At 45.4% G+C, this 57671-nt stretch carries 52 protein-coding genes, 1 other RNA gene and 1 pseudogene (1 of these 54 only partly in view); 25 read left to right on the forward strand and 29 right to left on the reverse strand.

The features are described from left to right. Nucleotides 1–178 precede the first annotated feature (178 nt). Nucleotides 179–1096 (forward strand): alpha/beta hydrolase, encoded by a 918-nt coding sequence (locus Q4Q46_RS10620; protein ID WP_311905924.1) that lies wholly within the window; start codon nt 179–181, stop codon nt 1094–1096. Between the two features lie 83 nt (nt 1097–1179). On the opposite strand, the gene lgt is transcribed toward Q4Q46_RS10620, so the two are convergent. Next, nucleotides 1180–1959, reverse strand: a complete 780-nt coding sequence (gene lgt, locus Q4Q46_RS10625) for a prolipoprotein diacylglyceryl transferase (protein WP_006080213.1) — start codon at nt 1957–1959, stop codon at nt 1180–1182. 226 nt (nt 1960–2185) lie between these two features. Further along, the gene (locus Q4Q46_RS10630) at nt 2186–2656 is read right to left on the reverse strand and encodes a cupin domain-containing protein (RefSeq protein ID WP_311905925.1); all 471 of its coding nucleotides are present in this window, start codon (nt 2654–2656) and stop codon (nt 2186–2188) included. Between the two features lie 378 nt (nt 2657–3034). Here Q4Q46_RS10630 and Q4Q46_RS10635 point away from each other — a divergent pair, with 378 nt between their 5' ends. Continuing rightward, nucleotides 3035–3943 (forward strand): GGDEF domain-containing protein, encoded by a 909-nt coding sequence (locus Q4Q46_RS10635; RefSeq protein ID WP_311905926.1) that lies wholly within the window; start codon nt 3035–3037, stop codon nt 3941–3943. Nucleotides 3944–4101: 158 nt separating this feature from the next. On the opposite strand, the gene Q4Q46_RS10640 is transcribed toward Q4Q46_RS10635, so the two are convergent. After that, entirely contained in the window at nt 4102–6291 is a 2190-nt protein-coding gene (locus Q4Q46_RS10640) for an OsmC domain/YcaO domain-containing protein (protein WP_311905927.1), read from the reverse strand. 752 nt (nt 6292–7043) lie between these two features. Here Q4Q46_RS10640 and Q4Q46_RS10645 point away from each other — a divergent pair. Continuing rightward, entirely contained in the window at nt 7044–10256 is a 3213-nt protein-coding gene (locus tag Q4Q46_RS10645) for a TonB-dependent receptor domain-containing protein (protein ID WP_311905928.1), read from the forward strand. A gap of 65 nt (nt 10257–10321) precedes the next feature. Further along, nucleotides 10322–12238, forward strand: coding sequence for an alpha/beta hydrolase family protein (locus Q4Q46_RS10650; protein ID WP_261273489.1), 1917 nt, complete (start codon nt 10322–10324; stop codon nt 12236–12238). A 634-nt stretch (nt 12239–12872) separates the two neighbouring features. Here Q4Q46_RS10650 and Q4Q46_RS10655 read toward each other — a convergent pair. Beyond that, entirely contained in the window at nt 12873–13103 is a 231-nt protein-coding gene (locus tag Q4Q46_RS10655) for a hypothetical protein (protein WP_006084123.1), read from the reverse strand. Between the two features lie 321 nt (nt 13104–13424). Between Q4Q46_RS10655 and Q4Q46_RS10660 the strand changes: the two genes are divergently transcribed. Both Q4Q46_RS10660 and Q4Q46_RS10665 read left to right on the forward strand, forming a co-directional pair. Further along, on the forward strand, nt 13425–15089 hold the full coding sequence (locus Q4Q46_RS10660) for a methyl-accepting chemotaxis protein (protein WP_311890192.1): 1665 nt from the start codon (nt 13425–13427) through the stop codon (nt 15087–15089). 216 nt (nt 15090–15305) lie between these two features. Next, complete coding sequence (locus Q4Q46_RS10665; protein WP_311890191.1) at nt 15306–15485, forward strand: DUF6435 family protein; 180 nt, start codon at nt 15306–15308, stop codon at nt 15483–15485. Nucleotides 15486–15516: 31 nt separating this feature from the next. Here the strand turns inward: Q4Q46_RS10665 and Q4Q46_RS10670 are convergent, their stop codons facing one another. Further along, on the reverse strand, nt 15517–15933 hold the full coding sequence (locus Q4Q46_RS10670) for a ribosome recycling factor family protein (RefSeq protein ID WP_006084126.1): 417 nt from the start codon (nt 15931–15933) through the stop codon (nt 15517–15519). A 170-nt stretch (nt 15934–16103) separates the two neighbouring features. Further along, nucleotides 16104–16991, reverse strand: a complete 888-nt coding sequence (locus Q4Q46_RS10675; protein ID WP_311890190.1) for a LysR family transcriptional regulator — start codon at nt 16989–16991, stop codon at nt 16104–16106. A 99-nt stretch (nt 16992–17090) separates the two neighbouring features. On the opposite strand from Q4Q46_RS10675, the gene Q4Q46_RS10680 reads away from it, so the two are divergent. Together Q4Q46_RS10680 and Q4Q46_RS10685 are read left to right on the forward strand one after the other, a co-directional pair. Continuing rightward, complete coding sequence (locus tag Q4Q46_RS10680) at nt 17091–17717, forward strand: short chain dehydrogenase (RefSeq protein ID WP_311890189.1); 627 nt, start codon at nt 17091–17093, stop codon at nt 17715–17717. Nucleotides 17718–17882: 165 nt separating this feature from the next. Further along, entirely contained in the window at nt 17883–18128 is a 246-nt protein-coding gene (locus Q4Q46_RS10685) for a DUF3297 family protein (protein WP_006080205.1), read from the forward strand. Nucleotides 18129–18220: 92 nt separating this feature from the next. On the opposite strand, the gene thrS is transcribed toward Q4Q46_RS10685, so the two are convergent. After that, complete coding sequence (gene thrS / locus Q4Q46_RS10690; protein ID WP_311890188.1) at nt 18221–19468, reverse strand: threonine--tRNA ligase; 1248 nt, start codon at nt 19466–19468, stop codon at nt 18221–18223. Nucleotides 19469–19707: 239 nt separating this feature from the next. On the opposite strand from thrS, the pseudogene Q4Q46_RS10695 reads away from it, so the two are divergent. Next, nucleotides 19708–19776 (forward strand): annotated as a pseudogene (locus Q4Q46_RS10695) (DUF3297 family protein); the annotation flags it as partial. A 61-nt stretch (nt 19777–19837) separates the two neighbouring features. Here Q4Q46_RS10695 and Q4Q46_RS10700 read toward each other — a convergent pair. Beyond that, nucleotides 19838–20653 (reverse strand): substrate-binding periplasmic protein, encoded by an 816-nt coding sequence (locus Q4Q46_RS10700; protein ID WP_311890187.1) that lies wholly within the window; start codon nt 20651–20653, stop codon nt 19838–19840. A 352-nt stretch (nt 20654–21005) separates the two neighbouring features. Here Q4Q46_RS10700 and Q4Q46_RS10705 point away from each other — a divergent pair, with 352 nt between their 5' ends. The 4 genes from Q4Q46_RS10705 to Q4Q46_RS10720 all read left to right on the forward strand — a co-directional run bounded on the left by Q4Q46_RS10705 (nt 21006) and on the right by Q4Q46_RS10720 (nt 24376). Further along, nucleotides 21006–21920: a nuclease-related domain-containing protein gene (locus Q4Q46_RS10705; RefSeq protein WP_311890186.1), complete on the forward strand. Its 915-nt coding sequence runs from the start codon at nt 21006–21008 to the stop codon at nt 21918–21920. 75 nt (nt 21921–21995) lie between these two features. Then, the gene (locus tag Q4Q46_RS10710; protein ID WP_311890185.1) at nt 21996–23066 is read left to right on the forward strand and encodes a DUF6765 family protein; all 1071 of its coding nucleotides are present in this window, start codon (nt 21996–21998) and stop codon (nt 23064–23066) included. Between the two features lie 35 nt (nt 23067–23101). Continuing rightward, nucleotides 23102–24040, forward strand: coding sequence for a hypothetical protein (locus tag Q4Q46_RS10715; RefSeq protein ID WP_311890184.1), 939 nt, complete (start codon nt 23102–23104; stop codon nt 24038–24040). A gap of 3 nt (nt 24041–24043) precedes the next feature. Beyond that, nucleotides 24044–24376, forward strand: a complete 333-nt coding sequence (locus tag Q4Q46_RS10720) for a hypothetical protein (RefSeq protein ID WP_311890183.1) — start codon at nt 24044–24046, stop codon at nt 24374–24376. A gap of 421 nt (nt 24377–24797) precedes the next feature. Here Q4Q46_RS10720 and Q4Q46_RS10725 read toward each other — a convergent pair whose 3' ends face one another. Then, nucleotides 24798–25463, reverse strand: coding sequence for a hypothetical protein (locus tag Q4Q46_RS10725; protein WP_311890182.1), 666 nt, complete (start codon nt 25461–25463; stop codon nt 24798–24800). 738 nt (nt 25464–26201) lie between these two features. Here Q4Q46_RS10725 and Q4Q46_RS10730 point away from each other — a divergent pair. Beyond that, nucleotides 26202–26519 carry a hypothetical protein gene (locus Q4Q46_RS10730; protein WP_311890181.1) on the forward strand — a complete coding sequence of 106 codons (318 nt, stop codon included), beginning with the start codon at nt 26202–26204 and terminating at the stop codon, nt 26517–26519. A gap of 258 nt (nt 26520–26777) precedes the next feature. On the opposite strand, the gene gcvP is transcribed toward Q4Q46_RS10730, so the two are convergent. The 6 genes from gcvP to Q4Q46_RS10760 form a co-directional block, all read right to left on the reverse strand. Continuing rightward, nucleotides 26778–29666: an aminomethyl-transferring glycine dehydrogenase gene (gcvP, locus tag Q4Q46_RS10735; protein WP_311890180.1), complete on the reverse strand. Its 2889-nt coding sequence runs from the start codon at nt 29664–29666 to the stop codon at nt 26778–26780. A gap of 122 nt (nt 29667–29788) precedes the next feature. Further along, nucleotides 29789–30178, reverse strand: coding sequence for a glycine cleavage system protein GcvH (gcvH, locus tag Q4Q46_RS10740; protein WP_006080188.1), 390 nt, complete (start codon nt 30176–30178; stop codon nt 29789–29791). Nucleotides 30179–30203: 25 nt separating this feature from the next. Beyond that, nucleotides 30204–31298, reverse strand: a complete 1095-nt coding sequence (gcvT, locus tag Q4Q46_RS10745; protein WP_311890179.1) for a glycine cleavage system aminomethyltransferase GcvT — start codon at nt 31296–31298, stop codon at nt 30204–30206. A gap of 254 nt (nt 31299–31552) precedes the next feature. Next, nucleotides 31553–32761 (reverse strand): FAD-dependent monooxygenase, encoded by a 1209-nt coding sequence (locus Q4Q46_RS10750; RefSeq protein ID WP_311890178.1) that lies wholly within the window; start codon nt 32759–32761, stop codon nt 31553–31555. Between the two features lie 44 nt (nt 32762–32805). Then, nucleotides 32806–34032, reverse strand: coding sequence for a 2-octaprenyl-6-methoxyphenyl hydroxylase (gene ubiH / locus Q4Q46_RS10755; protein ID WP_311890177.1), 1227 nt, complete (start codon nt 34030–34032; stop codon nt 32806–32808). Nucleotides 34033–34237: 205 nt separating this feature from the next. Beyond that, nucleotides 34238–34813, reverse strand: a complete 576-nt coding sequence (locus Q4Q46_RS10760; protein ID WP_012090203.1) for a UPF0149 family protein — start codon at nt 34811–34813, stop codon at nt 34238–34240. A gap of 235 nt (nt 34814–35048) precedes the next feature. Between Q4Q46_RS10760 and Q4Q46_RS10765 the strand changes: the two genes are divergently transcribed. From Q4Q46_RS10765 to Q4Q46_RS10775, 3 genes are all read left to right on the forward strand, one after another. Further along, entirely contained in the window at nt 35049–35351 is a 303-nt protein-coding gene (locus Q4Q46_RS10765) for a cell division protein ZapA (RefSeq protein WP_006080182.1), read from the forward strand. A gap of 117 nt (nt 35352–35468) precedes the next feature. Next, a non-coding RNA gene (ssrS, locus tag Q4Q46_RS10770) (6S RNA) lies at nt 35469–35649 on the forward strand. An 8-nt stretch (nt 35650–35657) separates the two neighbouring features. Further along, nucleotides 35658–36365 (forward strand): 5-formyltetrahydrofolate cyclo-ligase, encoded by a 708-nt coding sequence (locus Q4Q46_RS10775; protein ID WP_311905929.1) that lies wholly within the window; start codon nt 35658–35660, stop codon nt 36363–36365. 150 nt (nt 36366–36515) lie between these two features. On the opposite strand, the gene folM is transcribed toward Q4Q46_RS10775, so the two are convergent. Further along, on the reverse strand, nt 36516–37232 hold the full coding sequence (gene folM, locus Q4Q46_RS10780; RefSeq protein ID WP_311905930.1) for a dihydromonapterin reductase: 717 nt from the start codon (nt 37230–37232) through the stop codon (nt 36516–36518). Between the two features lie 265 nt (nt 37233–37497). Between folM and Q4Q46_RS10785 the strand changes: the two genes are divergently transcribed. Next, nucleotides 37498–37896 (forward strand): thiol-disulfide oxidoreductase DCC family protein, encoded by a 399-nt coding sequence (locus Q4Q46_RS10785; protein WP_311905931.1) that lies wholly within the window; start codon nt 37498–37500, stop codon nt 37894–37896. A 96-nt stretch (nt 37897–37992) separates the two neighbouring features. On the opposite strand, the gene mdh is transcribed toward Q4Q46_RS10785, so the two are convergent. Further along, nucleotides 37993–38928: a malate dehydrogenase gene (gene mdh, locus Q4Q46_RS10790; protein ID WP_011845758.1), complete on the reverse strand. Its 936-nt coding sequence runs from the start codon at nt 38926–38928 to the stop codon at nt 37993–37995. Between the two features lie 294 nt (nt 38929–39222). Between mdh and argR the strand changes: the two genes are divergently transcribed. After that, on the forward strand, nt 39223–39693 hold the full coding sequence (argR, locus tag Q4Q46_RS10795; protein WP_006080175.1) for a transcriptional regulator ArgR: 471 nt from the start codon (nt 39223–39225) through the stop codon (nt 39691–39693). 140 nt (nt 39694–39833) lie between these two features. On the opposite strand, the gene Q4Q46_RS10800 is transcribed toward argR, so the two are convergent. After that, nucleotides 39834–40466, reverse strand: coding sequence for an NAD(P)-dependent oxidoreductase (locus Q4Q46_RS10800; protein WP_311905932.1), 633 nt, complete (start codon nt 40464–40466; stop codon nt 39834–39836). Nucleotides 40467–40572: 106 nt separating this feature from the next. Here Q4Q46_RS10800 and Q4Q46_RS10805 point away from each other — a divergent pair, with 106 nt between their 5' ends. Continuing rightward, nucleotides 40573–41475 carry a LysR family transcriptional regulator gene (locus tag Q4Q46_RS10805; RefSeq protein WP_311905933.1) on the forward strand — a complete coding sequence of 301 codons (903 nt, stop codon included), beginning with the start codon at nt 40573–40575 and terminating at the stop codon, nt 41473–41475. Between the two features lie 72 nt (nt 41476–41547). Here Q4Q46_RS10805 and Q4Q46_RS10810 read toward each other — a convergent pair whose 3' ends face one another. From Q4Q46_RS10810 to Q4Q46_RS10830, 5 genes are all read right to left on the reverse strand, one after another. After that, on the reverse strand, nt 41548–42483 hold the full coding sequence (locus tag Q4Q46_RS10810) for a Dyp-type peroxidase (RefSeq protein ID WP_011845757.1): 936 nt from the start codon (nt 42481–42483) through the stop codon (nt 41548–41550). Nucleotides 42484–42726: 243 nt separating this feature from the next. After that, nucleotides 42727–44439, reverse strand: a complete 1713-nt coding sequence (gene ggt, locus Q4Q46_RS10815) for a gamma-glutamyltransferase (protein WP_311905934.1) — start codon at nt 44437–44439, stop codon at nt 42727–42729. 177 nt (nt 44440–44616) lie between these two features. Next, complete coding sequence (locus tag Q4Q46_RS10820) at nt 44617–45666, reverse strand: ABC transporter ATP-binding protein (RefSeq protein ID WP_311905935.1); 1050 nt, start codon at nt 45664–45666, stop codon at nt 44617–44619. Next, nucleotides 45666–47297, reverse strand: a complete 1632-nt coding sequence (locus tag Q4Q46_RS10825) for an ABC transporter permease (protein ID WP_311905936.1) — start codon at nt 47295–47297, stop codon at nt 45666–45668. Before Q4Q46_RS10825 ends, Q4Q46_RS10820 begins: the two co-directional genes overlap by 1 nt. An 83-nt stretch (nt 47298–47380) precedes the next feature. Continuing rightward, the gene (locus Q4Q46_RS10830) at nt 47381–48388 is read right to left on the reverse strand and encodes a Fe(3+) ABC transporter substrate-binding protein (protein ID WP_071939937.1); all 1008 of its coding nucleotides are present in this window, start codon (nt 48386–48388) and stop codon (nt 47381–47383) included. A gap of 219 nt (nt 48389–48607) precedes the next feature. Here Q4Q46_RS10830 and Q4Q46_RS10835 point away from each other — a divergent pair, with 219 nt between their 5' ends. Further along, nucleotides 48608–49030: a hypothetical protein gene (locus Q4Q46_RS10835; RefSeq protein ID WP_014620586.1), complete on the forward strand. Its 423-nt coding sequence runs from the start codon at nt 48608–48610 to the stop codon at nt 49028–49030. Nucleotides 49031–49044: 14 nt separating this feature from the next. Here the strand turns inward: Q4Q46_RS10835 and Q4Q46_RS10840 are convergent, their stop codons facing one another. From Q4Q46_RS10840 to Q4Q46_RS10850, 3 genes are all read right to left on the reverse strand, one after another. Continuing rightward, nucleotides 49045–49641 carry a glutathione S-transferase N-terminal domain-containing protein gene (locus Q4Q46_RS10840; protein ID WP_106651638.1) on the reverse strand — a complete coding sequence of 199 codons (597 nt, stop codon included), beginning with the start codon at nt 49639–49641 and terminating at the stop codon, nt 49045–49047. 81 nt (nt 49642–49722) lie between these two features. Further along, nucleotides 49723–50472 (reverse strand): ferredoxin--NADP reductase, encoded by a 750-nt coding sequence (locus Q4Q46_RS10845; RefSeq protein ID WP_311898639.1) that lies wholly within the window; start codon nt 50470–50472, stop codon nt 49723–49725. Nucleotides 50473–50585: 113 nt separating this feature from the next. Further along, on the reverse strand, nt 50586–51212 hold the full coding sequence (locus Q4Q46_RS10850; protein WP_311898637.1) for a DUF5610 domain-containing protein: 627 nt from the start codon (nt 51210–51212) through the stop codon (nt 50586–50588). 225 nt (nt 51213–51437) lie between these two features. Between Q4Q46_RS10850 and Q4Q46_RS10855 the strand changes: the two genes are divergently transcribed. The 3 genes from Q4Q46_RS10855 (at nt 51438) to Q4Q46_RS10865 (ending at nt 53918) form a co-directional block, all read left to right on the forward strand. Then, complete coding sequence (locus tag Q4Q46_RS10855; RefSeq protein ID WP_311905937.1) at nt 51438–52055, forward strand: histidine phosphatase family protein; 618 nt, start codon at nt 51438–51440, stop codon at nt 52053–52055. An 11-nt stretch (nt 52056–52066) separates the two neighbouring features. Continuing rightward, nucleotides 52067–53557, forward strand: a complete 1491-nt coding sequence (locus Q4Q46_RS10860; RefSeq protein WP_311905938.1) for an FMN-binding glutamate synthase family protein — start codon at nt 52067–52069, stop codon at nt 53555–53557. 151 nt (nt 53558–53708) lie between these two features. Further along, nucleotides 53709–53918 carry a hypothetical protein gene (locus Q4Q46_RS10865; protein ID WP_006084154.1) on the forward strand — a complete coding sequence of 70 codons (210 nt, stop codon included), beginning with the start codon at nt 53709–53711 and terminating at the stop codon, nt 53916–53918. Nucleotides 53919–54056: 138 nt separating this feature from the next. Here the strand turns inward: Q4Q46_RS10865 and Q4Q46_RS10870 are convergent, their stop codons facing one another. Further along, on the reverse strand, nt 54057–54317 hold the full coding sequence (locus Q4Q46_RS10870; protein WP_311905939.1) for a hypothetical protein: 261 nt from the start codon (nt 54315–54317) through the stop codon (nt 54057–54059). A gap of 80 nt (nt 54318–54397) precedes the next feature. Further along, nucleotides 54398–56194 carry an ABCB family ABC transporter ATP-binding protein/permease gene (locus Q4Q46_RS10875; RefSeq protein WP_311905940.1) on the reverse strand — a complete coding sequence of 599 codons (1797 nt, stop codon included), beginning with the start codon at nt 56192–56194 and terminating at the stop codon, nt 54398–54400. Nucleotides 56195–56676: 482 nt separating this feature from the next. Between Q4Q46_RS10875 and Q4Q46_RS10880 the strand changes: the two genes are divergently transcribed. Beyond that, complete coding sequence (locus Q4Q46_RS10880) at nt 56677–56853, forward strand: hypothetical protein (protein ID WP_105250227.1); 177 nt, start codon at nt 56677–56679, stop codon at nt 56851–56853. Between the two features lie 103 nt (nt 56854–56956). Here Q4Q46_RS10880 and aroG read toward each other — a convergent pair whose 3' ends face one another. Beyond that, nucleotides 56957–57671 carry the 3' portion of a 3-deoxy-7-phosphoheptulonate synthase AroG gene (gene aroG, locus Q4Q46_RS10885; protein WP_220591144.1) on the reverse strand. 341 nt of this gene lie beyond the right edge of the window, so 715 of the gene's 1056 nt are visible here — the last part of the coding sequence; its start codon lies beyond the right edge, outside the window — the gene reads right to left on this strand; its stop codon occupies nt 56957–56959.

Here is a 57671-nt window from a genome sequence, read left to right on the forward strand (position 1 = left end):
TGCGCACAACAATCTGAGCAAAAACAAATTGAGCAAAAATAGTTACTGGCAGAAATCATGTCAATGCTACTAATCCGCTATTGCTTCTCATCACTGCGGCTACCATTTCAATTAAACTGCCGATAAACTCAGCCCATTGCAGAACTGCTAAGCACACTGAAAAATGAGGGAGTATTAAATGAGCCAACTCTATTTAGAAGAGGGAATTAAACAATTGGTTAGCGAGTTTATCGCGGCGGGTTGTCCATCGGTGCGAGAGCAGACCATTGAGCAACGTAGACAAGGTTATATCGCCAGCACGGTACTCGCAGGTGAAGCGGAAGAGGTGTTCGAGGTGCGCGCAGTTTCTATCGATGGCGCAGAATTGACCCTGTTCAAACCTTCGGCAGTAAACGATTTACCCGTTGTCATTTACTACCATGGCGGCTGTTTTGTCAGTGGCGGCGTTGAAACCCACAATCAACAACTGCGTAAACTCGCCAATGATGCTGGCGCACTGGTGATTGCCGTTCGCTATCGTCTCGCCCCAGAACATGTTTACCCAGCCGCCCACGACGATGCCTGCCATGCCGCCGAAGTTATTTATGAGCATTGCCAACAATGGGGTGGCGATAAGGACAAGATTACCCTGATGGGCGACAGTGCTGGCGGCCATTTAGCCCTCGTCACTTGCCTACGTTTAAAAGCCAAAGGGCAATGGTTGCCACAAAAGCAAGTACTTATCTATCCAATGCTCGATGCCACCGCTAAAAGCCAAAGCTATAGCGACAATGGCGAGAAATACATCATCACCCGCGACACCTTACTCACTGGATTTGATCTGTATTTAGATTGGCACCCCAGAACCGATGCCGAAGCCAGTCCGCTGCGAAGCACTGACTTAGCGGGACTGCCCGAAACCCATATCATCACAGCTGAATTTGATCCGCTCGTCGATGAAGGAGAACAGCTATTTAGGCATCTATTAGAGGCTGGCGTCAATGCCCACTGCCGCCGCTATCTTGGGGTGATCCATGGCTTCTTTCAACTCTCGGGAGTGAGCCGCTCCGCACGGGATGCCATGGTGCAAGTGAGCAATATAGTGAAGACAGCCTAACGTCATCCTTGATGATTAATTCCTTCATAAAAAAGGCTTTCTATCTAGATAGAAAGCCTTTTTAAACCGTTTGATATTCTGACTTAAACGGCTTTCTTTCGATACGCCAAAAACAACAAGACTATACCTACGGCTAAAAACGGTAAGCTGAGAAGTTGTCCCGCACTTAGCACTGATTCAGAGTAAGCCGCTTGGCTGACTTTAATCGATTCAATCGCAATTCGCGCACTAAATACCGACACCAAGAACAAGCCGAAAATCGCTCCATGCCGTTGTTTAATCTGCGTAAATTGATACAGAGCATAAAGCGCGACAAAGATAGCCAAATAGGCAAAAGCCTCATAAAGCTGCGCCGGATGCCTTGGCAACATATCAACACGGGCAAATATAATGCCCCAAGGTTGAGTCGTTGGATCGCCTAAAATCTCTGAGTTGGCAAAGTTCGCCATACGCACAAAAAAGCCAAAAATGGCGGTGGCGATAGCGAGTCTATCCAACAAAAACAGGAAGGGCAGCTTCACTTTGCGTTGGTAATAATACAGCGCCAGAATCGCCCCTAAACCCCCACCGTGGCTGGCGAGTCCACCTTCCCAAATCGCCAAAATCTTAAGCGGATGGGCAAAGTAATAAGCCGGATCGTAAAAAATACAATGGGCTAAACGCGCGCCCACTATGATGCCAACCACACAATAAATCAGTAGATTATCAAGGGACTCGACATCGAGGTTTTCCTTGATATAAATCCGCTTCATCACCTGAAAACCGGCAGTGATAGCAACAGCAAACAAGACTCCATACCAATGTATTTTTAGTCCCATAAACGAGATTAATACAGGATCGAGCTCCCACACTAAGTGTTCCAAATTCAATTACTCCTAACACTTGGTACATAGAGGTACGCCAAAAAGCCTGTTTTACGTGGTTAAACGCCAATAGACAAGCCTTGTCGCGGGGATATCTTACTATTGAGCCAAATTTAACGACACTGAGTAGCATTGATTTAGCCGAATGATGTTATTTCGACCGAATCGAACTCTCACTCATTAATGGGTTAATTCACGCACTAATGAACGCGCTTTTTTTACACCACTATCGGCTCAGACGCTTGATGATTTCACTGTGCTGCGGATAGTGGGCTAGTAAGGTTTTTTGGCTAAATAACTCGAAATCATCGAAGGTAAAACCGGGGGACACCATACAGCCCACGAGCGAAAAGCCGGGTTGATTCATCGCCGAACCAAAGATACAGCCCTTAGGCACCAAAAATTGTGGTCGCTCGCCCGCCGCTAAATCGAGTCCCAATTGCGCTGTGGTTAACACGCCATCAGGGTCAATCATATAAATAGTGAGTGATTGTCCTGCATGGAAGTACCACATTTCATCGGCGGTTAGGCGGTGAAAGTGGGAAACTTCACCCGTGCGCAGTAAAAAATAGATGCTGCTCCATAATGCCCGAGTCTGATCAAACGGCGTTTCAGAACGATAGGATGAGCGGTAATAGCCGCCTTCAACATGCTGTTCTAGTGCTAAATGTTCAATAAAATCATCGGCTGTATGCATTATAAATCCCTGGGTAAAATTAAAACCGCAATTCAGGTTCTAGAGTCTACTCGAAAAACATCTGCTCACTAAGCATTGCGGTTTAGCTTTTTGAACATAAGCACACACGCCAAAGTTCAACATATCACTTTTGACTCGTTACAATAGGAAAGGGAGAGTTATGGCTTGTGGCATCAATCGCGCTAGCGACTTGGCAAAATCGTGACGACAAATAAATTGTACGGCGTGTCGTTATGGTTTGTTGTTCGCACCAAAAGCGGCTAGATTATTATGAGTTAACGGGATTAATTGGCGGCTAAAGCTCCAAAGAGCGGCTCGTAATGATGACTTGGACACGCAGACATAAAGTTAAGTGATTTTCCACAGGGATCTTAATTGATGATCAATATTGAACAGATGGCGTTAATCCTCGATGCACTGCCAGATCCTGCCTTAATATTGTCAAAAAGTGGTCGGTACGTGGCTGTATTCGGCGGTAAAGATGGGCGTTATTACCACGATGGCAGTGGCTTAGTCGGTTTGTACATTGCTGATGTATTAAACCCCGATAAAACAAATTACTTCTTAGGCATTATCGAACAAGCCTTAGCTAGCCGAGCATTACTGATTGAAGAATATGAACTCAGTAATAAAGATGTCAAAGGCTTACCCGATGCGGGCCCAGATCAACCCATTTGGTTTGAGGGACGAATTCAAGCGCTAGACTTTCTCGTCAATGATGAGCCAGTGGTGCTCTGGGTCGCAAGTAATATTTCAAAGCGACATGAGCTTGAACTGCAACTGCGTCAGCTCAGCGATACCGATCAGCTCACAGGGTTATATAATCGCCGCCGATTAGAACGCGACTTAACCGTTCAATTCGACACTTTTCAGCGCCACCGTACGCCCACCTCAATCTTGATCCTCGATTTAGACCACTTAAAGTCTATCAATGACCAGTTAGGCCACCATGCTGGCGATAAAATTATCATCGCCGTTGCTGAAACCTGTCGCACTCAATTTAGAAAAACCGATAGCGCGTATCGTTTTGGTGGGGATGAATTTGTGATTGCCCTGCCCGGTGTCGAACAGTTTCAAGCGGTTAAATTTGCAGAATACCTCTGCGATTGTTTTTACTCGGCACTGCAACAACATGCGGTTAACGGCTTGTTTGCCACCGTAAGTATCGGGGTTGCCAGCATAGAAGCATTGGATACTTCCTATGAAGACACGCTTAAGCGGGCCGATGCGGCCCTGTATCAGGCTAAGCGTAACGGCAAAAATCGAGTTATATCAAATACAGCCTAAGCGGGTTAAACATTTCAAAGCACACATAGCAATAACAAGCGCCCTTAATAAGTGATAGTCACAAGTGCTCATAAGAAGCACGCATCAAAAGGCAGCCAACAAAAAAGCGAACCCTAAGGTTCGCTTTTTAATGCATAAAGCTATTGCCAAACACAGGCTTAATTCAGATCTTTCGCAGCTTTACGGGCTTGATGCAGCTTTTTATAGCTTTCAATCAATCTTAGATGTGGCTCAATGCCTTCGAGCTGCATGCTGGTCTTTGTTAGGCCATAAAAACGCACTTTACCTGTGACTGAGCCAACGACATTGTCCATCACTTCTTTACCGAACATGCGGTTGAAGTTGTGGATAAAATCATCAAGTTCTAGCTCGTCATCTAAAGTCACTTCCAATACAGCATTCATAGCTTGGTAGAACAGGCCGCGTTTAACGGTATTGTCGTTAAACTGCAGGAACTCGCCGACCAGCTCAATCGCGTCTTCGTGTGCACCGAGTGCCAAATAAATCAGGATCTTAAGCTCGATAATCGTGAGCTGACCCCAAACGGTATTTTCATCAAATACAATGCCGATTAAGGTGCGAATATCCGTATAGTTATCGAGTTGGCTTTCTTCTAAACGATTGACCAAATTAGCCAGTTGCTTAGTGCTTAACGAATGCAGATTTAGAATATCTTCACGGTACGCCAGCGCCTTGTTGGTATTATCCCAAATCAAATCATCGACTGGATAAATCTCCGAATAATCAGGAACTAAAATACGGCACGCCGATGCGCCTAAATCGGTAAACTCGGCGATATACACCTCTTTACCTAACGCTTCTAAGATGCCAAACAGGCCGTCGGCTTCTTCTTCGCTGGTGCCAGAAAAATCCCATTCGCAGAATTCATAATCAAATTTACTGCTAAAGAAGCGCCATGAAATCACTCCTGTTGAATCAATAAAATGCTCAACAAAGTTTTCTGGCTCGCTGACCGCCATGCTGTTAAAGGTCGGTTTTGGCACATCGTTTAAGCCTTCGAAACTGCGGCCTTGCAACAGCTCAGTTAAGCTACGTTCTAATGCCACTTCAAAGCTTGGGTGCGCGCCAAATGAGGCAAACACGCCGCCAGTTTTCGGGTTCATTAGGGTCACGCACATCACAGGGAATTGACCGCCGAGTGAAGCGTCTTTGACCACAACCGGGAAACCTTGCTCTTCTAAGCCGTTAATGCCCGCAAGAATACTGGGATATTTTTCAAGTATCTGCGTTGGCACATCTGGCAATACAATTTCTTGCTCAATGATTTGGCGTTTAACGGCACGCTCAAAAATCTCTGACAAACACTGCACATGCGCTTCTTGCAGGTTATTGCCCGCGCTCATGCCATTACTTAAGAACAGGTTTTCAATCAGGTTCGATGGGAAGTAAACCGTTTCACCGTCAGATTTACGCGAATAGGGGATAGCACAAATGCCGCGCTTAAGATTACCTGAGTTGGTATCAATCAAGTGCGAACCGCACAGCTCATCGTCTGGGTTATAAATCTCTAAACAATAGTCATCCAGAATTCCCGCTGGCAGCGCATCGTCTTCTTCTAACGCAAACCACTTTTCATTGGGATAATGCACAAATTCGCTATTAGCGATTTCGGTACCAAAGAATTGATCATTATAGAAAAAGTTGTTATTTAACCGCTCAATAAACTCGCCGAGTGCCGAGCACAGTGCGCTTTCTTTGGTCGCGCCTTTACCATTGGTAAAACACATGGGCGATGCGGCGTCACGAATGTGCAGCGACCACACGTTCGGCACTATGTTACGCCATGATGAGATCTCAATCTTCATCCCAAGCTCGGCGAGCATGCCCGTCATATTGGCAATGGTCTGCTCCAGCGGCAGATCTTTACCCAGAATAAAGGTGCTCGATGCGCCATTAGGCTGGCCCATCAGCATAGCATTGGCGTCTGAATCTAGGTTCTCAACGGTTTCAATCTTAAATTCTGGACCCGTTTGCACCACTTTTTTAACAGTACAACGGTCAATTGAACGCAAAATACCTTCGCGATCTTTATCGGAAATATCTTCTGGCAATTCAACCTGAATTTGGAAAATCTGGTTGTAGCGATCTTCTGGATCGACAATATTGTTCTGCGACAGTCTAATGTTATCCGTTGGAATATCGCGGGCTTTGCAATACACCTTCACGAAATAGGCCGCACACAGGGCTGACGACGCTAAGAAATAGTCAAACGGACTAGGAGCAGAACCATCACCTTTGTAGCGGATTGGCTGATCGGCGGTCACGGTAAAATCATCAAACTTGGCTTCAAGTCTAAGATTGTCGAGAAAATTAACTTTGATTTCCATTGAATATGATTTCCACTAAATATGCGAGTCTGTAGCAGCCCATCGACCAAGTCGCGTCATTGGTAATGAGTCATTAAGGGGGAATTATCGGTGTTTTTGGCCCATTAGTCTTGGGTTAATTATGTTAAAAACCATAATCGGGGCATTTGCGGCTTAGCTTAATGGGTTGAATAGCAGGTTTGAGTTGGGGCTTAGATTAAATAACAGGAAGGCCAAGTAAGCCAATCGGCCGCAGAGTCACACTCTGTACAAGAAAAAATTATGGATGTTTTTCAGTCTCTCGCTTAACCGACAGAGAGACCATACTGCCTTAAAATTAAGTGTCTGATGGGATTAGACCAAACTAGGGCTGATTCTATTTATCGCATTTTTAATACCTAATTTTTTCACAAAATCAAGCCGAATAAGTTTCAATGCCACAACTGGAGTTGTTAAATATATTGTGTAGTAATGGTCAAAAAACGCCCTACTGGCTCCGCGCTAACCTTACCTTTATAAAAAATCCGCACTTCTTCCTCCTTCCTCCTGCGCAACAACTTAAACATTGTGCTTTAGTGCATCTTCATACTTATCACTCACCAATTGTTGACTTAAGGTTAATAAAGAATGTAGATTTTACATATTGATATGGATATCGTTAATCATAGGTTAACAGATTGCAATCTCAATGATGCACAAAATATATAATAACTATTATCCAACTACATGCGATTTGTAATCACGTGGGACGAGTTGGGACTAAGGGAGAAAGTATGTTTAAACGAAATTTATTGTCCACGGCAGTAAGGTATTCCTTACTACTTGGTGCCACAGCTTTTGCAGGTAATATTTACGCTGCAGAGGCAGCAGAGGAAGTGGCTCCACAAGAGACAAAGCTGCAAACTGAGCAAGAAGATCTATTAGGGGCTGAAGACATACAAGAGCGTGTCGTTGTTACAGGTTCTCGTATTCGTAAAGCTGAGTTCTCACAAGCTTCTCCAATTCAGGTGATTAGCGGTGACGTTTCTCGTGAAATGGGTATGTTTGACGCTAGTTCAATGCTGCAGTCGACTAACCAATCGGCAGGTATCCAGATTGACAACTCATTTGGTGGTTATGTTCTTGATAACGGTCCAGGCGCAAGTACGATTGGTTTCCGTGGTTTAGGTGCCGAACGTACTTTGGTTCTTATTAATGGTCGACGTATGGCACCTGCTGGTGTTGGCGGAGCGCCAACATCTCCAGATTTGAACTTAATACCTGGTATTATGGTTCAACGCATTGAAAACTTATTTGACGGCGCTTCAACTGTCTATGGTTCTGACGCCGTTGCTGGTGTTGCCAACGTTATTCTCAAACAAGATGTTGAAGGTTTCGAAGTTAACGCAGCATATAGTCAACCGAAAGGTGATGGCGGTGAAGAGGTCAATTTATCCGCACTTTGGGGTAAAACCATGGATAATGGTTTTATTACAGTTGGCGCAGAATATATGGATAGAAAAACACAAACACGTGGTGGCTATGACTTCACTACGGGTTGTGAAGAACGTATTTTTGAAGCTGAGGATGGACGCATCATTACTCGTGCTAGTGGTAATGGCCCTGTTGCTCGAGGCGATGTCGATACCTGTGATATTTTCCCGCTAACTAACCGTGTACAATTTGATAACTTTTGGGGGAGTTTATATTCCACTCCAGGTTATACAAACGTAGGCATTCCAGGATTTAGTGAAACGACTGTTCCAAATCAATACGCCGGTTTATTACCAACCTGGGTTGAAGCAGACTCTAATGGTGATGGCATTCCAGATCGTGTCATGGTCGATGGTAATATGGATGGCTTTATGGACGTGGATTTACAAGATCCACGCTATGCATATCAGCAATCTGAGTACTATCGCTCTGGCGACTATATCTCTAGTCAAAAACGCTTATCTGTCATGCTCAATGGTGAATATAATTTCCAAGATGATAGTGATACTACCTTTTATTACGAAGGTCTGTATGCCAAACGTAAGTCACCAATTTTTAATCCCGGAGCACAAATATTCCAGTGGGTAAATGCAACCAATCCGTATAACCCTTGTGGCACCAATGGCATCAATTGTATGGCCGAAGTGGGTGCAGACTGGGGGCCAGTTGATGCTCGACCAATTATAAATATTCGTGGTGATCGTGATCAGACTGATGTTGAAGTTGCACAGTATCGTACAGTTGCAGGTTTTACAGGTAATTTACCGGTATTTGAGAACATAGGTTTAAATAACTGGTATTACGATATCTATGCTTCGTACAGTGCTTCTAAAGGTACTGATGAGCGCCGCGGTATTAATGAAGCGGCGTTAGTCCATTCGTTAGAAACATCAGTATTAAATGCCGATGGTTCTATCACATGTGGTGATGGTACTGATGGTTGTGTGCCTGTTAACTTATTTGCCCCTGATTTATATCAAGCGGGTGGTGGTACATTAAGTCAAGCAGAAGCCGATTATTTGTTCATTGACCGTAATATGGAAACCAAAGTTAACCAGTTTGTCGTGAGCGGTTTCGTAGGTGGTGATCTGTTTAATTTACCTTGGAACGCTGAGCCAGTATCAAGCATTTTAGGTCTTGAATATCGTCGCGACGAGATTGAGTCTAATCCTAATGCAGCAGCAGCAGATGGTTTGCTATGGGGATATTTTGCTGACCAAGGTGCTGATGGTTCACGTATCTTACGTGAAGCGTTTGCTGAGTTTGAATTCCCATTAGTTAAAGGTAAGCCAGGCATTGAAGAGCTATCCCTAACAGCATCAGGTCGTCTTTCTTCTGAAAGTTACTATGATACTGCATCGACTTATAGTTTAAAGGCTGTTTATCGCCCTGTTGAATGGGTGACGCTACGTGGAACACAAGGTACTTCTTATAGAGCGCCTAACTTACGTGAGCGTTTCTTAAACGGTACAACGGGCTTTAATACCGTTAGCGATCCATGTGTAGTGCCAACAGATGCTCGGATTACTGATCCGTTGAATCCAAACGTACCACCAACATATAACCCAGCTGAAGATAATCGTGACGCCTCAGTGCTCGCCGCATGTCAAGCAGCAGGAGTTGATCCAACCTCACTTGGTATGGGTGTAAATGGTGGTGATGACTTTAGCGATAGCTACAGTGCTGAAATTGTGACAGGTGGCTCTACTGAACTTGAGCCAGAAACATCTGTGGCGAAAACTTATGGATTCGTAATTGAACAGCCTTTCTTTGAGGATGTTAATTTTACGGTATCTATGACCCGTTTCGACATCGAAGTCACTAACAGTATTGCTGAACCAAGTGCATCATACAGTATCGATCAATGTTACAGCGCAGATGGTAATGCAGCGTTCTGTAATCGTATCGATCGTGACGCTGGTGGTCAGATTAACTTAGTGGATTCTAGTTTCATTAACATTGGTCTATTGACGTCTAAAGGTTATGACTACAACGTTTACTACAGCCAAGAGTTTGTTTTATTTGACAAAGGACTGGATGTTTCTTTAGATCTACAAGCGACTCAAATGACAGAGTCTCTCTACGATGTATTGGGCACAGTAGACGATAACTTAGGTGAGCCAGATGTGCCAGAATGGCGTGCTTCTGCATTGCTTTCGTTTGATTATAACGATTTTAAACTTAGCTGGCAGACTCGTTATATTGGCGCAGGTTCTGAGGATGATCTTGGTGATTTTGTGAAGGATACAGCCGCTTGTACTGGTATGACTAACTCTTCAGGTGGTCCATTACTATGTCGTCCTCTTGGATTTACCGAAGATTATTATGTACATAGCGTGTCACTTTCTTATGACATGGATAACTACTCATTCTCTTTAGGTGTTCGTAACGTATTTAACGATGCGCCACCTAAAGTTGATGCAGAGGGCTCATTCTCTAACACAAACATTCCGTTAGGTGTGGGTTATGAGAGACCACGTACAATATTCATGAACGTTGGTGCTAAGTTCTAATAGGCTTTTCTATCAGATGTAAAAATGGCCTCGCTATGCGGGGCCATTTTATAGAAGGATTTAACATGAAATTTGCAACTCTTAGTTTTTTTGCACTAGCAGTAATAGGTTTATCTGCTTCGGGAGAGGCCAGAGAAACAACGACTATGCCTTCGTCTGAAAAGGTATCCTTAGACGCCTTTACCATGATGCCACTAATTCGCAGTGTATCTGTATCAGATGATGGAAAAAAACTCGCTATACTTCGTGCTACCAGCAAGGAAGGTGATTACATAATTGAGATTAGAAATCCGCATAATCTAAGTGAAAAGCCGATTGTACTAGGCGCAGATAAAATGATGGTGTCAGGAGTCGTATGGCTAAATAACAATAAATTAGGGGTAATGTTTCGCCAAATTTTGAAAGACGGCGCCAGTAAGTTTTGGACAAATAAATTTGCTATTATTTCGGCTGATGGTAAAGGATCATGGCTTATTCCATTTAAAGATGAGCCTCGTGCGGGATTTTCACTCATCGATCGCCTACCAGATAATGACAACGAAGTACTTGTAGAGACAGATTTAAATCGGAATTATATTCCTGATGTTGTTCGCTTCAATATTAATACTGGTCGCAGCGTAACGGTTATGCGTGGTAGTACTAAAATCTCCGGTGGTTTTATCTCTGATCATGATGGCGATATTCGTGCCGCTCAAGGATGGAATTTTGCAGACAACGCAATAGATCTTTTTGCTCGTGAAAAAAATAGCGAAGAATGGAAGCTCATTAAACAAATTTCACCTAAGAGCCGAGAAAGCTACAGTTTTGCAGGATTCTCTGTAGAAAATCCTAATGAAATTTATGTTAATGCTAATTTGGGTAATGATAAAACTGGTATTTATCTATACAACATCAAAACAGGTACCTATTCAGAGCGTCTATTTGGACTCGAAAATGTCGATGCCGATGGCGTGATTTTTGATAGAAATGGCAAAACATTAGGATTTAGTTATACCAATAAACACCCTGAAAGATACTTTGTTGATGATAAAGAGCAAGCACTTTACGATGCGTTAGCGCCGTTGTTTAAAGATAAATTTGTTTCTATTATCAGCCGTTCAAATGACGATAACGTACTTGTTGTTAGAACAACATCAGCGAAAGACTCGGGTAGTTTTTACGTGATAACAGATAAAAAGTCTTTAGAAAAAATTGGTGAGAGATTGCCATTCTTGCAAGAAGATATACTTTCGAGTGTTAAGTATGTTTCATATACCGCTCGAGATGGCAGAAAGATTAATGCATATGTCACTTTGCCAAAAGGAAAAGCGCCATTTCCAGCTGTCGTATTACCTCATGGCGGACCATGGGTTCGTGACACCATTTTGTTTGATGAATGGGCTCAACTTTTAGCGAGTAATGGTTACGTTGTTATCCAGCCTAACTATCGTGGTTCGACGGGTTATGGGATTGAGCATTGGACCGCAGGCGATGAGAACTGGGGACTGAAAATGCAGGATGATTTAGATGACGCTGCATTATTTTTAGTTGAAAAGGGACTAGCCACAAAAGATAAACTTGCGATGTTTGGTTGGAGCTACGGAGGCTATGCTGCATTTGCCGCCTCTATGCGCGACAACAATATATATCAATGCACAGTTGCAGGCGCTGGCGTTAGTGATTTAAGTCGAATTAATGCGACATTGAATGACAGTCGCTATCTATCAAGATTACAACGTCCAACAATCAAAGGCATATCGCCATTAGAGCAGGTAGAAAAAGTTAACGTCCCTATTCTCGTTATTCATGGCGATATCGATAGTCGTGTACCAGTCGAACATAGTCGAGCGTTCGTTAAAAAGTTAGAAGAATATAAAAAGGACTACAAATATGTAGAACTTAAAGATGCCGACCATTTCAGTGACACATTATTTTATAACCATAAAACAATACTATATACAGAATTGCTAAATTGGTTAGACAACAAATGTGGTTTAAAATAGTCACTTTTTAAAGTTGAAAGCCTAGATATAATCTAGGCTTTTTTATGTTGGCGCCCCATATTTTCCCATCTGGACAGGCTTGAGGACAAAGGCTGCTCCCCGATGAGTGACTAATCCACCATGTCATAGCTAAAATGCTTTCCGTATGTAGACTGAACATGAAACATGCTCAAGCGATTAACTTTCTCCCCATACTGATTTATTTAAATTAATGAATATGACGAGACACCTGGTTGCCATTTATGTAATGGTGTATCAAATCAAGATTTCAGAAGAAACGATTACCCTATTAGTGACTATCTACAGGCGGTACCAAGTAATCAACGAAACTTTTCAAAGCAATTTATAGTGTCATGATACTGATTAACGCAACAAATTCATCACTGCACATAAAGTCATCGACGATAACATAATTACCTCTATCATTTGGGATTTGGGGTAGCCGAAGTTTGTGTTACACCGCAACCGAGACAACAAACTATAACTAAAAATCATTAATGCAGAGTTTATGCTATTGCAAATATGGTTTGTTAAACCTATCTTAGGCCAGAATTTAACTCCGAAGTGAGCCATAAGAAAAACATAAAAAGGACAAGCCAATCGGTCACAGAGTGACACTCCGTGCAAGAAAAAATTATGGATGTTTTTCAGTCTCTCGCTTAACCAACAGAAAGGTTAAATACATCTTAGTCGGTAATGACAACGCCATGCCAAAGGCGACACACATAGCGCTGATAATAATCCCCTGCACGCCCATTGCTTCAACAGTGTCATTAAAGTTATGCAGATAAATACCCAGCGCAATAAGACAAATACCCACACTAATGCAAATTTTCAGCGTTAAAATCAGCTTTTCATTCGTCACTGTTCCACCCTTCCCCTTTGCCGCTATGTCGCTTTGCTACTGGTCCGCTGCAAGTTTAGATACCTGCTCAAGGTTTGCAAAATTCTAGCCGCCATTTGCATCAAGTTTAACTAATATAGTGAACGCATTTCCCCCAGAGAGCCTTGATTAAGATCAACGAAAGTAGCCCAATTTAAGGTGCACCCACCCCATGAGGCATAAGAAAAAAGCGTGCTTTTTGTCATTTACATTGTATTTTTGTTAACTTAAGCACTTAAGAATATGGGAAATTAGCTATACTGCCCTGCAATAAAAAGGATGTTCATCATGGAGTCGTCAAGCATGTCTAATTTCAGTTTACGTAATAAATTACTACTGTTATCGCTATTCCCGTTAATCCTGACCCTGTGCATTCTCATGACAGTTTCTTACTATGTCGAACAAAGCGCCCTTGCAGATGAAGTCACGACCTTTAGAACTAAGCTTATCGGTGAACGTAAAACCCAAATAAAAGAAGCCACCGAAATTGCGGCCGGCATAGTGCAATATCAGTTGTCTTTAAAAGAAAATGGCAATGTGAACCAAGCGCTCCGTGATATCCGTTTTGGCAGTTCTGGTTACTTCTTTATTTACGACTCCCAAGGCAAAAACCTGTTCCATGCCGTCATGCCCAACCTCGAAGGGCAAAATAAAATTGATATGACAGATCCCCGCGGCACAAAAATCATTGTTGGTTTACTCGATGCTGCTAAAAGGGGCGACGGTAACTTCTCCTTCTATTTCCAAAAACCCAATACCAATGAGCAAATTGAAAAAATCGGTTACTCAATGATGATCCCTGGCACTGACTGGATGCTAGGCACGGGCGCTTATATTGATGATATCGATGCTGTCGTTGAGGATTATCGTGCAACTGTCACTGAGCAGATGATCGAAAAATCCTATGCCATTCTGTTAATTGCGCTGTTACTCGCCGCGATTACTGCCGCTGTTATTCTGATCACCGCCCAACGTATGGTCGCGCCAATTAAAAATATGGCAGACAATTTAAACGACATAGCCAAAGGCGAAGGCGATTTAACCAAACGTCTTATTGTGAAAGGTGAAGATGAAATTGCACAACTAGGCCAATCCTTTAACCTGTTTGTCGATAAACTCCAAACCATCATAGGCGATGTGGCAAACGCGACGGCTAAAGTTAAAACCGCAGCCAACGCGATTCACGATCAAACCAAAGTGATGTCGAGCCAACTCATCAACCATAACAATGAAACCGATCAAGTAGTTACTGCTATTACTGAAATGTCAGCTACCGCCAGCGAAGTGGCGCAAAATACCACGCAAGTGGCAGAAGCGACTCACGCTGCCACTGGCGATGTAGCCAATGCTCAGCGCTGCGTCGATGCGTCTTTAGAAGAAATTTCGGCACTCATGGCGCAAATCAATAATGCGGCGGGCAGCATTCAATCCTTGAGCGAACAATCTAAAAAAATCAACAATGTGCTGTCAGTGATTGGCGGTATTGCTGAGCAAACTAACCTATTGGCATTAAATGCCGCCATCGAAGCTGCCCGCGCCGGAGAACAGGGCCGAGGCTTTGCCGTGGTGGCCGATGAAGTGCGTAACTTAGCGAGCCGAACGCAATCAAGCACGCTAGAAATCAATGAAATGCTGTCAGAACTGCACAAGCTTGTGGCGCTAGCGGTGAAAACGATGGAAGAAAGTCAGCAAAGCTGCGTGCGCTCGGTAGACTCTTCCCGTGCAATTTCTGAAAGCCTTGGTTCAGTGACATCGGCGGTCACGGCAATTAACGACATGAGCACCCAAATTGCGACAGCGGCCACGGAACAAAGCTCTGTGACCGAAGAAATTAACCGCAACGTGTTCGCCATCCAAGAGATTGTGAATGAGTTACTCCATTCCAGCGAAGATGCTGCCAGAGTCAGCCAAACCGTATCACAAGAAGGCATTAACTTAGGTAAACTCGTCGGCCAGTTTAAGATTTAAAATATTTTCAATGGGTTGCAAGCTAAATAAGACATAGTAACCCATTGGTTTGCTGAAAATGTAAGATAAAGTCTCTGCCTTGCTGAGGCCGGATGGCAGTGGAATTGAAGGATTGTGGATTAGAAGTTGAAGGCGCTGCTTTTAATTTAAAAAAGTAAAACTTAAATCCCGTTACCTACGTATATAACCCAAATACTAAACTCAGTAGAAGTGACCATGTTTTCAATATTTAAGAAAAATCCCTTAAAAAAGTTAACTCAGCAATACAATGCCAAGCTTGAACAAGCGATGCTTGCACAGAGAAAAGGCGATATTCGATCCTACTCAATGCTGACCGCTGAAGCCGAGCAAATCGAAAATCAAATAAAAGTGTTAGAAAAAGCAACCCAGCAATAGAGGCGCATAGTGAGAACGCGAAGCAAGCAAACTACCAAGAGTCGGCTTGAAAACGTGCCAATCTGGCCTCTGTGATAGTGCATTGCGTCAGTTGCATCAACTCACCTAAAGTGATCGCGGGATTGTCTGTGATAAGCCGAATCAACTTAGCGTCTAAGGGCTCTAGCTTGTCCGTATGTTGCAGCAAGGCTGACTCCAACTTTTTGATAAGATAGCCAAACTGGCCATCTTTAGCGATTAACTGCTGCGCCAGCAATGGCTCACTTTGTAAATGCGCACTGCAGGATTGGATCTTAATCGCCGCGCCAACTATGCACCAATTCCTTGAACGCCTCACACGCTTAAGCTCACAATCATATAGGGTTGCAATCGCTTGAGCTTGTTTAACCGCCTCCCGCCCAATTCGATGAATCAGCGAGGGCAGCGAGATACTAATGTCGTCGTTCATAACGCTTGGTTCATCGCCGCTCTATTATGCCTGCATGGATAAAGGGAAAAGCCTGCTCGACTTTAGATTCAAATACAAAATTCAATGCGCGGCAGTGTACTCTGCCTCACTTTATTCTAAAAGCTCCGCCCTCTGCCGGATAAGATTTGATGCGATGACGCTTTGACTCATTAACCCACATATTTTGAGTGAGTTTCGCACCAAGTTTGTAGCTTATTTTGTAAATCGCGCAGCTTCTTTGGGTAATGGCTCTGCTTGGCATAAACCATATACAACTCATGTGGATAGCATTGCCATTGGGGAACGAGCAAAGTGAGTTTATGCTGAGCGATATCCTCCTCTACCAAATAATAAGGCAGGCTAGCGATACCTGTACCACTCAAAGTAAGCAAATGTGTAGTGGCATAGTTTGAACTACACAGTGCCGGCTCAAAAGTGAGCGTGAGACTGTCCCCCGCGAGCGGTTCAAACACCCACTGAGTTTCGCCCGAAGACAATAGACGATAATGGCGTAAATCATCAGGGTGACGAACTTCTGCGGCTGCGGGATGCGCGGGCGCAACCACTAAAACATGGCGAATTCTGCCAAGATATCTGGCGACCAGATTATCGCTGTGCGCAATGCTTGTTCTTAAGGCGAGATCAAACTTGCCGAACTCAACATCTTGAATATTCTGCTCAAAACACAGTTCGAGTTTCACTTGAGGATACGCAGCAATAAACTGGAGCAGCATAGGACTCAGCAATTTTTTGCCCAGTTCCGTTGGAGCGGTGAATTTTAAAGTGCCGCAGGAGTCCTGCGTTAAATCCTGCACTAAACGTCCAGCTTCATTGGCCAGCCTCTCGATTTCGCAGGCTTTACCAAATAACGCTTGCCCTGCTTCGGTCATTGATACTCGCCGAGTGGTTCGGTGGAGTAATTGACAACCCATTTCATCTTCAAGGGATTTAACATGGCGCGACACTAAGCCTTTAGAAGCGCCGAGTTGTTCAGACGCAGCGCTAAAACTGTGCATTTTGGCAACCAGCATAAATGACTGCAGATGGGTGAGATTCATCAATTAAATCCATTAACGAAACAATGTGGTGATTATATGCGCTTTTTCTATGTAATTAACCAGACTATCCTCAATTCGTATTCAATTTAGGAGCATGTCATGAAAATAGTCGTTGTGGGTGCATCAGGCACAATCGGACAAGCCATAGTCCGCTTATTTCATTCAACTCAGCATGAAGTGATTCAGGTAGGGCGAACAACGGGGGATGTCCTGATAGACATTCGGGATGAACATTCACTTAAACAAGGGCTAGAAAAAATCGGTAAAGTCGATGCAATGATTTCGGCCATGGGTGACGTCGTGTTTAAACCCTTCAACGCTATGACTCAAGCAGACTGGTATACAGGGCTCCAAAGTAAGTTATTGGGGCAGATACAGTTAGTGCAAATAGGTAGCCAATACCTCAACGCTGGGGGGAGTTTTACACTGACCAGTGGCATTATTGCCGATGTCCCAGTAAAAGATGGCATCAGTGCAGCCACAATCAATGGCGCACTTGAGCATTTTGTTACCGCCGTCGCGGGAGAATTACCTGCGCAGCAGCGAATAAACATTGTCAGCCCAACGGTATTAAGCGAGTCGTTAGCGAGCTATCAGGACTATTTCCCCGGTTTTAGTGCAATCAATGCCGACACATTAGCCAAGGTTTATTTGCGCTCAGTCATGGGCAGAGAAAACGGCCGAGTGCTGAAAGCCTTTTCCTGCTGCGGTGCAGTCTTGCCCTAACAGCAGTGTCCTAACTGCAATGCCCTAACAGCTGTGCCCTAACAGGACAACCTAACCTTGTAACGCAAGGCGCGTAATCAGTCACAGTTAAAGTCTTGAGCGTTGCGCTGGGATTGCCTACAATAGCGCACGCTTTTTCACTATAGACAACGACAGATCACGACCATGACCGACACAACATCATTACCTGCTTTACCGGATCGCCTTTCCGTTAACCCACGCAGCCCACACCATGTGGCAGAAATTTTCGAGCACGATATCGGTATTAAGCTCAACGGCAAAGAGCGTTTTGATGTCGAAGAATATTGCATCAGTGAAGGTTGGGTAAAAGTACCAAGCAAATCCTTAGACCGTCGCGGCCAACCACTTTTACTCACAGTAAAAGGCACAGTAGAAGCGTTTTATCGTTAAGCTTTAGCGCAAAGAGCAGGATCATAAAATGAGTAAAGGCTAGCCGTGGGAACCCTAGCTAGCCTTAAATAGCAAACACCATTCCCCTTATATTATTGTTTTCGAACTAGTTTATCCGCAAGATAGTCAGCTAATTCAGCAAGAGGGATGTGAGTCATAACACCATCTTTGCGGCACTTAACTGACACACACTTCTCGGCTTCTTCCTTATCCCCAACCGTTAAGATGTAAGGCACTTTTTGCTTGTGAAAGCGTTTCATTTTGCGGGCAACTGAGTTTTGACTGATATCAACCAACACTCGCATGTCTCGTGCTAAACATAGTGCGGCTAACTGACGGACAAATTGGCTGTTTGACTCATTCACTGAAGCGATAGCAACAGGCACGGGATGCAACCAATCCGGCAGGTTACCCTGTGAGACTTCCAAGAGAATCCCCAGCCAACGCTCGATAGAGCCATACATAGCTTGGTGCATAATCACTGGCCGTTCGAATTCACCTTGCTCGTTTGTGTACTGAACATCGAATCTTTCAGGCAAATTAAAATCAAACTGGATAGTGCCACACTGCCAGCGTCTTCCCATAGAATCTGTCAGTGACAGTTCAATTTTGGGGCCATAGAAAGCCCCTTCACCAGCTTGATACTCAGCATCAAAGCCCTCACTATGGCAGGCTGAATCCAATAGCTTTTGTGCTCGGCACCATTGCTCATCGCTGCCTAATGCCTTCTCAGGTTTAGTCGATATTTTTACGTCTAAATTATGGTAGCCGTAATCACCATAAACCTGCTTTGCACGTTGGAGAAAACCACGTATCTCCTCCTCTGCCTGAGACCAACAGCAAAAAACATGGGCATCATCCTGAGTGAACTGGCGTGCGCGCAGGCAACCATTTAACGAGCCAGAGGATTCATTACGGTGCACCAAGCCAAACTCAAATAGTCGCAGAGGCAAATCTCTATGGCTATGTACTCCGCGCTTAAACAGCAAAATATGGGCAGGACAAGACATGGGTTTTAACACATATTCATCGATGTTTTCCTTTCCGCCACCGAAAAACATGTTGTCTACAAACATGTCCATATGCCCAGATGTTTGCCATAACTCCTTCTTCATAAAAACAGGCGTGTTCACTTCCTCAAAACCATTTCGGCGATACACGCGCCTCATGTGCTCTTGAATATCTCGGAATAACGCCCAGCCATTCGGGTGCCAAAAAATCATACCCGGCGCCTGTGGTTCAGAGTGAAATAGGTCAAGTTGTTCTGCAATTTCGCGATGTGTTTTCATCATTCTCTCCTGAGTAAAATCTGAGTAAAACCTGAGCGAAATACAAAACAAAGGTACAAAAAAACCCTCTGGCGATTTCGCTCAGAGGGTTTTTTTAAAGACGCAAAAAACTACCCCCCGAGAATTCTCGTGGTGGTAGTGGTGGTGTTAATTGCGCTTACGTATATTTTTTTCATGCGCCAGTAATAACAAATCATCCCTATCGCAGCAAGCATTTTGTTTATAAAAAAATAAATGACAGACAAAATAAAGACAAAATAAAGACAAAATAAATGGCCATCCATAATGAATTATTGGACCGTCGCGGCCAACCTCTTTTGCTCACAGTAAAAGGCACAGTTGAAGCCTTTTATCGTTAAGCTTTAGCGCAAAGAGCGGGATCATAACAACGGCCAATTAATATTGGCCGTTTTTGTTTGCCTATTCTACTTCTGCGGCTAAACCATAGGCCTGGTAAATCTGTTTTACACGGCCCGATGCAGCCATATCAAGCAGCGCCCGATTAAGTTCATCGAAAATAGCAGCATGGGTAGAGTTACGGGACATACCAAAATAATGTTCGATCCGATTCGACTGACGGTAATCGGCATAGCTAAAACGATCGTAACCGAGCTGCTTGAAGGCATTCTCAATGGCGGCACGATCGAGCACCACCATAGTGTCAAAACGCCCCATGATAAACATGCGAGCCATGTTTTCATCATCGGTAGACTCAATTTTACGTAGCGCGGGATCTGTATTAAAACGCTCAAAATAAACTGTGCCCCGTTTAACCCCTACAGTAACCTGATACAAATCCTCATAGGACTTAATCCGTCCTTCCTCGCCGGCTTTTACGAGAAACAAAATATCACGAGTTTGCGTGGCGATAGGACCAAGAAACCGTACAAATGCCTCTCGTTCATCGTCTCGTATGGTGCGCGGCACAATATCGACCGTTCCGACCCGCAACTCATGAATGCTGCGTGCAAAAGGACGCGCGCTCCATTCGACGCGATAACCGACCTTAGCCGCCGCTTCCTCAAGAATATCCTTTAATGGACTCGTCATAGTATTAGTCTGCTCATCAAGCACCATCTCAGGAGGACGATGCCGAAAATCGGCACGCAGCACTTTAGAAAAAGGAGCCGATTGCAGCTCAGCGGCGACAATGATGTCCGCGAAAAAACCACAACCAAGCACACACAAAATTGCGTAAACAGAAGGCAACGAAACAAGGATACTTTTAAAATACATAGAGATGCCCGCGAATTTATATGTTGCATTTAGCATAACTCAAAAAATCGAAAACTAAAGTGCATAAAACATAGGCCCAGCCTGTAATTGTGATAAAGCGCATTGATTAAACTGCACAGAGCGGGTTAAAGTGTGACCACAAAGTAAAAAGTGTGACCACTTAAGGAAAATGCAGGGCAAACTCGAACTCAATCATCGAGCACGCCATTTAGGGAAGAAGAAGCAAATCAGCAATGTGCGCCCAAACTCTAAGCAGACAAGTCTGCCACCACTTTCCAAAATAATAAGTACATTTTATTAGCGGGTTATGTCATCGGGTTAACTATTGACTCGCATTACTTCAGGGACGTAAATGACCGATTTCAGCAGCATTCTTTTATCCTACGGGATACTTCTGTCTGGCCTTCTTGTCACAGTGGGTGTGATGTATGTATTGCTCAAACATCGCGATGCAACCGTCAAGCTGCCCGTTGATCGTGAGCAACTGACCCGTATCCCCGCCTATGGCTTACAAGAGCAAATCCATGATCTGCAATTAGATTTAATCGGCTGCATGATGATGGGACTATTGATTGTTTGCCTTCCATTTGCCGCCAGCAGCATCCAAGCGGATATCACAGTCGGAAAATTCCCTTGGTTGTTCGCCTTAACAGGTTTAATAGGAGTAATTTACTTCGGTATTAAAACCTGGAAACTCTTTTCAAAGCTCACCAAATTACGCCTAGGTCATACAGCAGAAATTGCCACAGCCAATGAGCTTATCGGCTTACAAGCATTGGGTTATCAAGTGTTTCACGATGTCCAAGCCGACGGCTTTAACATCGACCACCTCGTAATCGGCAAAAATGGCGTATTCGCAATTGAAACCAAAGGCCGCCATAAGCGCAATAAAGACCTACGCCAAACCAATGGCAATGGCGGAGGCTCTAGCAAAAAAGGCTATGAAGTATTTTACAAAGACGGGCGCTTAAATTTCCCCTCGTGGACAGAAACCAAACCCATAGAACAAGCCGAGCGTCAGGCCAAGTGGGTCAGCCAATGGTTAACCAAGGCAACAGGGGCACCAGTATCATCAACCCCAGTCCTAGTATTCCCCGGCTGGTATGTCACCAGTCAGTCAAAACCGCCGCTGCCGATCCTCAACCACAAACAATTAGTCGGCACGATCCCAAAACTGAAAACCCAAGATCTTACCCAACAACAAGTCGACTCCATCATCTACCAAGTCGCCCAAAGATGCCTAAGTAAAAGCGAGGCGGGAAAATGAGAAAGCCAAAAGGTCATTTTTCATCAACCCTAAACTATGTGTTAAATATTTCCCGAAATCCTACAGGAGGCACTAATGCAAATCGATGGACACCACACTTTAACTTATATAGTTGCTCGCTACGCAGGTATTGCTCATGATCTAGCTGAGAAAGTCGCTTATTCTGCGCAATATGTTGATGAGGCAACAAATGATGAACCAATCCACTTTGATAATGGTGCAATGTATGATCGCATAGTATCCGCCCACAAAATGCTGGATTATAGAAACACTCAAGAACTTGCAAATCACCTAGTTTGGATACCATTCCATTTTCTACCTGGCAACCAAGGGAATCCTTCAGATGTGACACCTGAGGGCCGGTTTATATATCGATTAATCTGCAAACCCGATAGCCCTGTAGCAAGAGATATGCTGAGAATGGTAGCGACACATTGGAACAAGCCATATGCAGCACAACTGATGGGAGTAGCAATGCACGTTTATGCGGACACTTTTGCCCACCAAGGTTTTGCAGGAGTTATCCACGACTATAACAAAGTGAATAACCTAAAATCTCCTATTAGTTCGTTATTACAACGAATCAAAGATGATTTGTTAAGTGATGGAATTTCAGCCTCTTCTCCTCTTGGACATGGTGCAGCACTATCTTTTCCAGATCGACCTTATGCTTCTTGGACATACTCAAATGGCGATGGGGAAACGGTAGAAAGAGACAATACTAAAATATTCCTACAAGCTGCTAACGCGATGTGTAAAGCACTACAGTGTTGGAAAAGTAACGACCTAAATATGAATATCGAAAACCAACCAGGATTGTCACTTGAACAGCTTGAAAATATAGAAAAAGCCCTTTCAGCAATTGACAATGAAGATGGCGAGATTCGCCATCAAGAATGGATTAAATGTTTACGAGAAGGAAAGTTTGGATTTGCACCAGTTGACTTACCTTTTGATAAAAACGGGAAGAATAGCTGGAAAGAACTGGCAAGGGGACCAGGTTTCATGCAGGGTGATAAATTGGTATATCAATACTCTGAATCATTCCTTAATTCAGATTGGAAGCTCTTTCACGACGCCCTAAAAACATATCGCTTAGAAGTCATCAGAGATGTGCTACCAAAATATGGCATCTGTATCGCTTAGTGCAAAATCTCACAGAAAATCAGAAGGTTTAAAATATGGATACATGGTTTGATATTTTAAAAGTTTCAAAATTACGAATTGATATATTAGTTTCACTTGCTGTAATTTGCTTAGCTGGCTGTACCTCGAACGAATCAATTACCATGATCAGCGAATATGCCAAGCAATCAACTCAGGTTCAAGAAGCTCTGATGGGTGTATATGAATCTGCCGATGAAGCGCGAATAAATGCTGAGCTGGCAAAAGCTACAAGGGATGGAATAACAGAAACAGGGTTAAACATCTCTACAATTGAAAATACAGGTCAAGAAGCTCTACTTCAAAATTTACAGATTTTTTCTCAGAGTATTTACCTGCTAGCGACGGAAGATCGAAATGAGGAGTTGGACAAATACTCGGAAAAATTAAACTCATCGTTGATTTCTTTATCAAAAATACCTCAATCCAATAATATTGATTCCAAAGATATTGAATTACTATCAACAAGTGCGAATGCTCTCGCTCGAGCTTACACAGAGAAAATACGGTATGACTTACTCAAGAAAGTTATAATTGATTCAGAAACTATTATTCAAATTTCATTCAAATCATTAAGGGATGAGTTAGGGTCTTGGAAAGAAGCAACTAAAGTTTCATTGGAAAAAGAGTTAAGGATCCGCTTGTATCTACTAAATAATCCTAACCGTTGTGATGAAAGTGAAGATAAGCGATGTGTTACCTTCTATCATTCTTTAGAAGAAAGGATAAATGCCTACAAAAAAGCCTATGAAATCAAAGCTAAATTAAATGGCCTAAATGCAAAATTTTTAAAGCTCGAATCTGCATTGAATGCTATTCAAACTTTAAACCAATCCATAGTCATATCTTTAAAAAGCGATGACGATCTAACTAAAGATGCGTTCAAGAAAGCTCTCAAATCAACTAAGACCCAGATCGATGATATCAAAGAATTTCGCGATAGAATTAAGGATTAATAAATGGACAACAACCACGATACCGCATACTTAGAGTTGAAAAGCATGTACGAGGAGCTTCAAAGCTATCTCAGTTCAGTTATAGTCGATCCAGAGGAAGAAGTGCTATTATTGAAATGTGAACAACTGGGGGATAAAATCTATGCCTATCATGCTGCAATAATTAAACAAAACTCACACCTTCATGCTATTGGTCAAGAAAGTATCAAAAAACTTATTAATCAAGCAAAAGATGCAAGAGAATCTTTAAAAAATGCTGAAAATAAAGTCAAATGTTTTGCTCAAGTTGCTAATGCAATTGACAAAATATTTGAATTATTGGGTAAGTTTTTATAAGCTATTTTACTGTCACTCAATTATTTGAGTTTAAAGTAAAAGTCAATATAGAATAGCTTATCACGCAACAGTTGCACCAGACACAGCATTTTTGCAGCAGTGTCCTACTAAAACATGGATGTTTTAGTAGAGCCTACAAGGATAGGCTTCATAGCATGTCACAGGTGTAACATTGTAAAATATCTGCAAAATATACTGTAGTTATATGTGGTAAAAACCTGATTTTACCACATATATTTATACATAAATTTCATAAAACTTTTAAAGAAATTTATATTTAACTCAATACTTATACTCTCTTGCAAATATATACAACAATCACCTTAACAAAACCAATCTAAAAATCACTCCACATAAGTCTTGAAAATTATTTAACCTACAGAAGATCAAACAATAGAAAAAGCCATAAAATTTTGAAATTTTATGAAGGATTAGAACGATAATCAAAACTCCACAATATCTTTTCATCAGGATTAATAAGCATATCCAACTCTGTCAATCTTTCACTTACACGCTTTAAAATACGATATGTCCTGAAGTCTCTACCTACTATCGCTGCGACCATCACAAAAATTACCATGATAAATAGACCTGTAGTGGACTCTGCCCCTCCACCTATAACAAAGTAAGGAAAACCAATCAACATGCCTGCTATCATTAAAAAAATTGCTGCAATGAACGAATAAGTGAATAGCAATTTATCTATCCAGTTAACATCAACCAAAATCTTCGTATTTTCAGGTTTAAGGAAAGGCGATACTCTTTTAAGTTCAAAATTACTTGCAACTCCCAGAATATAAATATCCATTAAAACTTTGGCTTTCTCTGGAGCCACTCTAATACCTGATGCTAATCTAAAAACTTCATATTCTCTTAATGAGTTTAAATACTTACTAATCGTAGAATCAACTTCAACATGCTCCTTTAGAGAATTTAGTCTTTTAAAATATCTTTTAATGAGCACATCTTCATAAAAATCAATTAGACCTCTCACTATCTTGATTGCGACACCTATCAGTGCAGCAGTTAAGAAAATACCAAAAGTAATTGCATTTTCTTTCGCGATCTCAGGGATTACAATATCCATATATCCTCTAAACATTTAATATTGACACTTGATAAATACCATAAATCCAATCACAAAAACAGATACATTACATTTATCATTCAACTGATAAAAACTGGACAGGCATAACTCTTCACTCAATGGTTACACCAAATACAGCATTGTTGCACCAGTGACCTTCTAAAACATGGATGTTTCAGTATAGCCTTCAGAGCGATTTTATTTAAACATAAGCACGGCGTGTCACTGGTGTAACTTATATAAAAGAATGCAAAAGCCTGCGGCAGGCAATTGGGAAGTACAGTTGCCAGAAGCTACAAAATAGGCCATTCGCACGACTAAACTCGTCAGAGATAATACACATAAAACATAAATGCGGACTTTTACTTGCTTTAAAATTGAGCAAAAATAATCTTCGTCTAATAATAATATATTTAGAATATCCGACATATTTGTCGATCTATTGAGATCTGGCGAATTAAAACTCAAACCCACCCAATAAGCCATTTTCTTTGTTTTAAATCAAATAGCTACATTTAAACTGACGATAGAATCCCGTACCGTTTATTATGGAGTCTTTTGTTTTGTATCGAATTAGGATCTTAGTTGTTGGGATTGCTCTCGCACTTGCTGTTTCAGGATGTACTACCAGTCGCAACTTTTATACTGGCGAGGAGGACCTTGCTTACAACGAAGAATTCAGTATCTTCAATACGATTATGCTCCCGGTAGTTGTATTAGGAGTAGTTGCAATCGCTTATGATGCATCGCAAGGTGGTTCAAACTACTCTGTCGCTTCTCAAAGCAGGTCAAATTACTCGGACGTTTCATGCAAGGGGTATTATTGCGACTATGATACTGCGTGGGATTTTCTCCCTGGCAGTGGAGAGTATCGCTGCAGAGACACAAGGAATGGGCAATTCGTTCAAAGCAATTTTTGTTCTAACCAAGCACAACAAGACAATTGGTATTAATTCGCTTCTTCTAAATAGCTCAGTAAGCGAAAAACAGGGCAGATATAACTCTTCACTCAATGGTTACACCAAATACAGCATTGTTGCACCAGTGACCTTCTAAAACATGGATGTTTTAGTAGAGCTTACAGGGATGTATTTACAGCGAGTCACTGGTGTAACAGTGCGAGAGCCTGCGGCAAGCAATTAGCAGCACAGTGCTATCAGCAACTTAAAAGTTAATTAGCACCTTATGACAATTCGCAACAAGATTTTAGGTAATAAAAAAGCGACCGAAAGGTCGCTTTTTAACGTTCATAATTGCGTCGTAGCCGAAGCTAACTCTTAGCAAGGGCTTGCTGTCGCAAGCCCAAACCAGCAATTACTCGTAGTCTGATAATGGTGCACACGAACACATTAGGTTACGGTCGCCGTAAACGTCATCAATACGATTCACAGTTGGCCAGAACTTGTTAGTACGTACTGCTGCACTTGGGAACACGGCCACTTCGCGGCTGTATGGACGCGTATCAAACTCTGGGTCCATGATATCAGCCATAGTGTGCGGTGCGTTGTGCAGCGGGTTGTTGTCCACTGGCCATTCACCTGATTCCACTTTGGCGATTTCAGCGCGGATTGACACCATAGCGTCGATGAAACGATCGAGTTCCACCTTAGACTCAGATTCCGTCGGCTCAATCATCAGGGTTCCCGCAACAGGGAAGCTCATGGTTGGTGCGTGGAAACCGTAGTCATTCAAACGCTTAGCGATATCCATTTCGGTCACGCCAGAGGCTTCTTTCAGTGGGCGTAGGTCGATAATACATTCGTGCGCCACGCGATCGTTACGGCCACGGAACAATACTGGGTAGTGTTCAGACAGCTTCTTCATCACGTAGTTAGCGTTTAACAGTGCAGTTTGGGTCGACTTTTTCAGGCCTTGAGAACCTAACAGCTTAATGTACATCCAGCTGATGGGCAGAATACCAGCGCTACCGTAAGGTGCAGCAGATACTGCACCGTTGTGATCACTTTCACGGCCCGGTTTAACCACAACGTGACCAGCAACAAATGGAGCTAAGTGCGATTTCACGCCGATTGGGCCCATACCTGGGCCACCGCCGCCGTGTGGAATAGCGAAGGTTTTATGCAAGTTAAGGTGTGATACGTCGGCACCAATAAAGCCAGGAGACGTTAAGCCAACCTGCGCGTTCATGTTGGCGCCGTCTAAGTACACTTGACCGCCGTGCTGATGCACTATGTCGCAGATTTCGCGGATAGATTCTTCATACACACCGTGGGTCGATGGGTAAGTGATCATGATGCAAGACAGGTTTTCAGCCACTTCGGCGGCTTTGGTCTTTAGATCTTCTAAATCGACGTTACCTTGCTTGTCACACGCCGTCACCACCACTTGCATACCGGCTAATTGCGCCGATGCAGGGTTAGTACCGTGGGCAGATTGCGGGATCAAACAGATGTTTCTGTGCGCATCGCCACGTGACTCATGGTATTTCTTGATGGCTAACAAGCCTGCGTATTCACCTTGAGCGCCTGAGTTAGGTTGGATACACACGGCGTCGTAGCCTGTGATGTTCACTAACCAAGTCGACAACTCTTCAATCAACTGGGTGTAGCCTTTAGCTTGGTCCAGTGGGCTGAATGGGTGCATGTTGGCAAATTCTGGCCAGCTCACAGGGAGCATTTCAACCGCTGCGTTTAACTTCATGGTGCATGAGCCCAGTGAAATCATCGAGTAGTTAAGTGCTAAGTCTTTGCTTTCGAGACGTTTGATATAACGCATCATCTCGGTTTCGCTTTGATAGCGATTGAACGTCGGGTGGCTTAAAATCGCATCTTGGCGCACGAGTGCAGCAGGAATCGATTGGCTACCTTGGCTCACGATTTGCGCGTCTAACGCGGCAACATCTAAACCATGGCCAGCACCTAAGATCACATCAAACAAGGCGTCGATATCTGTGCGCAATGTGGTTTCATCTAAACTCACGCCCACAGTGCCGTCGGTATCGAAACGTAGGTTCATTTCAGCAGCCAGTGCGCGTGCATTAACGGCAGCAACATCTAAGCCTTTGATGCTGATGGTATCAAACCAAGTGCTGTTGACTAAGCTCACGCCCTTCGCTTGTAAACCTGCCGCTAAAATATCGGCAAAACGGTTAATGCGTGACGCGATGGTTTTCAGGCCATCTGGGCCGTGGAATACGGCGTAGAAAGACGCCATGTTCGCTAATAAAATTTGTGCAGTACAAATGTTTGAGTTGGCTTTTTCGCGGCGGATATGTTGTTCGCGAGTTTGCATCGCCATACGCAGTGCGCGGTTACCACGGGCGTCTTTTGACACGCCAATGATACGGCCAGGCATAGAACGTTTGTGTTCGTCACGGGCAACGAAGAAAGCCGCGTGTGGACCACCAAAGCCCATTGGCACGCCAAAACGCTGTGCACTACCAAATACCACATCGGCGCCCATAGAGCCCGGTGATTTCAGTAATACCAAAGACATAATGTCGGCGGCGACAGTCACAATCACATTCTTCGCACGCAGAGTTGCGAATAATTCGGTGAAGTCAGTGATTTGACCGAAACGGTTAGTATATTGGAACAAAGCACCAAACAGCTCGTAGTTAACGGCTTCGCTTGCAGGGCCAACCACCACTTCAAAACCAAAACACTCAGCGCGAGTTTTTACTACGTCTAAGGTTTGCGGGAACACATCATCGGCAACGAAGAAGATATTGGCTTTTTTCGCTTTAGAAACACGCTTTGCCAGCGCCATCGCTTCGGCAGCAGCGGTTGCTTCATCTAGTAAAGAAGCAGAAGCCAAATCTAAACCCGTTAAGTCCATCGACACTTGTTGGAAGTTTAGAATGGCTTCTAAACGGCCTTGGGCGATTTCTGGCTGATATGGCGTGTAAGCCGTGTACCAACCTGGGTTTTCAAATACGTTACGCAGGATCACGTTTGGCACTTGAGTGCCGTAGTAACCCATACCTATGTAGCTCTTAAATACTTGGTTTTGGTCCGCTAAACCACGAATGTAGGCAATGCCTTCGGCTTCGCCGCAGGAATCACCAATGCTCAGGTCTTGGCTTAAACGGATCGACTCAGGCACGATTTGCGCGGTCAGATCTTCCAGTGACTCAGCACCAACAAAATTCAGCATCGCTTGCTGTTGGTTACTATCTGGGCCGATATGACGACGTAAGAATAAATCGTGCTGTTCTAACTGAGTAAGGGTTTGCTTGGTCATGATAAACCTTGTTCCAGATTTGCCGAAATTCAGAACTGTAGGGTACTGATTAACGGGCTGTTGTTATGTCAATCTTGCGCTAAAACAAACGAAGCCCCTCAGGGCTTCGTTAGCGTCGACGATTAATCTTCGTCGATTACAGCTTGGTAGCCTTCGGCATCCAGCAGGGCGTCGACTTCTGATTCGTCAGAAGGCATTACGCGGAAGAACCAGCCTTCGCCGTAAGCGCTGCTGTTAACGAGTTCTGGAGAATCTTCCAGCGCTTCGTTCACGGCAATCACTTCGCCAGAAATTGGGGCATAAATGTCAGACGCCGCTTTTACTGATTCAGCTACAGCACAGTCTTCACCAGCTGTTACAGTGTCGCCAACTTCTGGAAGTTCAACGAAAACCATGTCACCTAACAGCTCTTGGGCGTGCTCAGTGATACCTACTGTGTAGCTGCCGTCTTCTTCCTTGCGGATCCATTCGTGTGAAGAGGCGTATTTCAGTTCTGTCGGAATATTGCTCATTGTTCTTGTTCCTTGTTCCGTTTTTTTAAAATGCTTGTTTACCGTTGCGCACAAAGTTTGGCGCCACTACTCTAACAGCCACACGTTTTTTACGCATTTCGACTTCCGCAGTATCCCCAATCGAGCTAGGAACACGTGCCATCGCAATAGAATAGCCCAATGTTGGCGAGAAAGTACCGCTGGTAATCACGCCTTGTTGCTCTACACCGACTGCGTCAGTGAAAAATACTGGCATATCATGGCGTAACACGCCCTTTTCTTCCATCACTAGACCAACAAGTTTGCTGGTTCCGGCATCGCGCAGGGCTTCTAGGGCTTTACGGCCGATGAAGTCACGATCGCTCGGTTCCCATGCTATGGTCCAGCCCATGTTGGCGGCCAATGGGTTGATGGTTTCGTCCATGTCTAAGCCGTAGAGATTCATACCGGCTTCGAGACGCAGAGTGTCACGGGCACCGAGACCACAAGGTTTAACCCCTTGCTCTAACAATGCTTGCCACATGGCTTGGGCTTCATCTTCTGGGACGATAATTTCGTAGCCCGCTTCGCCTGTGTAACCCGTTGTCGCAATAAACAGAGAACCGGCTTGCTTGCCGAAGAAAGGTTTCATGCCTTCGATGGCGGCGTTTTGCTCGACACTGAGCACGGCAGCGGCTTTCGCTTTAGCGTTAGGACCTTGAACGGCGATCATCGCCAGTTCTGGACGCTCAGTCACAGTGACGTCAAAACCTTGGGATTGCTTGGCGATCCAAGCGAGATCTTTTTCGCGGGTCGCTGAGTTCACTACCACGCGGTAGTTAGTGTCAGTGAGGTAGTAAGTGATGAGGTCGTCGATGACGCCAGCATTTTCGTCTAACATGCCGCCGTATAAGGCTTTACCTGGAACTTTAAGCTTAGCCACATCGTTTGCCAGCAACTTACGCAGAAATGCACAAGCGTCGTTACCTATCACATCAACCACAGTCATGTGGGAAACGTCGAACATACCCGCGTCTTGACGCACGGCATTGTGTTCTTCGATTTGTGAACCATAGTTGAGAGGCATGTCCCAACCGTGGAAGTCGACCATCTTAGCGTTTGATTCTAAGTGCTTGTTAAACAGAATAGTTTTGTTAGCCATTGTTATCCCTTTTTTGCGGCCTTTTTCAGGTCTCTGCCTAGTGTAGGGTGTAGATACTAGGGTCTAAAATGCGGCGAAATTATACCTTGCGTCACAAATTTGTATACAGGAGATTTTTCTAATCCGAAGTCAGTGTCATTAGATTTTCTCATCTTTAACATGTAATTTTTTTACATGCGAAGACCAGATTTGCGCAGCTTGCAGTCAATATGCTGATATTAGCGGCAATTCTGATCACATTAGCGCAACCGAGGCTAACGACATAACTTAGGCAGCGCCGACTTATTGCCCATGGCCTGTTGTATGAACACTGTTTTCAGCCCAGCGACATTATCAACCAGATTTAAGCCCAGATCGCGGATCGCTTTTTTCAGCGGATTCGTCCCTTCGAATAAGCGTTTAAAGCCTTCCATCGCCGCAATCATCTCCATTGCATCGGCTTTACGCCAACGCTCTAGGGCGCGCAGCTCGGCATAATCACCGATATCCTTACCCGCTTGCTGTAATTCACTGATGACTTCGATGATGCTGGCCGCATCTAAAAAGCCGAGGTTAACCCCTTGGCCCGCCAGTGGATGGATAGTGTGGGCGGCGTCGCCTGCCAACACTAAACGGTGGCGGGCAAAATGGCGGGCGTAGCGCATCCGTAATGGGAAGGCTTGGCGCTCGCTTTCCAGCTGGCAAATCCCTAAACGACCATCGAACGCCGCGGTTAAGTTGCGCTCAAATTGCACTTTATCCATTGCCAATAATTCATTGGCGCGCTCAGGCGGCACCGACCAAACGATGGAGCAGAGATTGTCTTCATACAAAGGTAAAAATGCTAACGGGCCGTCCTTTAAAAACACTTGGCGGGCGGTGGCAAGGTGCGGCATTTCGGTGCGGATCGTCGCGACGATTGCGTGGTGGCCGTAATCCCAAAAGGTCAGCGGGATCTTACATTGCTCACGCACCCAAGAATTAGCGCCATCGGCAGCGATTACCAAGGCAGCACTCACGTTGTCGCCATTGGCGAGGGTCAGCCAAGCTTCGCGCTCGCCAAAGGCAATGCGTTCTAAGCGTTGGTTTTCAATATGAGTGATATTGTCAAACTCAGCGACGCGTTTGGCCAGCGCAAAGCTAATGGCATCGTTTTCGATAATCGCGCCGAGACTGGTTTCGCTGATGCTGTTGGCGTCAAAGGCAATTTTGCCGAAACCGTCTTTATCCCACACCGCCATTTTTTGATAAGGCGTGGCGCGGGAAGTGTCTAAATAAGTCCATGCACCTAAGTTTTCTAACAAGCGCTGACTCGCCTTATTGATGGCGCTCACCCGTAAACGCGGCTCGCCGACAACGGCATCCGTGTGGCCCGCATCGATAACGACGATATTAAGATTGGCCTGCGCCAATCCAATCGCGGTGGCGAGTCCCACCATGCCGCCACCCACAATGGCGATGTCATAGGCTTGTGAACTTAACATGGGTACATCCTTTTCGCGTTGCGATACCAGTAATGAAAAGCGAGTTATTTCCAGCCCATCGCCTTTTGAGCAACGGGGGTTTTAAGTGGCGGAAACCAAGATAATAAGCGCAAGCCTAAGTTACGACCCAGCGCCATCGGCCAGTATTGGTTTGAAAAGCCACGGACTAAAAATTCGATATTGCGGATAGTGCTGTTTCTGTCGTGCTCACGGGCATTGAGATAAGCATGGGTCACGGCGGCGGAGCCAATATCATCACCCTGATCTAGCGCCGTTTTGAGCACCTCAAGTAAGCTCACTACATCCCGCAGGCCTAAATTAAAGCCTTGCCCCGCAATAGGATGCAGTGTCTGCGCGGCATTGCCGATAAATACACATCTGTGATGGATTGGCCTTGGCATATAGGACAAATTAAGCGGATACGCATGGCGCGCGCTGACATCGATAAACGTGCCTGCTCGATAACCAAAGGCCTGTTGCAGCGCCGCTAAAAATTCCGCTTTAGGCGCGGTTTGCATCTGTTTAGCCCGTGCATCATCGAGCGCCCACACCAGTGATAAGCGAGGTTGACCTTGGCTATCGCCCATAGGCAATAACGCTAAGGGACCCGTTTGGGTAAAACGCTCATAGGCCCAATGTTGATGCGGCTTGTCGGTTTGAATATTGGCAATAATCGCGGTTTGCTCGAAGGCCACTTGGGTCACGGGCAAAGCAAAACTGCTGCGCACTTTGGATTGCAGTCCATCGGCGGCGACCACGAGTTTTGCTTGAAGGCGATCGCCCGTGTCGAGCACTAAGGTGTGGCCTTCTATGGCGGGTTCCACTTGGGCAAGCTTGGCGGGGCAATAGAGTTTTACCTCGCTCTTGTTCAACTCGTTAAACAGCACTTGGCCAACTCGTTCAAGCTCAACCACTTGGCCTAGGGCATCTAAATGAAACTGCGCCGCATTGAGTTCTGTCATGCCAAAGTGGCCGCGATCCGACACATGGATATTTTCAATCGCAGTGCCCAAATGGGCGAGCTTTGGCCAGAGACCTAGACGGGATAATTCGAAAATAGAACCATGAGCGATAGCGATGGAGCGAGCATCGAATCCGGGATGTTGTTTATCGGGAAGGTGCGCCTCGATTAAGGCGATAGAAAGCGGCCTAGCTGCGGATAAAGAAAGACGCGCGAGAGCCAACGCGAGAGTCGCCCCCGCCATCGCACCGCCTACAATCGCGATGTCGACGTGTTGAACTGAAGTATCCATGTGATTTGTGGCCGTCATGGGGATCTCATTCAAGCTTTGGCATGGCACTGAGGCATGTAAACATAAAAGATGTAAACATCAGTGCTATGCACTCAAAAACACCAGTGCTATAGATTCAAAGGCAGGTTTGCCCGCCTTTGATATCAAATGAAGCCACTACTGCGTTAACTTATTAAGCATTAAACCTAAGCGCTAAACTTAAGCGCTAAACAATCGCGGTAAATTAATGCACCACCGCTGTATCGTCAGTCTCGCCAAGCGGGATCTCAGGACCAAACTCCGAGTAACACATAATGGCGGCGATGCGCACAAACTCGAGTAGTTCAGTGTAAGCAGCTTCAGATTCTTCATCGTCGGCGACATCAAATTCCACTTGAGCAATTTCCGCCAAGTCTTTGATCACTTCACGCACTTCTGCCGAGGCTTGATTCAGTTTCGGCTGAATAATCGCCATGCCAGTCAAAAAGCTTTGGGTCCAAAGGGACAAGGCTTCAACACGTTGGCTGAGCGGCTCTTCTTCTTCAGGCAATAGCGGCATGAAACCAAATTCAAAATCCACTAAACGCGCGACAGAATCATTAAACAAATCACACACTAATTGGTGCAACTGCGCAGGTAAAGGTTGACCATCGTTCATCAGGTCGAATAGAGGCTTGATCCAAGTGTCGCCAGTTTGTTCTACACCACCGCAGATTAAACCGACTAAAGCACCGTGAACTTCTACCGGATGTTGGCCGATTTCAGCCGCATCTAAGGCGAGTTTTAAGCTGTCGATACGTAACGAAGGAGGGGTTGCCATATCAGATCCCAATAAGATTTTTCCAGCAGCAATGCTAGCAGAGATAAAGACTTGAACCAATACTGAATCCCAATAATGGCGAAATCGGCCACACCCTGATAAAAAATTATCCAACTGCTCACACAAACAGCAAACAAAGCCGTCAAAGACCAATCCAATTGCGGCTTACCTTGCACTTTTAATATCAGCCCTATATAGTCCGCCCTAAGAGGCTAACGAAAGGATCACCCGCGACATGAGTAACAGTGCTGTTGAAATTACCCTACTTGGGCGCACCTACTCTATCGCTTGCCCGAAAGGTCAAGAGGATGCCTTACGTACGGTAGCATTGGGAGTTGAACAACAACTCACAGCGTTAAAAACCCGAACCAATAGCCTAAGCCGCGAAGAAATTGCCATTATGGCGGCGCTGAATATTGGACACGAGTTGTTCCAAGAAAAGCAAAAAAATAAGCATTACATGCAACAGATGGACGACAGGATCAGCTTGCTGCAGTCGACCCTCGAAAATGCCTTAGTTGAGCGTTCAACTAAATAGATTTAAACTGTGCGCCTTGGTGATTTAACACCATTTGAGTTAAACCGACTGACGCACAGTGAATGGCTAAACTGGCTTATCAACATAAACCAATGTTTTAGCGATTCAATACCGTTTTGCTCCCTGGGATGCATGCCAACTGGTAATGTCCCTGTGCCGATAATTTTTATCTCAGGGTGAATGCTTTACTGACATTGTGCATGCTCGGCTTGTACCGAGAAGCCTTAGGAGGTAATCATTTACCCGCCTTGAACCTACGGTTCAAGGGCTACACCGGTAGCGGCATTCTGGGGAGCATCTTAATTTATGTCTATATCCTCCAAACTTTCTCATTTGAACACCCAAAGCGACACGGCGCACCTTGCCGTAGAGGTTGCTGCTGTTGGTGAAATGACTGATGTCGCCAGCCATGCGGCAAATATCGCCATTCATACGCAAGAAAACCGCAATCAGTTACGAAAAAGCATTCGTACCGCCCGCAAATCCCTTTCAGAAACAGAGCAAACCCAAGCAAGCTTAAGCGCCAGCCAACGAATGCTCGATGTATTGCAGGCCCAAAATGCGCAACATGTAGCCCTGTATCTCACCCACGATGGCGAACTTGCCACGCCGCCGCTGATCGAAGCACTGTGGCAATTGGGGATTCACACCTATCTGCCAAGGTTGCATCCCTTCAATGCAGGGCAATTGTTATTCCTGCATTACAGCGCTGACACACCTATGCAGGCGAATCAATTCGGCATCTTAGAACCTAAGTTAGATGTGCGCGCCATTATCCCAGTAACAGATCTCGATGTGGTTATCACGCCCTTAGTGGCGTTTGATTTAATGGGAAATCGTATGGGCATGGGCGGCGGCTATTACGATAGAACGCTGGCGAACTGGCAACTTAAGGGTAAACCTTTGCCTATGGGTTACGCCCACGACTGTCAACAATTGACCAGTTTACCCTGCGAGCATTGGGATGTGCCTTTGCCCTTTATCATCACCCCAAGTCGCGTACTGACGTTTTGAAAAGAAGGAGCAAGAAACTAGAAGCTAGAAGCTAGAGCGCTTCGCTGCTAGAAAAAGCAGAGCGTCGCTCCATAACGACTTCTTCTTGAATCTAGATTCTAGAGCTATGCAATGGCGCTCTAGAGGCCGCAGGCCGTTCTAGATTTTTCTTTACCTCAAATGCCGGCCACCATCAACATTATGGCAACGACCAGTGACGTAGCGGCTATTCAGCAGGTAGTCCACTAGTTCAATAATCTCCGCATTTCCCGCCTCTTTCGGCAACAGCGCTTTGGCTAAGGTTTTTTGCTGATAGGCAGCGTCATCACCCGCATTAAAGAGGATCATCGCCGGTGCAATCGAATTGACTTTCACCTCGGGGGCGAATTTGGCGGCAAAAGATAGCGTCATATTGTGCAGCGCGGCTTTACTGGCTGCATAGGCTATGTGCTTCTGACTGCCCTTCTCTGCCACGTAATCGGTAATATGAATCACATCACTGCCGCCGATTTCATCGCCAGCAGCGGCACGTAGCTGCGCCTCTAAGGCCAAGTTCAACTGATAGGGCACGCTCACATGCACTTGCATCATCCGCTGCAACACTTGGCTCGGTGCACGCTGACAGTGATCCGGCAGCCAGTCCGAGGCATTGTGAATAATGGCGCGAACTTGAGGCAGTTGAGTTAACGCATCAATTAAAGCTTGCACTTGGGCATCGTCATAAAAATCGCAGGGATACAGAGTCGCACCTAAGGCGTTAAGCTCATCGATACTGGTGTAATGGCTGCGATAAATACCAATCACCTGCTGACCTTGGGCGAGAAAATGTTTGGCTAAGGCGTAACCTATGCGTTTACCCACGCCAGTGATTATGATGGGAGATGTCATACCTATCCTTTTGATTCGTCATTGCTCAGGTTTTAACTTGTTTGCTTAAAAATCAACAATCAAGTTAACCCTATGAATAACCAAGATGTTACTGTACTCGTTTGAATTTAACCTAATAAAAAGCCAAATGAGACACACATTAGATTTAAATCAGCTGCGATCTAAAACCCTTTAATCTGCGTATAGGTTATAAGAAACCAAGCTTAAGTGCACAAGCCAAGAGCTTAGAGCAAGTATTGTGATCAAGTCATCAGAGGTGGACCCGATGGAACTGCGGATTTTTTATGATGGTAACTGTCCATTATGTAGCGCCGAAATGCGTCAACTGAAAGCACGCGATCCCAACAACTTTATTGCGCTTGAGGATCTAAATGCACCCGACTTTAGTGAACGTTTCAGCCATATTGATAGAGACTACGCCAATACTATTCTTCACGGTGAAACCGCAAAGGGCGAAGTGTTACTCGGGTTAGATGTCACCTGTAAAGCGTGGGCACTGACAGGCACACGTGCTTGGATCCAACTATTACGCCTGCCCGTGATTAAAACTGTCGCCGATTGGACTTACCTGCGCTTTGCAAAACACAGATACCGTATCTCCTATTTACTGACAGGCAAAGCCCGCTGCGACGATAACTGCCAAATTCCCACCAAGCGCCGCTGAATGAGCTTGAGAAAGTGTAAAACGCAGGCATAAAAAAACGGAGCTCAATGGCTCCGTTTTTTAATTCGTCATAATCTAAAAAGATTATCCGAAAGATTATTTAACGAAATCAACGCCTAGTTTGATATCGCCTTTCAGCGTATCTAACATAGAATCACGAGCGTTAGCTTCGAATGCACTCACTTCACCGTAAGGCAGTACTTTTTCAATACCGTTTTTGCCTAACAGCACAGGTTGTGCGAAGAACTCTGCGTGCTCGCTACCGCCGTCAACATAGGCGCATTCAACGATGTTAGCTTCGCCTTGCAGACCACGAACCAAAGACAGACCGAAACGGCAAGCCGCTTGACCCATAGACAGAGTCGCGCTACCGCCACCGGCTTTAGCTTCAACCACTTCTGTACCCGCGTTTTGGATGCGAGTAGTCAGACTTGCCACTTCTTCGTCAGTGAAAGTCACGCCTTCAACTTGAGACAGTAATGGCAGAATGGTCACGCCGCTGTGGCCGCCGATCACATTGACTTTAACGTCAGCAACGTTCAGGCCTTTTAATTCGGCGATGAAGGTTTCAGAACGGATCACGTCTAGAGTCGTGATACCGAACAGACGGTTCTTATCGTAAACACCCGCTTTCTTCATCACTTCTGCAGCGATAGCGACAGTAGTGTTGACTGGGTTAGTGATAATGCCAACCAAAGCCGTAGGGCAAGTTGCAGCTACTTTTTCGATCAGGTTGCGAACGATACCGGCATTGATATTGAACAGATCTGAACGATCCATACCAGGCTTACGCGCAACACCAGCAGAAATTAGAACAACGTCAGCACCCACTAGGGCAGGCGTTGGATCTTCACCAGCAAAACCTTTGATTTCAACAGCAGTAGGGATGTGGCTCAAGTCAACCGCAACACCCGGAGTCACCGGTGCGATATCATATAGAGACAAATGTGAACCCGCAGGCAGTTGAGTTTTTAACAGTAGGGCAAGAGCCTGGCCGATACCACCAGCAGCACCAAGTACAGCAACTTTCATAGTTATCTCCGTTATTTCTCGGATATGTGTGACATGGATCTAATTTACGTTGGCGTCACATTACTGGAATGTCACAACAATTTCAATTATCCCTTAGTCGTGGGACAAAAGAATTCCGGAATAAGTTAGAAGCAATGTAGAACAATTACTCAAATTGGTATTTTTAAGCCCCCAGCAAACGCTTAACCACAGGGAGTTAGTGAATTTTTATTCAACCAATCTGGTTATTTGTTGACAATTTTTCTAAAAATATTCAAAATGGGCCTGTTTTTTTGAATAACGAATAATAATATTATGCAAACGACCAAGAATCAGGATGACCTTGTTAGAATTTTTAAGTCGATTTTAAAAGAAGAGCGCTTTGGCTCTCAAAGTGAAATCGTCACCGCCTTGCAAGCTGAAGGCTTTGGTAATATTAACCAATCAAAAGTATCACGCATGCTCAGCAAGTTCGGCGCAGTGCGGACTCGCAACGCTAAGCAAGAGATGGTGTATTGCTTACCAGCCGAATTAGGCGTACCCACCGCGGGTAGCCCACTGAAGAATTTGGTACTCGACGTCGATCATAACCAAGCAATGATTGTCGTGCGAACTAGCCCAGGAGCTGCGCAGCTGATTGCCCGTTTATTGGATTCTATCGGTAAACCAGAAGGCATTTTGGGCACAATTGCTGGTGATGACACTATCTTTATTTGTCCATCGAGCATCCAAGATATCGCCGATACCTTAGAAACCATCAAATCTTTATTCAATTACGCAGAATAAAAAAACAGGTCAGCTTGCTGACCTGTTCTATTTCATCTGTACGCATTTCTGTCCAATCTTGCGCTGATTATTTGGCCATTGTCCCGATTACGTTACACATTTAAGCCAATCTCGCGCGCACCGATGTTTATACGCTAAGGTCAGTAAGCCACACTGATGCGCTGATTTACGTGAGTGCCCTGTTCGGCTTCATCTAACATGGCTTTAGCGTAATCTGTAACAGAAATGCGGCTGCGACCATTGGCATCGGTAAAGAAGCTGTCGCCACCAAGGCGATATGGGCCTTCACTCTCACCAGGATAAATCTCAGCGGCTGGGCTCACAAAGGTCCAATTAATTGCAGTTTGCGCCGCACGGAATACCTGCAAAGCTTCACCCTGAGCTAACGCTTCATCTTTATATGCTGCGGGGAAATCTGGGCTAGAAACCAGAGTCACACCCGGTGCCACTTCTAAACTCCCTGCACCACCAACCCACAATAAACGTGGCACCTTAGCGTTAGGCAGCACATCCAGTAAATACTGAACCGTACTCGCCACTAGGCCATGATTTTGTTGTGCGCGGCCACCAACAGCGGCAATGACAACATCTACGCCAGCAAAGGTTTGCGCAACTAATGGCTGCTCTAAATCCACAGCATGCACAACCACGTCAGTAGCGGATAACTTACTCGGATCACGCACTAACGCTGTTACTTGGTGCCCACGGCTCAATGCTTCTTTTAAAATTGCACCACCAATCCAACCTGTTGCACCTAAAATTGCGATTTTCATTTCGTTAACTCTCTCTGATGATTTACATTGAAGCCAGTTTACTTGCAGTGATTCACGTGATAAACATCAATAAATGAGCATTATTGTTTCAGTTTGAGGTACTAATATGGATAAAATTGCCGCAATACGCAGTTTCGTCGAAGTGGCAAACTGTGGCAGCTTTACCAAAGCTGCCGAGCATTTAGACCTCAGCCGCCTGCAGGTATCCCGCCATATTCAAGAAGTGGAGCAGTGGTTGAGTTTACGCTTACTACACCGTACCACCCGCAGCGTCAGCCTGACTTTGCAAGGCGAAGAAGCGCTGCAATTTTGCCAGCGGATCTTAAGTGAAGTCGCCGCCATGGAAAGCCGCGCCCACAGCCATAACAGTGAACTGGTGGGCAGTATTCGCATCGCCACACCGATTGGCCTTGGACAGCACAGCCTGTTTGATGTCGTCGACCGCTTTATTAAAATTCACCCTAAGGTCAGCATTCAGCTGGTGATGTCAGACAGTTTTGCCCAATTGGTGGATGAGCGAGTCGATGTGGCATTGCGCTATACCGAGCAGCCCGATGATAATTTGATTGCCCGCCGTTTAATGACCATAGATGCCGTGATCTGTGCTGCGCCGAGCTACCTTGATAGCAACACACCACTTGTCGAGCCCATCGATCTACTGGCTCACAACTGCCTGATACACTCGGCGCAACAAAATTGGCCTTTCCTGAAAGAGCTGCAAGCCGAGCATGTAAAAGTCACAGGTAATCTTAAAGCCAACGATATGGGCGTATTGGTGAGTGCGGCGCTGCGGGGACATGGCATAGTGCGTTTGCCCTGTGACTTAGCCAATCAATACCTTGCCAGTGGCCAGCTCAAAGAAGTGTTACCCAACTTTACGACGCCAGGCCAAACCCTGTGGGCTGTGTACTTGTCCCGCAGTTATCAGCAAAATCTGGTGCGCGCCTTTATCGATTTCACTGCCCAGCAATGGCAACTCGATATCAAAAAATGGCTCCCTGCGCATTAGCATAAAAAACGCACTTAGGCGTTAGCGTAAGTGCGTGTTAATTGATGCTGAATCTGGGCAGATATCGAACGCTTATTCGTCGAATTGCAACATAAAATCCAATGCGGGGGCAAAGAAGGATGAGCCTGTCATCGCCTTGGTAAAATGCATCAAGTGATCATGGTTACCTTCGCCATCACCAAACATCATGCTATGCAGCATTTTTTCAAAATGCTCCGGCGTACGGCAGTTAGAGATAAACATCAATCCCTGCTCCTTCAGCGAACCATAGGGCATGCTCTGGCGCAGGATCTCCATCGACTGACCATTCGCATCTTTAAGATTCACCCGCTTGATATGGCTGGTCAGTGGCTTATCCTCTGACTCATACTCGATATTATCTTGCTTAGTGCGACCGATAATATCTTCTTGTTTTTTAACCGGCAATCTATGCCATTTACTCAAGTTATGGGCATACTTTTGCACGTGAATATAGCTGCCGCCCCTAAACTCAGGATCTTCATCGCCAACCAGAGCGACTTCTTGACGGTGACGCCCCTTAGGGTTTTCGGTGCCATCGACAAAGCCGGTTAAATCGCGGCTATCCATAAATCTAAAGCCACGTTCTTCATCGACTAGTTCCACTAAGTCTTCAAACATTTGGCTGATTTCATTGGCGACTAAATGCAGAATATCGTAACGGTCGCAGCGGATATGCACGAACAAATCATATTCAATGGCCGGCGCTTCGCGGCTGCCGACTTGCATAGCAGGGAAAGGCTTGAGCATTTCAGGGCGAGCATTGGGGTAGAGGCTATCCCAATAATTAGCGCCAATCCCCACAAAACCATTGAATGCACTGTCAGAGTATTGATCTGTCAGCTCATAAATATACTGCGCAACGTTGGCAAGACAGGGACGTAATTGCGACTCGACATTGTCATTGGCATTAAACATCAAATAGACACTGTGTAAGTTCCCCTCGGCACACACACCCAACTGTTCACGCGGCATATTTTGAATATCCATTTGGTTATCACCCTTTTTCTAAATTCATTTTCGGCAATATTATCCGCAACTTTACCTGAAAATGACATTAACTAACGCACAGTTTGTTCTGGTTTATCATGATAATGCTCATTAGGTAGCAATATCACGCCCAAGATCCCTAATGTAAAAATGACGAGACTGGAAAGTCTCGTCATTCAGTTTAATCGAATAAATGAAGCAAAGCTTACTCTACCTCAAGCTTACCTTAGCGTGACGCTGAAGTTAATAACCGGCGGCATGACCATCTTTACGGCTCTCAGAAGCGCCACGATACACGCCCGTTTCAGTATTAAATCCAATAGCTTGATAGCCGCCAAAATCCCCAAGTCCATCACGCAGCACATGACCTTTCTTGATAAGCTCACGGCGTGTTTCCACAGGGAAGCCCGATTCCAGACTGACATAGCCGCCATCATTCATCACTTCGCCGGTGGGCTCGGTTGAACCCATATGCAAAATTCTGGGGGCATCGCCCGCTTCTTGCAAGTTCATTTTAAAATCAATCAGGTTCATTACAATCTGTGCGTGCATTTGTGGTTGAGTCGCGCCGCCCATCACCCCAAAGCTAAGCCAAGGTTTACCGTCTTTGGTCACAAAAGCGGGAATGATAGTATGAAAAGGACGCTTGCCCGGTGCGTAGGTATTAAAACGCCCTTCCGTTAAATCAAACATTTGCCCACGATCTTGCAGCACAAAACCGAGATCCGGCGGCGTCATCCCTGAACCCATACCACGGTAGTTACTTTGAATGAGTGACACCATGTTGCCATCTTTATCAGCGGTGGTCAGGTACACAGTATCGCCATGTTGCAACGCTGGATTACCCGCATCGACACTCTTGGCCGCTTTATTGGGATCGATTAACTTAGCGCGATCATAATTGTATTGCTGCGAAATCAACTCGTTAACCGGCACTTTATTAAAGGTCATGTCGGCATAAAACTTAGCTCTGTCAGCAAAGGCGAGTTTTTTCGCTTCGACAAATAAATGTACATATTCGGGGCTATTAAAGCCCATAGCAGCGACATCGAAGGGCTCTATGGTTTTTAGGATTTGCAGCGCCGCAATGCCTTGACCATTGGGCGGCAGTTCCCATACATCGTAACCACGGTAGTTCACCGAAACCGGATCTATCCATTCGCTAGTATGGCTCGCTAAGTCATCATAACTTAAATAACCACCTTGGGATTTCATGTACTTATCGATACTTTTGGCGATATCGCCTTTATAGAAAGCATCGCGGCCACCCTTGGCAATTTTCTCATAGGTATTAGCAAGCGCTGGGTTTTTAAAGATTTCGCCCACCGCTGGCATCTTGCCATTAGGCATATAGGTTTCTTTAAAACCGGGGAATTTAGCGAGTTTTTTACCACTCCCCTCAAGGTAATAGGCGATGAGTTCGGACACAGGGAAACCATCACGGGCGTAATGGATTGCGGGCGCAAGATTATCGGCCATAGCTAATTTGCCGAACTTATTATGCAGTTCATACCAACCATCCACCGCGCCGGGCACAGAAACAGGCAAAGGCCCAAGCGGCGGCAAATAGTCTAAGCCGAGGGATTTAAGCTTTTCTAAACTTAAGGATTTTGGACTGCGGCCCGAAGCGTTAAGACCATAGAGGCGTTTATCTTTCGCGCTCCAGACGATGGCAAATAAGTCACCACCAACACCCGAACCCGTTGGTTCGACTAACCCTAGCATGGCATTCGCGGCAATCGCCGCATCGACCGCACTACCGCCCTGCTTGAGTATATCAATAGCGACTTGTGTGGCGAGTGGTTGACTGGTCGCCGCCATTCCATGGGTGGCATACACTTCTGAGCGCGTCGCAAAGGCTTTACCCGTGATCCTATCCATGGCCATCACTCCTGAAGACGATATTGCCGTCGCCACTGTCACTAAGGTACAAATTGATTTTATTGTTTTTATCATAATTCCTCCCACTCTGGAGAAATTAAGGTAACAAGGATGGTCGAAAATATCACCAACCAATACCGCATAGGCCCAAGTTAAACGTAAGCAAAAATGTCGTACTTAAGTTGGTGATAGCTTATCGCCGTGGCATTAATACCTGACCGCTTAGATTTGCTCTGCACAATATTAATATGCCTAAGATTCAAATAGCACCAGCGAGTGCGGCTCTGTCGTTACCCCGACTTTTTGGCCGATAGTGAGCTGCATCATTTGGCTTCGCACTTCGACATAATAAGCGTGAGAAGCGGCTTCAATTTTGACCCAGTAATGACAAAAGGCGCCTAAGAAACGCCGCTCTGTGATCGTACCTACACCTTGCTCATCGGCGCTGAGCGTCAATTGCTGCGGGCGCAAAAATACCGAACAGCTGAACTCGCTCGGCAACCCTAATGGCGTAAGGCTGGTTAAATGGCCGATAGGAGTGGCAACTCTGTGTCCATCGAGCACTGCGGCGGGTAAGTAATTACCGCTACCTAAAAAGTCCGCCACATAACGGCTGTTTGGCGCGGCGTATAAGGCTTCGGCGCTGCCATGCTGCACTATAATGCCTTGATTAAAAATCGCCAAAGTATCAGCAAATACAAAGGCTTCATCCTTACTGTGGGTAACAAATACCGCGCTGACATTACGCTGTTTTAAAATACTGCGAATTTCTGCCATCATCTCGTAGCGCACTTGGGCATCGATATTAGAAAAAGGCTCATCGAGCAGTAATAACTGCGGCTCATAGGCAAGTGCCCGCGCAATCGAGACGCGCTGCTGCTGGCCGCCAGATAACTCATGGGGATAACGCTGAGCTAAGCCTTCGAGTTTGACTAAGGTTAGCATGTCATCCAACCGTGCCTGACGCTCGGCGGCCGACAATTTAGCCACGCCAAAAAGGATATTCTCCGCCACAGTTAAATGGGGGAAAAGCGCATAGTCTTGGAAAATCATGCCGATACCGCGCTGTTCGCTAGGCACAAACTGGCTATCGCCACTCACTACGCGGCCATTGATCTGAATTTCACCTTGGCTAATCGCCTGTAAGCCCGCAACCGCCCGCAACAGTGTGGTCTTGCCGCAACCGCTGGGGCCTAACAGCGCAAGGATTTCCCCTTGGTCGAGGGTCAAACTCAAACCTTTGAGTACTTGCTGGCCCTGATAATCGCTATGAACTTGCATAAGTTTGAGCGTGTTTGTCATCAGCTGTGTTGCTCCAATGAACGGTTTAAACAAATCAGCGGCACTAAGCCCACCAGTACAATGACAATCGCGGCTAAGGCGCCGTGCTCGAGTTTTTCATCGGACACAAACTGGAAAACATAGGTTGCAAGGTTTTCAAAGCCGATAGGTCGCAGTAATAATGCTGCGGGCAGTTCCTTCATGCTTTCGATAAACACCAATAACGCGCCCGCAAACAATCCCTTACCAAGTAGAGGTAAATGCACTCTTTGCAGCAACTGCCGCGGACCTTGCCCCATAGTCAGGCTCACCATGTCCAGCGATGGCGAGATGCGTTTATAGCTACTTTCAACGCTGCCGATAGCAATTGCCACAAAACGTACGCAAAAGGCAAAAATCAACGCCACTACGCTGCCCGTCAAAATAAGTCCTGGGCCGTCTAAACCAAGCAGATCCGCCAGATCGTTAATCGCAAAATCGAGCATAGTGAGCGGCACTAATACGCCGATAGCGAGCACAGTGCCGGGCAAGGCATAACCCGTCGAGGCTAAACGTGAGGGCAAGGCATCACTGGGTCTTGGGCTTATCCGGCGTACAAACATGAGCAGCAAAGCGATTAAGCAACAGATGAAGCTAGTGATCAGCGCAAGGCTGAGACTGTTAAGGCTTAACTGCCAAAAGCTCTCATCCCAGCTTTGTTCAAAATAACCAATGGCATAGGACAATAGAATCCCAAAGGGCAACAAAAAGGCTAATAGCAGCAGAGTGGCACAAAAGCTCAGTGCAACTGCGGTTTGCACTGTCGAGAGTCGATACAAATCACTGGCTTGGATGCGCGATTGCTTTTGGAATAGCTGCTGTTTGCGACGGGCGAAACGCTCAAATCCAATCAAGCTAAACACCACCAGCAAGATAATCGCCGACAACTTAGCGGCGGCGGTCAGATTGCCATAACCCAACCAAGTGTCGTATACGGCCGTGGTTAAGGTTGGCACAGCAAAATAGTTAACCGTCGCAAAATCGGCGGCGGTTTCCATCGCCACCAAAGCCACGCCAACCGCAAGTGCAGGCCTTGCCATAGGCAAAGAAAGCCGCCAAAAACTCTGCCACGGCGAACAGCCCATAATGCGCGAAGCATGGGCCAAACTTAAGGATTGCTCCATAAAGGCGGTACGCGCCAAGAGATAAATATAGGGAAATAACACCAGCGACAACATGCACGCCGCGCCGCCTAAGGTGCGAATATCGGGGAAGAAATAATCCTGCGGTGAACTCCAGCTAAAAATCGTTCTCAAGCTGCGCTGCACTGGCCCCGCATAATCGAGCAAATCGGTATAAACGTAGGCAACAATATATCCCGGCATAGCGAGGGGCAGTAATAGCGCCCATTGCAAATAACGCCTGCCGACAAATTCACAGCGAGCCATCAACCAAGCACAGGGTAACGCAAGTAATAACGCGCCCAAACTCACCCAAAAGATCAACAATAAACTGTTGATAATATAAGTCGGTAGAACCGTTGCCATCAAGTGGCCAAACACTGCTTCGTCAGGCTGCAAAGCTTGCAATATCAGTGCAACCAGTGGCAACACCAGTATGGTGGCGAGCGCATAACCAGCAAGCGACCAGCTTCTGGCTAATCCTAAAATCATGTCAATCCTTAAAAAGTCACAGCGCCAATCAATGGCGCTGATAACCTAATCTGCAATTTTTCACTCGCACTTAAAGCAAAATGCTAGAGATCAAACTGCACTTCATCTAATAACTTAACCGCCGCTTGGTGATATTCGGCCAGTTTAAAAATAGGCAATTGATCCGACTTAAACTCGCCCCATGAAGCCACTAAGGTTGAAGGTGCCACATCGGCTTTCACCGGATATTCCATATTCACATCGGCATAAGCCTTTTGAGCCACATCGGCTGATAAGAATTCCATCAATTTGATCGCATTGGCTTTATTCGGTGCATGACGGGTTAATACCATACCAGACACGTTCACATGGGCACCGCGATCGGCTTGGTTCGGGAAGTTAATCGTCACCGCTTCAGCCCAGCTTTTTTGCTCTGGGTCTTGCATCATGTTGCCGTAATAATAGCTGTTGCCGATGGCGATATCACATAAGCCTTCTTTTACCGCTTTCACTTGGGCTCTATCATTACCCTGTGGCTTGCGCGCTAAGTTACTCTTCACGCCTGCCAACCAAGTTTTCGCCTCAGCTTCACCGTGATGGGCAATCATAGATGCCACTAACGCTATGTTGTATGGATGCTTACCACTGCGGGTACAGATTTTGCCTTTGTATTTAGGGTCGGCGAGTTCTTCATAGGTAATTTGCTGCGGCCCTAAACGATCTTTCGCCGTATAGAGATTTCGCACTCGCATGGTCAGGGCGTACCACTGGCCGTCAGGATCGCGATACTGGGCAGGAATATTGCTTTCGAGTTGGGTATTTTTAACCGGTGAAGTCAGATCTTTATCGACTAATTCAACCAGACGTGAGAAATCAGAGGTCAGCACCAAATCTGCTGGGGATAAACGACCTTCACGGGCGAGACGCTCGGCAATGCCGTCTTTTGCAAAAACCAAATTCACACCTATGCCGGTTTCTTCGGTGAAACGCGTCAGGATAGGCTCCACCAAGAAGGCTTGGCGATAAGAATAAACTGTTAATTTATCATCAGCATTCGCCGAATGCCCAACCGACATTAACCCAACTACTGCTGCGCAAGTTACCCATTTCATTACCGATTTCTCCCCAAAGTGATGACGTGTTCAGCGAGTGTGAACATGGCTGCATTAATGATAATGCTTATCAGTTGCGCAAGAGTAATAGATAGATAAGTGGAGGGCAAGAGTCTATTTAACTTTTTGTTTTTAATTAGTTTAAACTCAAAACTGGTGATTATCTCAAATCAAACTAAACTGAACCTTAATTTGCTTAAAATGCTTTTAGGAGGCGTTATGTTAACTGTTTTGCTGCTAGGCGTAGTCGCAGTGGCGCTATTTGGCTTATTTAAACTCAACACTGGCCACAAGCGGCATAAACACTATGCTAAAGCTGTCAATCAACACGCCGACGGGACTAAGCCGCATGCATCACAAGCCCATCATTTTCACAGTGTAAGCATAGTGAATGACGGCAGTTGCTGTAAGCAAGTTGAAACATTCTCTGGAAAACGTTTTCTATCGAAGGATGCGCCGGAAATCCCGATGGAAGAATGCACTATGACCCACTGCCAATGCCGCTATCAACACCATGAAGATAGGCGTCAAATAGGGAATGATCGCAGAGTCGAATACGGGGTCACGCGGGATTTATTCGGCGCTTTTGGAGAACAAAACCGCCGTGATAGACCAAAGGGAAGACGCGCAACCGATGGCTGAGCATCTCCATCCAGTTATTGGGGACGGGTTTGGATAAACGCGGGGAGATTACGCATCTCACTAAACCAAAGTGCCGTCGCAGGGGCAACCTTGCGCCAATCTAACTCTGGATGTCTAAAGTCCACATAATCAAGCAAGCAAATCAAGGCTAATTGCGGTGCCTGAATCGTGGTTTGGGTGATGACGGTTTGCAGTTCAACCTGCATAAGACCACGCAGCAATGCTTGTTCAAAGCGAGCCGTCCAAAAAGCCGATCTCACGCCTTCATCTTCACGCATCTGCTCTTGGCGTAATTTCACCGCGCTATCGATTAAGCCTTTTATCAAAGAATATTGACACTCCAACACCCAGTTATGACTTGAGATGCCAAACATCTTACGATCGCCAAGCTCAGCATCTAGGTAGCGCATAATCACTTCGCTATCGAATAACGCCACGCCATCGTTAGTGATGAGACACGGGATCTGTCCTAGCGGGTTAGCATCGAGTAATTCGGCACTGTTTTCAAAGGGATTGACTAGCTGCTCTTCAATATTGTTAATTCCTAAATACTGGATTAAGGCTCTAACACAACGGGCGTAGGGTGAAGCTTGAGAACTTAACAACTTCATCAAAAATTTCCTTATATTTGCATTAAACGCTATGGCTATTTAGGAGCGAAAACGGCTTGCTCCCACCCATATAAAATGGGATCACCAATATTTCTCTACGGTAATTTGTCCGGGAGCACGACGTAAATTCTTCACTAATCCCTTATCGAGTAAGGCGCTTTGCGCGCCATTGATCATTCCGGGATTGCCACAAATCATAACTTGGGAATCAGCAGCACTTAAGGTTACTCCTGCCTTTTTTTCAATCTCACCCGAGACCAGGCCCTCGGGTATACGACACTGCAACGCATCGGCAAAGGGTTCACGGGTCACACTCAAGACTAATGTAAACTGTGCTGGGTATGTGCGTTCTAACTCACGCAGCTTATCAAGATACGCCAAATCCTGCGCCTCGCGCACGCCATACACAAGTACGACTTTTTCGAAACGCTCCCAAGGTTCATGGGTGTCGAGCATAGACAAAAATGGCCCTACCGCTGTACCTGTAGCCAAAAACCATAAGTGCTTGCCTTGAAGTCCACCCTTAGGAATTTCCACTAAGGTCATAAAACCAGTCGCGGTTGAGGTAATTTCAATTTCATCGCCTATGCCAAGGTTTTGCAATTGCGGCGATAACAGGCCGTCCTCTACCGCGACTGCGAGCACTTCGGCATAGGGTTTATCGGGAGAATTGACTAAGGAGTATGCTCTGGCAACACGCTTATCATCTTGCATTTGACTTAACTTGATAAACTGGCCAGGAATAAATGGGGCTAACTCGGCGGCGATGCGCAATGAAAATAACTTATCGCTCCAATCAATACGTTCTATAACTTGTCCCCTAGTCCACATAGCGTACCCTCAAGCGAAACGTTAAATAGGCTTCCAGCATAGACTTTTTTCCGCATAACAAAAACCCCTTATGATAAGGGGCTTATGGCGATAGAACCGAAAACAACAGAGCGTTAACTGGCACTCGATTGTGTCTCATCTGTCTTCTTATTAAAACTATCTCTAAAGGCCTGTAGTCCCTCTTGCACTAAACCATAGGTTTTATCGACACCATCGGCAATATCCCCCTGCAAGACTCTAAGGCCAGACAGAATGTCTTTCGCTTCTTTAAAGCCGTTATCAATTGCACCACCAATAATTCCCATAAAGCTATCGAGTTGCTCATCTAAGCTCATACCCGAATTTTGTTGCTGGTGAATGCTAAAAAACTGCGTCGCAAAACTCACGATACGATCTGCAGTCGCTTCTGGCGATGTATCTACGCCATTATCGTAAGCAGTTTGAATCGCGTTCTCGCCCATAGTAGGCGCTAACTCTTTATTAATCGACTCTATCGCAGCGCGATAAAGCAAGATCATAGACTGATCGCCTGACTTGATATTCACATCTTGCTGTGCCGATAAAATCGCTTGATTCATCAGCTGCTTACTCGTTTGCTGCGCGGTTTGTTTCGAGGTCACTTCGGTGGTTTTCGCGTCCTTCGAATCACTCACTTCGGTACCCTTAGGCGCCGTATTTTCAGCATATTTTTTCTGCGGCAAAGGGGTACTTTGCACTTGAGAGGGTTTATTGATTTCCATGATGACTATCCATTCAATTCGGGTCGACTTTATTATCGACCAAAATTTAACCAGCTTTAGTAATTTTTAGAATTGAAGTACCATCGTGACCACAAGGTCATGATAAGGCCCGCATAAATTGAGTGGGTTTATTCTGTATAAAGTGCATAAAGCGCCATCCACCCGCATGCAGATCATTACTATCGTCGAGCTTAGAGATAAGCCAATAGAAAAGGATGTTACACCATGGCAGCAGGCCGCAATTTGAGTCATTTCCGCTTTCACGTGTTTACACAAATGCTTAAGTGCACTATTGAGCACTATACGAGCATCAATATCAAACGCCTTAGTTTGCTCACCGGTCTTATTATCTTAACTTGCCTCAGCCTCGCCCCGATTAGCCAAGCCCATGCTGAAAACAGGCTGATTATTTTAGTCAGACATGCCGAAAAAGCCGACACGCCAGCCAATGACCCACAGTTATCGCCCAAGGGGGAAATGCGCGCAACGTCACTGATCACCGCCTTGAACCGCACGCCATTGTCGCAACTCATCGCGACTCAATACCAGCGAACCCAGCAAACACTCGCGCCTATCGCCGAGGCTCGCCATTTGCCCGTGACGATAGTCGAGGCAGCCAAACCTATCGAAGAACATATTCAGCTGATTGTCGAACAAGTGCATGCGGTACGAGGTAATACGCTCATCGCTGGTCATTCAAACACAGTGCCATTAATCATCAAAGCCCTTGGTGGACCTGAGGTCCAAACAATCGGCGAAGAGGACTACAGCCAGCTGTTTTTGCTCTCTCTCAATGATGGCCAACCCGCGAGCTTGATCGCCACCCGTTACGGACAAGAATAAGGATAAATGACATGAGTGAACTCAATTGGTTTATGTGGGGACTCGATCTATTTTCAGGACTATTTTTGATCGTCATCGGCTTCGCAGTACTCGCCGTTATTTACATGTATATCGCAGATAAAATGCAGACTAAACAAGCAGTAAGGCATAACTATCCCGTGATTGGTCGTTTTCGATATCTGTTCGAAAAACAAGGTGAGTTTTTCAGGCAATACTTTTTCGCCCAAGACAGGGAAGAATTGCCCTTCAACCGTGCTGAACGCAGCTGGGTTTACCGCGCCGCTAAAAATGTTGATAGAACCATAGCCTTTGGTTCGACTCGCCCCTTGGATACTGCCGGTACTATCATGTTTATGAATACCGCCTTCCCGACCCAAGATGAAGATATTACTCCTATTCATCCGCTGACGATTGGCACTCACTGTCGTCAACCTTATACCACTCAAGCCATTTGCCATATTTCAGCCATGAGTTTTGGCGCCCTATCGCGCCCAGCTATCACCGCCCTTTCCCATGGCGCAGCGCAGGCGGGTTGCTGGCTTAATACGGGTGAAGGTGGCTTGAGTCCTTATCATCTCAAAGGCGGTTGCGATCTCGTCTTTCAAATTGGAACGGCCAAATACGGCGTTCGCAATGAACAAGGGCATTTAGATGATGAAAAACTGAAAGCGATAGCGATTCATCCAGAAGTCAAAATGTTCGAAATCAAAATGAGCCAAGGGGCAAAACCAGGCAAAGGTGGCATTTTACCCGGTATTAAAGTGAATGCTGAAATTGCCCATATTCGCGGCATTCCTGAGGGACACGACTCAATCAGCCCCAATGGCCATATCGAATTTAAGTCAGTGAACGACATTTTGGATATGGTCGAACGAGTACGTGAAGTTACAGGTAAACCTACTGGCATTAAAGCCGTACTCGGTGAAGTACAATGGCTGGAAGATTTATGTGATGAAATTGAACGCCGCGGCGAAGACTCAGCCCCCGACTTTTTCACCTTAGACAGCGCCGATGGCGGCACGGGCGCAGCGCCGCAACCGTTAATGGATTATGTCGGATTACCGCTGAAAGAAAGCTTACCTATCCTAGTCAATATCTTGATCCAACGAGGCTTGCGTAAACGTATCAAAGTCATCGCCTCGGGCAAACTTATCGCCCCATCTAGAGTCGCTTGGGCTTTGGCATTAGGTGCTGACTTTATCGCATCGGCCCGTGGCAACATGTTCGCCCTCGGCTGTATTCAAGCCTTGCAATGTAATAAAGATACCTGTCCAACGGGTATCACTACGCACAATCCAAAACTTCAACAAGGGCTAAATCCTAGGGATAAATCGACGCGGGTCGCTAACTATAATCATAATTTACACCATGACTTAGGGCTAATCGCGCACTCTTGCGGTGTGACAGAGCCAAGACAACTTAAGCCTTCACATGTACGAATTGTGCTCGATAGCGGTTTATCTATCTCACTCGACAAATTCTATTCGCACATGGATAAATAGCCGCAAACCCTTGCGGTGATTAGCCAGTACAACTTTTGTCTATATGAGTTTTACATAAGGTATATTTGAATGCGTATCACAAAAGAGGTAAGATCCGTGAGGTGAGGCGTTATTCAAATACCTTACCCACAATTGAACTTAAGGAAACACTTTGAAATCTAGCTTCGTAAGCCAACTGCCCGCCAGTAAAACTGTAAGCACGAGCTGTAAGAGCTGTAATCGCCTGACTGAGATCGAAGGCGAGCTTGTGTGTTTTCGTGAAGGACAGATCATTCGACTCACCTTGATCGATGAGTCAGCGCCTAAATTGAATCTTTTATGCGAAGGTTGGAAAGCTGGCAAGCTGAATGGCGTAGCTTAATTCGGCACTATTGGTCTTAAACAAGATATAAAGCGTTAAAGCAAAATGACTCTTCCTTGAGCATCGAGAATAGTTGCTCACCACTACCCTCCCACATTCTCATCAAACGCTGACTTTCTAACGCATTTTCTATGATGTTTAGCGCATGCTCATCATATAGTCACTTGTCGGCACATGCATATCGCGGATCACGCCCGCAAGTACCATCTCTGGATTGACCTTAGCCAAAGTAAGACACCGAGTCGTCACCAGTAGGCCCGCATTCAATTCAGCATGAATACGTTGCAGCGAATCATAATCAACACCACGTTTTTTCAATGTCGCCATGATGGCATCCCAATCAGTGGCAACTTTTTCTTCTTTGCCTTCAATGTTAACTCTCAGTGCAATATTTTCCATGCCAGATCTCTTCCGATTGATGTGTTGGCATTTGAGTATAGAGAGCCAAAGCTGAATAAAGACTGAACTGTATTGCGCTATTAACTGCTCAGAGGAGTATGTTGCTGCTCATTTTGTATCCGCCATAATTTGGCATATAGACCATTTGCCAATAGCAAAGTCTGATGATTACCTTGCTCAACAATTTCACCTTGGCTCAATACAACGATTTGGTCAGCATCGACAATCGTAGATAATCGATGTGCCACCACAAGGCTGGTATGCCCTTTAGCGACTTCCCGCAGTGCCGACAAAATCGCTTGCTCGGAGCGGCTATCGAGTGAGGATGTTGCCTCATCAAACACTAGCACGGGCGAGCCCTTTAAAATGGCTCTGGCTATCGCAACCCGCTGTTTTTCTCCGCCAGAGAGCTTTAAGCCGCGTTCACCCACCTTTGTATCCCACCCAAGGGCAAGTGATGTAATAAATTGCTCTAAGTGCGCTAATTTAATTGCGTTGCGCACCTCTTCATCCGTCGCGCTTGGGCGGCCATAGCGTATGTTCTCAACTAATGAATCGTTAAACAGCACAGTATCCTGCGGCACGATAGCGATGGCCCGTCGCAGCGCATCTTGCGTCAAATGACGGATATCTTGTCCATCGATTTTAATCGCGCCTTGGTCCACATCGTAAAATCGAAATAGCAGTTTAATCAGCGTTGATTTACCGGCACCACTATCACCGACTACGGCCACTTTTTTTCCCGCAGCAACCTTAAAACTCACGTCCCGCAAAATTTGCCGCTCGTCGTAGCTGAAATTCACATTTTCAAATACCAGCTCGCCCTTGGTGGGCTGAAAATCGAGTGCTTGGGCTGAGTCGACTATCATGGGATGTTTATCGAGCAGGCTAAACATACGTTCAATATTGGCTAAGGCGCCGCGAATTTCGCGATACACGAAACCTAAAAAGTTAAGGGGTAAAAAGAGCTGCATCATAAACGCATTAATCAACACAAAATCACCTAAGGTCATATCGCCATAGGTGACTCGGTAAGCCGCCAGCGCCATCATAGCTGTCATCGCCAGAGCGATAATCACAGCTTGTCCGCCATTAAGCGCAAACAAAGATAAGCGGTTTTTACGTTTAGCGACTTCCCACTGTTCTAGCGCTTGATCGTAGCGCTGCGACTCATACTTTTCATTATTGAAATACTTAACGGTTTCGTAGTTCAGCAAACTATCAATCGCCCGGGTATTTGATAAAGAGTCAGCCTTGGCGGCATCACGTACGTACTCAGTGCGCCATTCGGTCGCAACCACAGAGAATATGATGTAGGCCAACACAGCAACAAAAGTGATTGCCGCAAACGCAATGCCGTAGTTATAGAAGAAAATGCCAATCACCATTACAATTTCGAGCAAGGTCGGCACTATGTTGAACACCATAAACCGCATGAGGAAACTCACGCCACTGGTGCCGCGCTCAATATCACGGGATAGACCGCCGGTTTTGCGCTCTAGATGAAAATCGAGATCAAGTCGGTGTAAATGGTCGAATACCGCTAAGCCTAAACGGCGGATCGCCCGCTCAGTCACCCGACCAAACAAGGTATCGCGGATCTCCCCCGTAATCGCCGTCAGTAAACGAATCGCACCATAGGCCAACACTAATCCCACGGGCACACTAAGGGCTTGCGCGGTTTTATCAGCGTCTAAGGTATCAACCAAATGCTTTAAAATAAAAGGCAGAGCCACGCTGGTCAACTTAGCGATGATGAGGCAGGACATCGCCAACGCAATCCGACCTTTGTATTCCAATAAGTAAGGCCAAAGCAGCTTCATGACGTGCCAGTTTAATTTATCGACTGGACCTTCAAAATATAACGTTGGGCGCATAGGACATAACCTTGAATGAGTTATGTCAATTGTAACAGTACAAACCAGACTTAAGCTAAACGAAATGAGCAAAGCTTGAATAAAATCAATCAGATTTTTCTGACAGACAAATAGACTTATTCACGACACAATGCACAGCTATTCTGATCCGATGAAAAGCCAAGCTGTCATACTTACGTATTACACTGGCATATTCATAATAAATGAATTTATACTGATTTCTGTGCTGGTATAAATACCGATAGCTTGCGTTTGACTTGACCTCTGCGCCGTATGACAGAAGACAAGTTTGCTATGGGAAAAGCTTAGCTCAACCTTGCTGCTGTTGATTATTTTAGCAGTTTTGCCCAAAATGCCATGGAGGCGGTTATACAAATCGATAGAATTTGTTAACCTCTACGCGCTAGATTTGGCGATTCATACGCCCAAGCTCTAGCGAGAACATTAAGACAAATAAATTAAATAAGATCAAAGGAAGCTTTATGTTGGATTCCGCTAAAGTTCAATACCCGCCATTACCACTGATCCAAACTTGGGTGTGGATGATGATCGAATCAGGCAATCCAGAGATACAAGATAAAGGTAGAAACAACCTTATTGCCGCCTTTGGTAGCTTAGCCAAAGCAAATGAATACATTGTTGAAATAAGCAATAAATAGATAAAACAAAGGCGCCGGGATAGCGCCTTTGTTTTTACTTTACCCGCAATCGTTAACGACTAATTCAGATATAGTTGCGGTTTATGTTCGCACGTACAGATAATTAAACCTGACGGCGTTCGATAATACTCTGATTCAAAATGGCCAACAGGCGCTCGGTATCATCCCAACCGATACATGCATCGGTAATACTCTGACCATAACACAGCTCTTGGCCTTCAATTAAATCCTGACGACCTTCCACTAAATGGCTTTCGACCATAACGCCAAAAATAGCAGTATTCCCCGTCGCCACTTGACCTGCCACATCCTCAGCCACCACTAATTGACGTTGGTACTCTTTACTACTATTGGCATGGCTAAAGTCGATCATAATGTTGTCAGCAAGCTGAGCTTTTAATAACTGCTGGCTAATTTCAGCGACATGCGGCGCACTGTAATTAGGCTCACGGCCGCCACGTAAAATAATGTGGCAATCAGGATTCCCTTTGGTCGAAACGATCGCCGAATGGCCTAACTTAGTCACAGACAAAAAATGGTGCGGTGCATTGGCAGCACCTATCGCATCGATAGCGACTTTAATGGTGCCATCGGTCCCATTTTTAAAACCGACCGGACAAGAAAGACCAGAGGCTAGCTCTCTGTGCACTTGTGACTCAGTTGTTCGGGCGCCAATGGCTCCCCAGCACATTAAATCTGCCATATATTGCGGGGTGATCATGTCAAGAAACTCACCCGCGGTTGGCATACCGCTGTCGTTCAAGTCCACTAACAACTTACGCGCAGTACGTAAACCATCATTGAGTTTAAAGCTGTTA

The organism is Shewanella vaxholmensis (assembly GCF_031932135.1).
In the GTDB taxonomy this organism is placed as follows: Bacteria; Pseudomonadota; Gammaproteobacteria; order Enterobacterales; family Shewanellaceae; genus Shewanella; species Shewanella hafniensis.

What these genes read in the sequence shown, in the direction of transcription:
- Q4Q46_RS10830 (WP_071939937.1), bottom strand. Translation starts at nt 48,388, where the DNA reads ATGAAATGGGTAACTTGCGCAGCAGTAGTTGGGTTAATGTCGGTTGGG.
- Q4Q46_RS10700 (WP_311890187.1), bottom strand. Translation starts at nt 20,653, where the DNA reads ATGTATTTTAAAAGTATCCTTGTTTCGTTGCCTTCTGTTTACGCAATT.
- Q4Q46_RS10805 (WP_311905933.1), top strand. Translation starts at nt 40,573, where the DNA reads ATGGATAAAATTGCCGCAATACGCAGTTTCGTCGAAGTGGCAAACTGT.
- Q4Q46_RS10680 (WP_311890189.1), top strand. Translation starts at nt 17,091, where the DNA reads ATGAAAATAGTCGTTGTGGGTGCATCAGGCACAATCGGACAAGCCATA.
- Q4Q46_RS10725 (WP_311890182.1), bottom strand. Translation starts at nt 25,463, where the DNA reads ATGGATATTGTAATCCCTGAGATCGCGAAAGAAAATGCAATTACTTTT.
- Q4Q46_RS10675 (WP_311890190.1), bottom strand. Translation starts at nt 16,991, where the DNA reads ATGAATCTCACCCATCTGCAGTCATTTATGCTGGTTGCCAAAATGCAC.
- gcvT (WP_311890179.1), bottom strand. Translation starts at nt 31,298, where the DNA reads ATGGCTAACAAAACTATTCTGTTTAACAAGCACTTAGAATCAAACGCT.
- Q4Q46_RS10650 (WP_261273489.1), top strand. Translation starts at nt 10,322, where the DNA reads ATGAAATTTGCAACTCTTAGTTTTTTTGCACTAGCAGTAATAGGTTTA.
- Q4Q46_RS10705 (WP_311890186.1), top strand. Translation starts at nt 21,006, where the DNA reads ATGACCGATTTCAGCAGCATTCTTTTATCCTACGGGATACTTCTGTCT.
- Q4Q46_RS10860 (WP_311905938.1), top strand. Translation starts at nt 52,067, where the DNA reads ATGAGTGAACTCAATTGGTTTATGTGGGGACTCGATCTATTTTCAGGA.
- mdh (WP_011845758.1), bottom strand. Translation starts at nt 38,928, where the DNA reads ATGAAAGTTGCTGTACTTGGTGCTGCTGGTGGTATCGGCCAGGCTCTT.
- Q4Q46_RS10825 (WP_311905936.1), bottom strand. Translation starts at nt 47,297, where the DNA reads ATGATTTTAGGATTAGCCAGAAGCTGGTCGCTTGCTGGTTATGCGCTC.
- argR (WP_006080175.1), top strand. Translation starts at nt 39,223, where the DNA reads ATGCAAACGACCAAGAATCAGGATGACCTTGTTAGAATTTTTAAGTCG.
- Q4Q46_RS10640 (WP_311905927.1), bottom strand. Translation starts at nt 6,291, where the DNA reads ATGGAAATCAAAGTTAATTTTCTCGACAATCTTAGACTTGAAGCCAAG.
- Q4Q46_RS10820 (WP_311905935.1), bottom strand. Translation starts at nt 45,666, where the DNA reads ATGACAAACACGCTCAAACTTATGCAAGTTCATAGCGATTATCAGGGC.
- Q4Q46_RS10660 (WP_311890192.1), top strand. Translation starts at nt 13,425, where the DNA reads ATGTCTAATTTCAGTTTACGTAATAAATTACTACTGTTATCGCTATTC.
- Q4Q46_RS10730 (WP_311890181.1), top strand. Translation starts at nt 26,202, where the DNA reads ATGATGCATCGCAAGGTGGTTCAAACTACTCTGTCGCTTCTCAAAGCA.
- Q4Q46_RS10645 (WP_311905928.1), top strand. Translation starts at nt 7,044, where the DNA reads ATGTTTAAACGAAATTTATTGTCCACGGCAGTAAGGTATTCCTTACTA.
- Q4Q46_RS10620 (WP_311905924.1), top strand. Translation starts at nt 179, where the DNA reads ATGAGCCAACTCTATTTAGAAGAGGGAATTAAACAATTGGTTAGCGAG.
- Q4Q46_RS10840 (WP_106651638.1), bottom strand. Translation starts at nt 49,641, where the DNA reads ATGAAGTTGTTAAGTTCTCAAGCTTCACCCTACGCCCGTTGTGTTAGA.
- Q4Q46_RS10665 (WP_311890191.1), top strand. Translation starts at nt 15,306, where the DNA reads ATGTTTTCAATATTTAAGAAAAATCCCTTAAAAAAGTTAACTCAGCAA.
- Q4Q46_RS10710 (WP_311890185.1), top strand. Translation starts at nt 21,996, where the DNA reads ATGCAAATCGATGGACACCACACTTTAACTTATATAGTTGCTCGCTAC.
- Q4Q46_RS10870 (WP_311905939.1), bottom strand. Translation starts at nt 54,317, where the DNA reads ATGGAAAATATTGCACTGAGAGTTAACATTGAAGGCAAAGAAGAAAAA.
- Q4Q46_RS10810 (WP_011845757.1), bottom strand. Translation starts at nt 42,483, where the DNA reads ATGGATATTCAAAATATGCCGCGTGAACAGTTGGGTGTGTGTGCCGAG.
- Q4Q46_RS10800 (WP_311905932.1), bottom strand. Translation starts at nt 40,466, where the DNA reads ATGAAAATCGCAATTTTAGGTGCAACAGGTTGGATTGGTGGTGCAATT.
- Q4Q46_RS10685 (WP_006080205.1), top strand. Translation starts at nt 17,883, where the DNA reads ATGACCGACACAACATCATTACCTGCTTTACCGGATCGCCTTTCCGTT.
- ggt (WP_311905934.1), bottom strand. Translation starts at nt 44,439, where the DNA reads ATGATAAAAACAATAAAATCAATTTGTACCTTAGTGACAGTGGCGACG.
- Q4Q46_RS10845 (WP_311898639.1), bottom strand. Translation starts at nt 50,472, where the DNA reads ATGTGGACTAGGGGACAAGTTATAGAACGTATTGATTGGAGCGATAAG.
- folM (WP_311905930.1), bottom strand. Translation starts at nt 37,232, where the DNA reads ATGACATCTCCCATCATAATCACTGGCGTGGGTAAACGCATAGGTTAC.
- Q4Q46_RS10765 (WP_006080182.1), top strand. Translation starts at nt 35,049, where the DNA reads ATGAGTAACAGTGCTGTTGAAATTACCCTACTTGGGCGCACCTACTCT.
- ubiH (WP_311890177.1), bottom strand. Translation starts at nt 34,032, where the DNA reads ATGACGGCCACAAATCACATGGATACTTCAGTTCAACACGTCGACATC.
- Q4Q46_RS10760 (WP_012090203.1), bottom strand. Translation starts at nt 34,813, where the DNA reads ATGGCAACCCCTCCTTCGTTACGTATCGACAGCTTAAAACTCGCCTTA.
- Q4Q46_RS10715 (WP_311890184.1), top strand. Translation starts at nt 23,102, where the DNA reads ATGGATACATGGTTTGATATTTTAAAAGTTTCAAAATTACGAATTGAT.
- gcvP (WP_311890180.1), bottom strand. Translation starts at nt 29,666, where the DNA reads ATGACCAAGCAAACCCTTACTCAGTTAGAACAGCACGATTTATTCTTA.
- Q4Q46_RS10670 (WP_006084126.1), bottom strand. Translation starts at nt 15,933, where the DNA reads ATGAACGACGACATTAGTATCTCGCTGCCCTCGCTGATTCATCGAATT.
- Q4Q46_RS10630 (WP_311905925.1), bottom strand. Translation starts at nt 2,656, where the DNA reads ATGCATACAGCCGATGATTTTATTGAACATTTAGCACTAGAACAGCAT.
- Q4Q46_RS10875 (WP_311905940.1), bottom strand. Translation starts at nt 56,194, where the DNA reads ATGCGCCCAACGTTATATTTTGAAGGTCCAGTCGATAAATTAAACTGG.
- gcvH (WP_006080188.1), bottom strand. Translation starts at nt 30,178, where the DNA reads ATGAGCAATATTCCGACAGAACTGAAATACGCCTCTTCACACGAATGG.
- Q4Q46_RS10775 (WP_311905929.1), top strand. Translation starts at nt 35,658, where the DNA reads ATGTCTATATCCTCCAAACTTTCTCATTTGAACACCCAAAGCGACACG.
- Q4Q46_RS10750 (WP_311890178.1), bottom strand. Translation starts at nt 32,761, where the DNA reads ATGTTAAGTTCACAAGCCTATGACATCGCCATTGTGGGTGGCGGCATG.
- Q4Q46_RS10835 (WP_014620586.1), top strand. Translation starts at nt 48,608, where the DNA reads ATGTTAACTGTTTTGCTGCTAGGCGTAGTCGCAGTGGCGCTATTTGGC.
- Q4Q46_RS10855 (WP_311905937.1), top strand. Translation starts at nt 51,438, where the DNA reads ATGGCAGCAGGCCGCAATTTGAGTCATTTCCGCTTTCACGTGTTTACA.
- Q4Q46_RS10785 (WP_311905931.1), top strand. Translation starts at nt 37,498, where the DNA reads ATGGAACTGCGGATTTTTTATGATGGTAACTGTCCATTATGTAGCGCC.
- Q4Q46_RS10635 (WP_311905926.1), top strand. Translation starts at nt 3,035, where the DNA reads ATGATCAATATTGAACAGATGGCGTTAATCCTCGATGCACTGCCAGAT.
- Q4Q46_RS10880 (WP_105250227.1), top strand. Translation starts at nt 56,677, where the DNA reads ATGTTGGATTCCGCTAAAGTTCAATACCCGCCATTACCACTGATCCAA.
- Q4Q46_RS10850 (WP_311898637.1), bottom strand. Translation starts at nt 51,212, where the DNA reads ATGGAAATCAATAAACCCTCTCAAGTGCAAAGTACCCCTTTGCCGCAG.
- Q4Q46_RS10720 (WP_311890183.1), top strand. Translation starts at nt 24,044, where the DNA reads ATGGACAACAACCACGATACCGCATACTTAGAGTTGAAAAGCATGTAC.